This is a genomic window from Pseudoalteromonas sp. P1-26 (assembly GCF_001401795.1).
In the GTDB taxonomy this organism is placed as follows: domain Bacteria; phylum Pseudomonadota; class Gammaproteobacteria; order Enterobacterales; family Alteromonadaceae; genus Pseudoalteromonas.
On sequence record NZ_LKDX01000005.1, the window covers coordinates 1 to 57671 of the forward strand.

Here is a 57671-nt window from a genome sequence, read left to right on the forward strand (position 1 = left end):
AATCGCGATGGACGAAGGTTTACGCTTCGCTATCCGTGAAGGTGGCCGTACAGTTGGTGCTGGTGTTGTTGCAACTATCGTTGAGTAATATCAACAGATAGAGCTTCACAGCTTATAAAAAGGTCGCCCAGGCGGCCTTTTTTAATGCTTGTAGAAAAGCTATCAGCTGTCAGCTTTCAGGCGTCAGATTCGATCGGTGGGGTTGTTTAGTGTGGTGTCTCACTCAGTATTTGCCCTGTTCACTCTTCGGGTAGGTTGGTTTGAGCGCAGCGAAACCCAACTATCATAAAGCATTCCCAAGGTTATGCTTGAACTAGAACCTAGAACCTTTACCCTCGCTAACTCGCTAACTCGCTAACTCGCTAACTCGCTAACTCGCAACTTTCCTATGAACTAATTCACTCTTTTAGCACTCTTAAAAATAAAACGAGGCGCTAGGGTGTTAAAAGGGAATTACAAAGCATGGATCATCTCAATTTCGTTACATGCTGTTTTGTTGCTGTTATTTACTCGATATGGAAAGTCTTTGAAACTCCCCGCAGTCGCTGAACCGCCAAAAGTAATCAACGCGTATGTGAGTGTTGATTTAACTTCGTTACCTAGTTTGCAGAAACCTCAAGACAAACCTTTACCAGAACACTCGCAAGTAGTTCCAAGTGAGGCTAAGCCTTTGCCAAAAAACGAAGATGTTTCGCAGGGGAGCTCTCAACAGATGACTGACGCTAAGGCAATTAATCCCATTATAAATGAACCAAAAGAAGCTACCTCTGAGGTTGTAAAGCCTAATCAGACACTTGAGAATTCAAAAATACCCGAAGAGCCATTTAAAAAGCTCAACCCTTATGCACCAATCCCACAGCTTAATTTTGAAAATGGTTCTGCTAATGCGTCTTTGTTTGGGCAGGGTGAAGCGACGATTAGTAATAGCCCCGCAGGCAGGGTTACGGTGCCCGCACAATTAACCGTCTCTGATAAAGCAACTGTCGTTTGGCAAAATGGCGATGGCAGCAAGCGTATCGAGGTGCTAAATGGCATGTGTTACGGCATAGATTTTAATTCGGTGTTTGGTAAATCTGGAGTGCCAAGCGGATCCCCAAGACCCTGTGAAGATAAAGAAGCAAAACTATTTAAAGATATAATGAATAAGTGGAGTAGAAAGTAATAACAAAACACTTTACCTCAACTTAACTTGAGCTTTTAAAGTAGCGTTTTTTGTAATGGATATCGCTATGAACTCACTAGAAAACTATTTATTAAGCTTACAAATCAATTGTTATCAAACATCAGTGATACAGATTTCTCAAGTACAAACACGTATTTGGCAGTCATTACAAAATAGTTCTAGTTATGCTCATAATGTAATCGAAGAGTTTGAATTAAATGGGCAGTCTACGCATTACCAACATGCCGCCCTATTTACACTGGTTTTACAGCAACTCGGTTATAAAATACAACCAACAGCAGAAAATACTTTGTCGGTAAGGCATAACCATTTGTTACATGACATTCGTCTTGTTGAGCAGTTAAACCCTAATGAGGCTTAAGTCATGTTTTATCGTATAAAAAGGCACTTAGCCGAAACTAAGTGCCTTGGCTTAACGAAGTTACCAAATCATTTCTACAAATTCTGGGTGATCCACAAATGGGTTGCGGTTACCTTGATGTTCATAAGCTGCTTGGTTACGGTCAAGCTCTAATTGGCTAACAGGATCCTCGTTATGCCACTTTAATAACATAGCAACAACCCAGCTCTCAAAAACCTGATTAGATGAACCATTCAGTACAGCATTACTATAGGTTGTGTTGTTTTGCCATGAGCCAATCACGTTTTCATAGCGTGTTGCCATATAGAAATACGCTCTTGCAAAGTCACCTTTAAATTCATCAATAGGTTCAAAAACCGTTCCTGAGTAATTTAATGAGCTAGCAGCGCTGCCTAATTTGCTGCCGTTACTAGAGGTATAGCTTGCACTAGCTACTTCACCAAACGGGTAGTTACTGCGTTTTGAATTCACATAACCATCAGTGGCAAAAATGTGATGTACGTCTGAATTCATGGGCTCAACCTTACCGCCAAACCAACTTTTCGGGAAAGAATGCTCACGGTTGTAGCAATCTGCTTCGCTGTTGTATGTACCACATTGGTCGCTTACAGCAACATAGTTGTAGCTGTCTTGGCCTGCGGGGTTTTCTGAATAACGATCTAAAATAGAGTTGTCGTTTTCAAAATACTTATCGCGTGAAGCAACATCATAAAAACTCCAAATCGCAGAATAGCCCTGCGAGTTATGACCTTTGATGATGTTGTATAACTCTGTTTTCAGTGCATAACCACTAAGGCCTTGCGTTGTAACATAGTATCCCGTTGGCTCTGTTGGGGTTGTACCACCCCCGTCACCGCCGCCTGAGCTATCACCTAAACTAAACGGCGTAGCTTCTGAGCTTTGGAAGCTTGCCCCACTGGCAAGTACTGTTTGACCGAATGAAAGGTTATAGCTACCGTTACCGTAAGAGCAACATATGCCATCACCATAGCTATCAAAAATAGTAAAGGTATAGTCACCATCAGTTAAACATGCTTGCTCACTGTACTGAGTATTTGCTGCGTAGCTGCCGCCCGATGCCACTGCACTACCTTGGCTATTGGTTATTTGCCAGCTGGTTTCTTCCCCATAGTTATCGGTAGTGAGGGTAAAAGATACTTGGTTATCGGCGCAGCTGCCCGTAGGTGGTGGGGTTGAGCCTGTGTTTGGTGCAAAGTTATCTACATAAACGACTTCGCTGCCATCAAAACCAGTTACGTCGTAAAAGCGTAGGCCAACATTAATTGATGTAGTAGCAGGGGCTGTGTACTGATAATTGATTTGTTGCCATTGATTAGTTAATGCTGAGTTAGAATAGCCCTGATAGCCATCAACCACTAAACGTGCTTTTACGCCACCTTCTGTATGGTAAACCCAAGCAGAAAACTCATAACTTTCACCCGCCACTACCTCTACTAATTGTTGTAAATCGGTATTACTTTGGGTGCCAGTATTAACCACGACTTGTGCTGAGTAATTACCTGAGTAAACCACATTAGTATTAGCGCTAAGACTAATACCGCTATCAATAGTGCCCCAGCTTGCAGGGGTATTTGCTGACCAGCTTTCGAAGTCGGCGTTACTAACATTTGCCAATGCTGAACTTGCTAAACAAAGTAAGCTACTGGCTAGCATATATTTTTTACATGTCCCGTGTGACATTGTATTTTCCTTTTTATATTTTAATAGTTTTTGCTGTTCTCAAAATGAACACAGCGAGTATAGGCTAATTGGCTTATGTTGCAATAATGTTAATTAATAAAAGTTTCTTATTTGGGAATTTTTGCTTTTAACATGTTTTTTTTGGATAAATACTAAATTAATAACTAAATGGAATATCAAAGCAGATTCTATTCTTTTTTAATCGCCTCAGACCTCGTTATTCTTCACGCTCAGATAAACCTTTAAAGCATTTCTATTGAGTCTTTAAAGTCGAAAAAATTGTTCGCGAAATGACAGTAGCAAGTTCGTTTCGCAGTTAACTTTTCAGGGTTACGAGGAATAAATTCATGTTGTTAAGTCAACTAAATGCAGCGGCGAGCCCGCTATCGCAAGAGCAAGTACAGAAGCTGCAAGGCTTAGTGGCTGAACTTAATCCAATTCAGCAAGCGTGGGTAAGTGGTTACTTAGCTGCGAATGCCAACGCAGGTGCATTAACCGGTGGTGTTGCTGCCACTCCAGCTGCAGGTGATGCACCGCCGCTAACTATTTTATACGGCTCGCAAACGGGTAACGCAAAAGGCGTGGCGAGCAAGTTAAAAGAGCAGGCAGAGTCGCGCGGTCTAACTGTTAAGCTAGTAAACATGGCTGACTACAAACCAACAGCCCTGAAAAAAGAAAAGTTTATCACGGTTGTTGTTTCAACCTACGGTGAGGGTGAGCCACCAGAAGACGCTGAAAGCCTTCATGAATTCTTAACAACTAAAAAAGCACCTAAACTAGATGGTGTTAAAGTGGCTGTGATTGGCTTAGGTGATTCAAGTTATGAGTTCTTCTGCCAAACAGCAAAAGATTTTGAAGAGCGTTTTAACAAGCTTGGCGCAGAAACTATTTTCCAGCGTGCTGACCTAGATGTAGATTACGATGATGAAGCAGCTAAGTGGATTGATGGTGCACTTGATGCGTTTGAGCCTGATCTTAAAGCGCAGCAACAAGCAAGTGGTGGTCAAGTTGTGGCTATGCCATTTGCTGCAGCGGCACCAGCAGCAAGTCAATACACCAAGCAAAACCCTTTTGCTGCAGAGCTAAGTGTTGTGCAAAAAATTACCGGTCGTGATTCAACCAAAGACGTGCGTCATGTTGAAATTTCATTAGAAGGTTCAGACATTACCTATACACCGGGTGATTCGCTAGGCGTTTACTTCTTAAATGACGAAGCGCTTGTTGATGAAGTACTTACGCTTACACAAATCGATGCATCTAGCACGGTTAAACTTGGCGACGAAGAACTAAGTGTTCGTGATGCATTAATCGAAAAATTAGAATTAACTCAGTCATACCCAGGTTTTGTTGAAAAATACGCAACAGCAACTGGCAGCCCTGATTTATTAAAGTTGGTTGAAGATAAAGCGGCAATGCGTGAGTACATCGAACCTCGCCAAATCTTCGATATTATTCGTCAAAACCCAGCTCAGCTTGAAGCACAAACCTTAGTAGACTGCTTACGTAAACTACAAGCACGTTTATATTCGATCGCATCTAGCCAAGCAGAAGTTGAAGAAGAAGTTCACTTAACTGTGGGTCTGGTTGAGTTTGATGCATTTGGTAGCGAGCACTTAGGTGGTTGTTCTGGCTATTTAGCACGTCGTGCTGAAGAAGGTTGCAAAGTAAAAGTATTCAGCGAGCATAACGATAACTTCCGTTTACCGGCTAATGATGAAACGCCAATTATCATGGTAGGTCCGGGTACAGGTATTGCACCTTTCCGTGCGTTTTTACAAGAGCGTGATGCCCGTGAAGCAAGCGGTAAAAACTGGTTATTCTTTGGTAACCCACACTTTACCCAAGACTTTTTATATCAAGTAGAAATTCAAGGTTACTTGAAGTCAGGTTTACTGACAAAAGTGGATGTGGCGTTTAGCCGTGACCAAGCCGAAAAAGTATATGTTCAAGACAAACTTCGCAAAAACAGCCAAGAAGTATTTGCTTGGTTAGAAGCGGGTGCTCATTTCTATATCTGTGGTGATGCAAACCGTATGGCGAAAGATGTTCATCAGGCGCTTGTCGACATTATCAAAGAAAATAGCGGCAAAGATGATGAACAAGCTGAGCAATATTTAAAAGATTTACGTAGCGCAAACCGCTATCAGAAAGACGTGTACTAATCACGTTTAAAGCTAACAGCCGTCACTGTAACAAATTTAGGAAATACCATGAGCGAACAAGACAAAAACGTAAAGCTTTCTGATAACGAGCGTTTGAAAAGAGAAAGTAACTTTTTACGTGGCACCATTGAGCAAGATTTAAAAGACGAGATCACCGGTGGGTTCACTGCTGATAACTTCCAACTGATCCGTTTCCACGGCATGTACCAGCAAGATGACCGTGATATTCGCCCTGAGCGCGCTAAACAAAAATTAGAGCCATTACATAATGTTATGTTACGTGCTCGTATGCCTGGCGGTATCATCAAGCCTGAGCAATGGTTAGCGATTGATAAGTTTGCTGAAGAGAAAACCAGCTATGGCAGTATTCGTTTAACCACGCGTCAAACGTTCCAGTTCCATGGTGTGCTTAAGCCAAATATTAAAGGCATGCATCAAATGCTTAATAGCGTGGGTATTGACTCAATTGCAACGGCAGGCGATGTAAACCGAAACGTATTATGTACAACTAACCCAGTTGAGTCTGAGCTTCACCAAGAAGCTTACGAGTGGGCTGCGAAGATCTCTGAGCACCTATTACCAAAAACTAAAGCATACGCTGAAATTTGGTTAAATGGCGAAAAGAGTGAAACCACTGAAGAGCCAATTTTAGGTTCAACTTACTTACCGCGTAAGTTTAAAACCACAGTAACAATTCCACCGAACAATGAAGTGGATGTGCATGCGAACGACTTAAACTTCGTGGCAATTGCAGAAAACGGCAAGTTAGTTGGTTTTAACGTGTTAGTGGGTGGTGGTCTTGCGATGACTCACGGTGATACAGCAACGTATCCGCGTAAAGCAGATGACTTTGGTTTTATTCCACTTGAGCATACGTTAAAAATTGCTGAGCACGTGGTGTCTGTACAGCGTGATTGGGGTAACCGCTCTAATCGTAAAAATGCGAAAACTAAGTACACATTAGATCGTGTAGGTTCTGATGTATTTAAAGCTGAAGTTGAAAAACGTGCCGGTGTTCAATTTGAGCAAAGCCGCCCGTATGAGTTCACTCACCGTGGTGACCGTATCGGTTGGGTTGAAGGTATTGATGGTAAACACCACTTAACGCTGTTTATTCAAAGTGGCCGTATTTTAGATTACCCAAATCAACCTCTTAAAACAGGCTGCCGTAAAATTGCTGAAATTCACCAAGGTGATTTCCGCATGACTGCAAACCAAAACTTGATCATCGCAGGTGTTCCGGCTGATCAAAAAGCGGTAATCGAAGAAATTGCTCGCAACCATGGCTTAATTGATGACAGTCATACAGAGCAGCGTAAAAACTCAATGGCGTGTGTGGCATTGCCAACGTGTCCGTTAGCGATGGCTGAAGCAGAGCGCTATTTACCAAGCTTAATTGAGAAAACTGAAGCGTTATTAGCTAAGCACGGTATCAGCGATGACAACATCATTATGCGTGTTGTGGGTTGTCCGAATGGCTGTGGCCGAGCCATGTTGGCAGAAGCGGGTCTGGTTGGTAAAGGTCCGGGTAAATACAACGTGTACTTAGGCGGTAACCGCGAAGGCACGCGTATTCCAAAATTGTATTTAGAAAATGTCGGCGAAGACGTATACCTAGAAGCATTCGATAAGCTAATTGGCCAATGGGCAAATGAGCGAAATGAAGGCGAGTGTTTTGGTGATTTTGTAATTCGCAAAGGCATTGTTGCTGAAGTAAAAGTTTCAGTAACCGATTTTCACGCATAATTTTATAAGCGATACCGCTTTAAGGTTTGGAATTAACCATGAGTGAATTTAAAGACATCTTAACGATGAGCAAAGAAGACCAAACAGCCATGCTGGCTGATATTAATGGTCTTTTGGCTGGTAAAAGCGCAGAAGAGCGTGTTGCGTGGGCACTTGAAAACTTACCAAGCACACACTTTTTGTCGTCGAGCTTTGGTATTCAAGCGGCGGTGATGTTGCACTTAGTGACATCGCAGCAGCCAGATATTCCTGTGGTACTGACTGACACTGGTTATTTGTTCCCTGAAACCTATCAGTTCATCGAGCAAATGACGGAGCGACTTTCGCTTAATCTTAAAGTTTATAAAGCTAAGCTTAGCCCCGCGTGGCAAGAAGCGAAGTTTGGTAAACTTTGGGAGCAAGGTGAAGCCGGTATTAAGCAGTATAATCAACTTAATAAAGTTGAGCCTATGAGCCGCGCTTTAAACGAGCTGCAAGCAGGCACTTGGTTTAGTGGTTTGCGCCGTGATCAATCATCAAGCCGTGCTGACAAGCAAATTGTTGAAATCAGCCGTGGTACTGTGAAAGTCTACCCACTTATTGAGTGGAACAACCGAGATATTTATCAGTATCTAACTAAGCATGATTTACCGTATCACCCACTTTGGGAACAAGGTTATGTGTCTATGGGTGATGTACACACCACGCGTAAACTTGAACCAGGTATGACAGAAGAAGAGACGCGTTTCTTTGGTTTAAACCGTGAATGTGGCTTACATATTGACGGTGATGGTATCTAATCCTAAATTCCTATCAGAATTTTCGTAAAGCGCAACCTAGGTTGCGCTTTTTTTGTGCTATTTATATACAATCCCTGGCTCAATTTTATGAGAGAAAATTATGAGTCGTGCTGTTGTTTTTTTATTGTTGTTTTTAATTGTGCCTTTAGTGCGAGCAGAAACTTTGAGGGTTGCGCTTTATGACACAGATTACCCTCCATACCATTTAGTTAGTGGCAAACAAAAGGGGTTAGTTGATGAGCTACTTGAGCGATTTGCTGAACAGTACAAGCTGAAAACTGACTATATTTTAGTTCCTGAGGTACGTTCACAGCATTTACTTGATGAAGGCAAGGTTGATGTGCGCTTAGAGTCTGAGCAGTGGTATCGCGGAGGTAATCAATACTATTGGAGTGATAGCATCGCAGTTGTTGAAGATATTTTAGTTATGCCGAGAGGTTGTCATATTCCAGCTATTGATGAGCTAGGTGGTTATGTGTTGATGGCCCGCTTTGGCTACACCTATCCGCAATTTGAAGCGTTGTTTGCATCTGGAAAATTGCACCGTGAGGACTTTTACTCTGAACTAGATATGCTGAAGGCTTTAGTCGACATACAGCAAAATCAACGTGTTGCTGTGATCGCAAAAAACACACTGCAGTGGTATGCCTCAAAAAATAATGCCTTTAAAAAATTCACGGTAAGTGATTACAGTGTGGGCAAAGCGCCAATGCAATTACAGTTTGCTTATAATGAAAAAGGGAAGCGTATCAGCGAGCAATTTAATGAATTTATGAAAAATCTTAAATCATCCGGTGAATTTGCTAAGATTGAGAGTAACTACCAATAATCGGTAAATGGAATGATTAAGCGTTTTTGTTACCTTGCGGTTATGCTGTTACTAACCAGTGTTGCGCTGCTGTTTTACATTAAAAAGCCAGACGGTAAACCTTACTTAGAACTGAGCATGTTCGAGCGTTACTCAGAAAAAGTTAGTGGTGATGTGAGTGATTTTGCTTCGCAAAGTGCCGATACACTTACCAGCCAAGCAAAAAAGCTCACTGAGAAATTGAGTTTTAGCAAAGACGTTAATACACCTGTTGTTGTTTATAAATGGCAAGATGAACATGGTCAGTGGCACTATGCTGATACACCTCACCCTAATTACGTTAGTACCCCGGTAAGTTTAGATCCGAACGACATAACAGTGTTACCTGCAGAGACTTTTCAGGCAGATGAGAAGCAACCAGCAACCGTTAAAGCTAACGAAGCACCTTCAGCGCTTGGCGTATACGACCCTAAAAATGTACAAAAGATGATGCAAGACGCTGAGCAAGTAAAACAGCTTATGGAGCAACGTAACAAGCAACTTGAACAGCAGCTCAAAGAGCAAGGTGGAAATTAGCTCTGTTTGTTATGTGCTTTTAGATCGCTTTCCATTTTCATCAGTAAAATAGTGAGATAAATTTTGGTAGGCAAAGAGAATAGCACACCAACGGCAATACACGCTGCGCTTAACATAATGCCATGTATACCCATACTATCACTTAAGTAATTACCAGCTAATAAAGAATGCCCCAATATAATTAGGCAAATACCTAAAATAATAAAGGTTTTTAAGATTCGAATGATAGTTTGTTCGGTCATACAAGCACCTCACTTTAGCCTTAATTAAAGTGTAGGTGCTGCTGTCATTAATAGGATTGTTCTAAATCAAGCAATTGTCGGTTATTTGTCCAATTTTACTGGGCCGTTGATGTTATCGATGCTTAAATCACCTGAACCCGCTTCGATAATTGTCAGGCCGAGTGTGTCATCCACATAAATGCTGCCAGAGCCATCGGTAATGGTAACCAGCCCTTTGATTTGTCTTACATCTATATCACCAGAGCCATCTTCAATGGTAAGCGCACCAGCCAATGTTTTAATGCTGATACTACCTGATTCATCAATAATACGTGCAGGGCCTTGGCTGTTTTCGATGCGGATATCACCAGAGTCATCTTCAATATCAATACGCCCTTGCCCTTGATCTATCATAATTGAGCCAGAATCGTCTTCAATGCTGATATTGCCGCTGACATTGCTAATGCGAATATCCCCCGAGTCATCATCAATATTAATATTACGACCACCTTCGATCACAAGTGCTCCTGAATCATCATCAATGCTGATATCGTTTTGCATTGCACGTATCACGATATCACCTGAGTCATCATCGATCTCTAGTTTGAGGTTGCTAGGCACAGAGACAATTAAATCAATATGAGGTGATGAACCACTGTAAAACGATAAGCTACCATTATTGAGCTTACTGATAAGCTCTGCGGTGTCGCCGTGCTTTTCGAGGGTTAATGTATAGGTCTCATCGCCTTTAGCCGCATAGATATTAGCATTTACTGTGATAGCCGTGGCGTTGCTGTCGCCTTTGATGATCAGTGAACCTGCTTCGGCATCAATTTTTAGCTCGTTTAAATTTACAGCCGACACGCTTAAGTCTTGTTGTTTTTGTTCTGCGATTTGACCCGGAGAGACATGAATAACACAGCCCGTTAATAATAAACTTGATGAGATGGCCGTTGCGCAAATTGCGCGTTTGAATGATGCAATAGTCATAAGGATTCCAAAATTATTGTGATTTTTATCTGGTTAGCATTTGCAAACTATGGTCCAATTTTAACATGCTGATTTTTATGTGCTTTTCATTTTTTGTAAGTAAGTGTGTTGGTCTAAACTGCAATTAATTGGTGATTTAAACAAAAAAAGGGGCTGAAAAATCAGCCCCTTAGTTAACTTAAAAGCAATTACTGCTCAGCCAGCATATTACGCAGTACATACTGTAAAATACCGCCGTGTTTGTAGTAATCCCACTCTTTCGGGGTATCTATACGCACATCAACACTAAAGCTAATTTGTTTGCCTTCACTGTTAGTGGCAATCACACTGACTTCATTGGTTTTGTCATATAAGCCTTCAAAGTCGAATGATTCTTGGCCGGTTAGACCCAGTGACTCATAGCTTTCACCTTCTTTAAATTGTAGGGGTAAAACACCCATACCAATCAAGTTTGAACGGTGAATACGCTCATAGCTTTGTGCAATAACGGCTTTAACACCAAGTAAAAGTGAACCTTTAGCAGCCCAGTCGCGTGATGAGCCTGTGCCATATTCCGCGCCCGCTAAAATGATCAGTGGCGTGCCATCTTGCTGATATTGCATCGCTGCATCATAAATGCTGGCGAGCTCATCGCTTGGTTGCATACGAGTCACACCGCCTTCGGTACCCGGTGCTAATAGATTACGTAAACGCACATTAGCAAAGGTACCGCGCATCATTACTTCGTGGTTACCACGACGCGAACCGTACGAGTTAAATTGTGCTTTTTGTACACCGTGCTCTTGCAAGTAAAGACCTGCTGGTGCATCCGCTTTAATCGCACCTGCTGGCGAGATGTGGTCAGTGGTAACTGAGTCACCTAATTTTGCTAAACAGCGCGCACCACTAATGCTAGGAATGCCAGGAGGCTCAATCTCCATACCATCAAAGAATGGTGCTTTTTTGATGTAGGTTGACGCATCATCCCAATCATAAAGTTTGCCATCAGGAATTTGAATTTTCTGCCAACGATCATCACCTTGATACACATTGCCATAGCTTGATGCGAACATTTCTTTGGTTACAGTTTCGCGGACGAGCTCGTTCACTTCACTAACACTTGGCCAAATATTTTTTAGATAAATGTCATTACCATTAGGGTCTTGCGCAAGCGGCTCGTTATACACGTCTATATCTGTACGACCCGCAATTGCGTATGCAACCACAAGGGGTGGTGAGGCTAAGAAGTTCATTTTCACATCTTGGTGAATACGCCCTTCAAAGTTACGGTTACCCGATAAAATAGAGCTTACAACCAGTTTATGCTTTTGAATTGCATCGGTGATTTCATCAGCTAGTGGGCCTGAGTTACCGATACAGGTTGTACAACCATAACCGACAAGGTTAAAGCCTAAGGCATCTAAGTCATCCATTAAGTCGGCTTTTTTCAAGTAATCAGTCACCACTTGTGAGCCTGGAGCAAGTGAGGTTTTAACCCATGGCTTAACCTTTAATCCTAATTGTTTGGCTTTTTTAGCCACTAGGCCAGCAGCTAAAATAACACTTGGGTTTGACGTGTTTGTACAACTTGTAATTGCAGCAATGACACAAGCACCATCATTAAGCTCAAACTCTTCGCCTTTAAAGTTAACCTTAGCTGCGCCCATAAACTGTGCTTCGTTTACTGTCTCATCAGGGTTGGTGGTTGGGCCTTCATCTTCAATGCGCGCCTCTTGAACATCGCTTTTATCGCGATGTTGCATACGTTCTTCTTGAAAGCCTTTTAAGTGCTCACCAATAATGCTACCTGCTTTATCAAGGGCAATTCTATCTTGCGGACGCTTAGGTCCAGCAAGGCTTGGCACAACATCATCAAGTGATAACTCTAGTGTGTCGGTATAATGAGCTTCATCGCCAGGGTTACGCCATAAGCCTTGGTGCTTTGCATAGTCCTCGATGAGTTTAAGTTGTTTGTCATCGCGGTTAGTTAAACGTAGGTAGTTAATGGTTTCATCATCAATTGGGAAAATACCGCAGGTTGCACCATACTCAGGCGCCATGTTTGCGATAGTTGCACGGTCTGCAAGCGGTAAATCAGCAAGACCATCACCATAAAACTCAACAAATTTACCCACTACGCCATGGTTACGCAGCATTTCTGTTACGGTTAGCACAAGGTCTGTTGCGGTCGTACCTTCTGGCAGGCGACCATTGAGCTTAAAGCCAACGACCTGTGGAATAAGTAAGCTGATTGGTTGACCAAGCATTGCGGCTTCGGCTTCAATACCACCGACACCCCAGCCTAATACCCCAAGACCATTGATCATGGTGGTGTGCGAATCGGTTCCGACTAGGGTATCTGGGTAGGCGAGTGATTTACCATTTTTACTATCGTTAAATACCACGCGGGCTAAATATTCTAAATTAACTTGGTGTACGATGCCGGTTGCTGGTGGCACGACTTTCAAGTTATCGAAGGCAGTTTGCCCCCAGCGTAAAAATTCGTAACGCTCTTTGTTACGCTCATATTCAAGTTTCGCATTTAAGTCGAATGAGCCATCTTCACCGTAGCCGTCAACTTGCACTGAGTGGTCAATAACAAGTTCAGCAGGTGACAGCGGATTAATCTTCGCAGGGTCGCCGCCAAGTTTTTCCATGGCATCACGCATCGCGGCTAAATCGACAATGGCGGGTACGCCAGTAAAATCTTGCATTACAACGCGAGCAGGTGTAAACGCTACTTCTGCTGATGGTTTCGCTTGAGGGTCCCAGTTTAGTAAAGCATCGATATCTTGCTTTTTAATATTAACGCCATCTTCATTGCGCAACAGGTTTTCAAGTAAGATTTTTAGAGAGAATGGCAGACGTTTTGCTTTGTCGCCTAAACCTTGTAAAGAGTGAATATGGTATTGCTCACCATTAATCGTAAGCTGCTTTTGGGTATCAAAACTGTTATTCATTATTTGCCCCTGTGGTTTGAGCAAGCAATTTGGCTTGCTTTGTTGTTTCCTTTTCGAAATAGACACAGTGTTATTGCAAACTTAATACCAGCTGAGAAATTCATCTAGCTGATGAAAAAATATGCTACCTAATATAGTTGCTGCTGATGTGATTTATTTCAAGGGAAGGAGGCAGATAAAAAGGGTAGTCACTTTAAACTACCCTCAGAAATAAGTGTTTTTAGTTAAGCCAGTTTTGTTGTTTACCTTTATGGCTAATAAACAGTAATAGTAAACCAATAACGATAACACACAATGGCATTGCTAATGCGCTAGTACCAAACATAGCAAGGCTATCTATCACCACAAAATTATAATATTGCTGGACTAATACGGCGATAAACGAGATTAAAAATAACTCGCGCGCAAGGGCTTTTTTTGCCAGTAATAAGATGCTCGCGAAGCTTGCTGCAAACACGGCTATCGCAAAGGCAGCCGTTGACCAGAGCGGTATGTCGCGGTATGCGGCTTGTTGTGCTTCGGGGAGTTGGTTAATCATTTCGGGTGTGATCAACAGTTGCATTACGAACGCAATGACACCTAAAAGATTCCATACAAGGGCTGCCCAAGCAAGTGGCTTGAGCCAAGCTGGAGGATTCATAAATCACCTTTTATTGTTGTTATAATCGCATTCAATTAAAGGTGATTTATGCTAACTAAGCAAGCTCTAGTTAACCAAACGAGATAGGGCGGCGACCGGTTTTTTCGTCTACTTTTGGTTTTTTAGTACGTTTACGCTTCGATTTTTTTGGCGCTTCTTCAGCGCTTTGTGGTTGTGCTTTTTGTACCGGTTCCGGTGGGCGAGGATTTGGTGTTGCATCTTCGCTTAGTGTCAGTTGGAACAACTCACCGTCGAAAGCCAACACGTCACCACTGTATAATTTTTTCCGTTTTATTGTACAAATTTCATAGTTAACCCCAACATAACCTTCACCAATTAAGGCTTTTGCTTGGCCGCCTGTTTCGACTAGGTCGAGCACTTTTAGCAAGTTGCATAACTCTATTGGCTCTTCTTCTAGTTCAATTTCGATGAAATCTTCGTTCATGTTGGTCTCTCTTAATTCAATCGCAGCCATTATAAAGCCTAGCACTCAATTGAACCAAGATTAAATTTTTAAGCTCTTCAAGCGGTTAAAATTTGCAGCAATAAATAATCCGACATTTTTACAAACAGTAAAAAAACTGCAGTATTTGCTGGGTACACTGCGCGCGTTTGGAATTGGTGTACAAATTGCTAAATGCATGTCCGTTTCATTTTTTATTCGTTCAGGAGAAGTTGTAATGGGCGTAAGATCAGCGCTAAGAAAAGAGTTAATGGGTTTGCAAGATTCGTCATTGATTGCTGCAGATGATGTGCGAGCTTTGTTGACGCAAACAATTAAATCTCAGCCTGAAAAATCAGAACAAGGTTTTGCGTTAATTTCGCGCTTTAATGATAACCATAGCCAGTTAAGTTCAGGTGAAACAAACAAAGAAAAGCTGCTTCAGCATCAAACTCACCGTTTATTTAAAGATATTCTATATACCCGTCAAAGTGTTAATAGTTGGCTAAAAAAACATCTTAATTAATTGATTTATTGTTTTTCTCACTTTAGACTACGCTTGTAATCTAAAGTGAGAATGAACATGAAAAGGATAATTTCAGCAGCCATATTTTTAATTTTGGCAGGTTGTCAGCAACCAACAGTTTACGTATACACAGAAAACCTTGAACAGTCGCAGTTGCAATCATTAGAGCAAGCATTAAATAAACAAAGCTTACCCTATGAATATACCCAGCTTCCTGTGCCAAGAGAGTTTACTGATGCAACCTTAATGCTATCGAGCGATAAGATTCTTACTCATGAAGCCGAGCAACTAGCTGAAATTATGCAGGGACTGGGTTATCAAGCCGAAATTAAGTACACCACAGATGCCAATCACTTTTACAATCATGGCAATATTGGCTTTTACTTAAAAGCTAAAAATACCACCACCAGTTTTACTATGCCGGCTCGTGTACTCACCACTGGATGCGTTGAAGACAAGTATAATGATCTTGCAGTTACATTTAATGATAAGCAGGCGCACTTTACCCTTACAAGTGGTAGAAAAGTCTCCCTAGATTGGGATTATTTATATGGCTACCTAGTCATTTATTATAAAAATTATTCGCAAACATACAGTCATTTAACGCCAGAAGTGAGCACTCCTTTTGGTATGAAACCATCAGATACTTACCGTTACACGGCACGTGTTAATAGCCCAAGTTGGTTAAATTGCTCATTACAAATTGTGTATATGGACTAGCTTCGCGACTCAAGGTAATTACTAAGCTTGGTAATACGTTCACTCATGCCCTCGATTATGCGATCTTTAATTTTTTCGCGGATCACATTGGGTAAGCGGGTGAGTGCTTCAGGGGAAATAGCTAATAAAATGGTATCGACTCTAGCGCGTGCACTGGTACTGTGCTCTCGGTTATTGATAAATGCGCCTTCACCGATAAACTCACCGGGCTCAATGGTGCCAAGTTCGAGTAAATGACTTTGTTTGAACACCATCAGTGAGCCGCTTAGCACGATATAAAGCCGTTTATCAGCATCGTATTGTTTAAAAACAGCGCGGCCTTGTTTGACCAAATACAAATGACTGAATGACTCTAATAACACTTGTCGTTCACTGAGAGTAAACTCTCTAAAGAACGACAATCTGTTAATAATTTCCATTTGTTTAATTAGTGGAATGTGCTCGATTAACTTCATTGACTCACATAGGTATAGCGCGAAATTAGCTAATATTGCGCTCTTTTAGCTTGCGGGTCAATGTATTGCGGCCCCAACCAATCTTCACTGCGGCTTCTTGCTTGTGGCCAGCACAGTTGGCAAGGGCGGTTTTAATCAAACGAGTTTCGAGTTGTGCTTGAATGGCTGGCCAAATATTTTCTTTGCCTTGTTTAAGTTCAAGGTTAAGCCATTGTTGAAATGCATCCAGCCAATCACCTTCTTGCTCAGTCGGTGTAACAGCAACAATCTCTGGTGGTAAATCTTGCTCGCTGATCAGCTCACCCGGTGCCATAACCGTTAACCAGCGGCAGGTATTCTCTAATTGGCGCACGTTACCTGGCCAATTGAATAAGCGCAGTTGCTCAGTAGCTTTAGGGCTTAAAATTTTGCTTTCAACCTGCAACTCTTTGGCACTTTTATGTAAAAAGTGTTGTGCTAGTCGTTCAATATCTTCAGTACGCTCACGTAACGCGGGTAAGCGTAAACGCACCACGTTTAAGCGATGGAATAAGTCGTCACGAAACTTACCTTGTTTTACCAAGTCTTCGAGGTTTTGGTGCGTTGCAGCGATAATACGTACATCAACTTTAATACTTTGATGACCACCAACACGGTAAAACTCACCATCGGCTAACACGCGTAATAAACGTGTTTGTACATCGAGAGGCATATCACCTATTTCATCTAAAAATAAGGTGCCGCCATTCGCTTGTTCAAAACGGCCTTTACGAATACTGTCGGCTCCAGTGAACGCGCCTTTTTCGTGACCGAATAACTCTGACTCGACCAATTCTTTTGGAATGGCAGCCATATTCAAAGCTATAAATTGGTTTTCTTTACGAGGGCTGTGGTTATGCAGGGCACTTGCAACTAGCTCTTTACCTGTCCCTGACTCACCATTAATCAGAACGCTCATACTTGATGCTGATAATTTACCAATTGCCCTAAACACCTCTTGCATAGCAGGCGCTTCGCCTATGATATGCGCATTGGTTTGTGGGGCTTGCTTACGTTTAGTTTTTTTCGTTGAATTAGCACGGCATGCGCTTTCGACCAGCGCGACAGCTTCATCTAAATCGAACGGTTTAGCGAGATACTCAAATGCCCCTTTTTGGAAGGCATTAACCGCTGAGTCTAAGTCTGAGTGAGCGGTCATGATGATCACTGGCAGGCCAGGGTTTTGATCGGCGATAGTCTCAAGTAACGCCATGCCGTCCATACCCGGCATTCGTACATCAGATACTAATACCGTTGGCTGGCTAAACTTTAATGCATTAAGCACATCTTGTGCGTTCGCATAGCTTTCAGTTTCAAATCCTGCACGTGCCAACGCTTTCTCTAGTACAAAGCGAATTGAGGCATCATCATCAACTAACCAGACTGTTTTCATGACTACTCCAAAAAACCATTAATCCGTAAAAGGCAAATAGATATTAAATTCTGTATGGCCTGGCCAACTGTCACAATCAATGTGGCCGTCATGTTGGTCAACCAAGGTTTGCGCTATCGATAAACCAAGCCCTGATCCATTTTCTTTGTTGGTGATCATTGGGTAGAACAAGGTTTCACGTAAGCTCTTGTCTATACCTGGGCCGTTATCCGAAATTTGGATCAGCAAGGTTTTTTTCGGCGCCTTACCTGGGCGCCTGTGTTGATGATTGATGCGGGTTTTTATTCTTATCTCGCCACCATCAACCAGTGCCTGTTGTGCATTACGAATAATGTTCAGTACCACTTGTTGAATTTTACTTTGGTCAATGTATACACTCGGTATACTTGGATCATAGTCTTTCACTAAAGTGATATTGGCATTGTTATCTAACATGCTCAGTTTAATCACTGACTCTAACGCTTGGTGAATGTTGCCATAGGATTTATGTGGCAATTGATTCGGACCAAGTAAGCGGTCCACAAGCTCGCGTAAACGGTCTGCTTGTTCAATGATTAATTCGGCACATTGATCACGTTCTTGCTGATCAACCTCATATTGCAATAATTGCGCCGCTCCGCGAATTCCACCTAAAGGATTTTTAATTTCGTGTGCCAAACCGCGAATTAGATTTCGTGCTGCTTGATACTGATGCATTTGGTTCGAAGCTTGATCGTGGCGAATTTCATCATCCATTTGGCGGCATTCAAACAAAATATAATTTTCATCATTGCTGCTTATTCGTCGCGTGCTAATGGTCAGCTTGGCATGGCGAGAATCGACGAACACCACGTCAGCTCTATGCTGGTGGCAATCAACACCATCGAACAACGAATACTGAGCAATGCGTTTTAAGTCTATTGAGTGGTAATTGAATAGGTTATCGAACGGTTGGTTGATAATGCGCTTGGGTCCTAAACCTAAAAGCTCACTGGCGCTATCGTTTGCATAAACCAGTTTAAAATCTCGGTCGAGTAAAATGACAGCAGTACTTAAATTTTTCCAAATACTGTCGAGCAGTTCAGAGTTAAAATGTGTTTCACTGAGCATGGTTGCACCATTTTAGTGCGTTTCAATTTAGTGCAGCTTAGCATACTCTTTTTACTTTGCGAGAAGTCATGCCAAAAACCTTAGTTTCCGCCATAAATTGAGGTTCTGTGCATGAAAAAGGTGCTGACTGGGCTAACCGAAACGAGTTTATTATTAGCATCATAAAGTTTAGCTTGTAATGTGTGTTCTCCACGCTCGACCTCTCTTAGTGCAAAGGTCGTGCTATTACTTGGTGCACCATGAGGATTGCCATCAAATAAAAGTTGTACTTTAAATCCGTTTTCAAAGCGTGGGTTAATTCGGGCGGTGACATACACTGAACCGGTATTTTCTCGCACGGTCGCTTCATTAGCAGGAGAAGCAATACTGACTTTAAATTTGACTGGTGTCGCACTTGGTGCGCTATCAAGTATGCTGGTGTCGGTAGCTGGCATGGTCAGGTTTTGGGTATTCATCTTTACTTCGGTAGCGCCAGGGCGCGGTGTATCAGAAAATACTAAAACGCCGTTTTTATCTTTCCAAGAATACACTTTCTGCGCTGCGCTATAGCCAAAAAAGCTTATAAAAATCAGCGGTAGTACCAATAAAGTTGTGCTTTTCACCCTGCAACCCTGCATTTTTTAATCTAAATAAAACTGTAGAGTAGAACCCGCTCAATTACCATTAAAAAAGCCCGCAGAGCGGGCTTGAGAACACACATTTATTATCTTTTAGATAATTCTGCTACAGCGTGTGTTACACGCTGTAGTACATTTCGAACTCAACTGGGTGAGTTGTCATGTTAAGTTTTTCAACTTCTTGACCTTTAAGCGCGATATATGCATCGATTAGGTCATCAGTGAATACGCCACCTTGAGTTAAGAACTCACGGTCAGCGTCTAATGATGCTAGTGCTTCAGATAAAGAAGATGCAACTTGTGGGATCTCAGCTGCTTCTTCAGCAGGTAGATCGTATAAGTCTTTGTCCATTGCATCGCCAGGGTGGATCTTGTTTTTGATACCGTCTAGGCCAGCCATAAGCATTGCAGAGAATGCTAAGTATGGGTTAGCTGTTGGATCAGGGAAACGAATTTCGATACGACGTGCTTTTGCAGACGGTACCACTGGGATACGGATTGAAGCAGAACGGTTACGTGCAGAATATGCAAGCATTACTGGTGCTTCGAAGCCTGGTACTAGGCGCTTGTATGAGTTAGTTGATGCGTTAGCAAATGCGTTGATTGCTTTAGCGTGCTTGATGATACCACCGATGTAGTAAAGAGCTTCTTCAGATAGACCAGCGTATTTGTCACCAGCGAAGATGTTTACGCCATCTTTACCTAGAGATTGGTGGCAGTGCATACCAGAACCGTTATCACCTACGATTGGTTTAGGCATGAATGTCGCTGTTTTTCCGTAAAGGTGAGCCATGTTATGGATAACATATTTCATCTCTTGAATTTCGTCAGCTTTTAATACCATTGTATTGAAGCGCGTTGCGATCTCATTTTGACCTGCAGTTGCTACTTCGTGGTGGTGAGCTTCAACTACTTGACCTAGTTCTTCAAGAACTAAACAAGTTGCTGAACGCCAGTCTTGTGATGAATCAACAGGAGAACACGGGAAGTAACCGCCTTTAACACCTGGACGGTGACCCATGTTGCCACCTTCGTAATCTTTATCTGAGTTCCAAGCAGCTTCTACAGAATCGATTTTGTACATAGAACCAGACATGTCTGATTTGTATTTAACGTCATCAAAAAGGAAGAACTCTGGCTCTGGACCGAATAAAACAGTGTCAGCAATACCAGTAGAACGCATGTACTCTTCAGCGCGTTTTGCAACAGAACGTGGATCACGCTCATAACCTTGAAGTGTTGAAGGCTCAACTACGTCACAACGTACGATTAGTGTAGCTTCTTCAGAAAACGGGTCCATTTTCGCAGACTCAGGAACAGGCATAAGTACCATGTCTGATTCGTTGATACCTTTCCAGCCAGCAATTGAAGAACCGTCAAACATTTTGCCGTCTTCGAAGAAATCTTCATCAATTTGATGATGAGGAATAGAAACATGCTGTTCTTTACCTTTGGTATCAGTAAAGCGTAAATCAATGAACTTAACGTCATTTTCTTTGATAAAATCTAAAACCGATTGTGACATGTGTCCTCCAATTGTTGGGTTTTATTTTTTGCTGCATTATTGCTTTTCGCTTATATAAGCTGGTTTCGTGCCATGTTTTTAACACCTTGTTTAGACTTACAAAAAACAAACAAGGCTTTGTTTTGTTAACTTTTGTTGCACTAAATTGGTGCGTAAAAAGATCATTCTGGTGCGTAAAAAGTGCGACCTTGTTTTGCACAATTATTGAGCGTGCCAATTTTTCTGTTATGAACACGATTTAGTGCCAAAATATGGTTCAAAAACGAAAATTTCGCCAGTTTTGAGCTCAGATTCACTTTAATTTTCATAAATTTGTCATTTATAAAACAGATACTTATAAAAAGCTTGAAGAAAGTTTATAAATTTATATTGGATAAACTTTCATCCATGCCATTATTAAGGGATAATATGCGCCCTTTTAAATCCTATGCTGGGACATCTGGTGAAAACGCAGGTGAGTGCGTAGATCTTGCAGGATCAATGAGATTCAATTTCTCTGAGAAAAAATATGAGCATCGAAAAGTTAAGAAATATAGCGATTATCGCCCACGTTGACCACGGTAAAACAACTTTGGTTGATAAACTGCTTGAGCAATCAGGCACATTAGAAACGCGCGGCGGTAACGAAGAGCGCGTAATGGACTCAAACGACATTGAGAAAGAGCGTGGTATTACCATTTTAGCTAAAAACACAGCTATCTCTTGGAACGACTACCATATCAATATCGTAGACACCCCAGGACACGCCGACTTCGGTGGTGAAGTAGAACGCGTACTTTCGATGGCTGACTCAGTATTACTACTTGTTGATGCTCAAGAAGGTCCAATGCCGCAAACGCGTTTCGTAACGCAAAAAGCATTCGCACAAGGTTTAACACCGATTGTTGTTATCAACAAAATCGACAAACCAGGCGCACGTCCTGACTGGGTTATGGACCAAGTTTTCGACTTATTCGATAACTTAGGTGCAACTGATGAACAGTTAGACTTTAAAGTAATCTATGCATCAGCTATCAACGGCTGGGCAACAATGGATTTAGACGAGCCATCAGAAAACATGGAACCAATGTTCCAGATGATCGTTGACGAAGTATCTCCACCGGATGCAGATCCTGAAGGTGCTTTCCAAATGCAAATTTCTCAGCTTGACTACAACTCGTACATCGGTGTTATCGGTGTAGGTCGTATCAAGCGTGGTACTGTTCGCCCTAACCAACAAGTAACAATTGTTAGTGCAGATGGTACTAAGCGTAATGGTAAAGTTGGCCAAGTAATGAGCTACTTAGGTCTTGAGCGTCATGAAGCAGAGTCTGCAGGCGCGGGTGACATCATTGCTATCACAGGTCTTGGTGAGCTGAAAATCTCAGACACTATCTGTGATGTAAATACCGTTGAAGCATTACCACCGCTAAGTGTTGATGAGCCTACAGTAACAATGACGTTCTCTGTAAATACATCACCATTTGCTGGTAAAGAAGGTAAATTCGTAACTTCACGTAACATCCTTGAGCGTTTACAAGCTGAGCTTGTTCACAACGTTGCATTACGTGTTGAAGAAACTGACAACCCAGATAGCTTCCGTGTTTCTGGTCGTGGTGAGTTACACTTAGGTATCTTAATCGAGAACATGCGTCGTGAAGGTTACGAGCTTGCTGTATCTCGTCCACAAGTAATCCTTCGTGAAGTTGATGGTCAAAAAGAAGAGCCATACGAAACACTTACAATCGACTGTCAAGAAGAGCACCAAGGTTCTATCATGGAACAAATTGGTCTTCGTAAGGGTGAACTAACAGACATGTCTCCAGATGGTAAAGGCCGTGTACGTATGGACTTTATGATCCCAAGCCGTGGCTTAATTGGTTTCCAAACTGAGTTCATGACATTAACGTCTGGTTCTGGTCTTCTTTACCACACATTCGATCACTATGGTCCACACAAAGGCGGTACTATCGGTGCTCGTAAGAATGGTGTAATGATTGCAAACGCAACAGGTAAAGCACTTACTAACGCATTATTCAACTTACAAGACCGTGGTAAGTTATTCATCGGTCACGGTGTTGAAGTTTACGAAGGTATGGTTATCGGTATCCACAGCCGTGACAACGACCTAACAGTAAACGCGCTTAAAGGTAAGCAACTTACAAACGTTCGTGCATCTGGTACAGATGAAGCACAAACACTTGTTCCACCACTAAACTACACGCTTGAACAAGCGATTGAGTTCATCGATGATGACGAGTTAGTGGAAGTGACACCTGAAAACATCCGTATCCGTAAGCGTCACTTAACTGAAAGTGAGCGTAAGCGTGCGAGCCGTCAAGCTAAAGACTAATAAGGTCTTTTAGTTTTACAAAATTAAAACCGCCGTATTGAAAAATACGGCGGTTTTTTGTTGTATGATTAGCTCTCAGCTCTCAGCTCTCAGCTCTCAGCTCTCAGCTGTCAGATCGAATGGAAGATTAAATGTTTTTTGGGTATGAGTTTTATTACTGGCTCGGATGGTTAGCGATAACAGTTCTTGCTGCAAAGAAATATGGCTATCTAGGCTTGTTCATTGCGCATTGCATCATTTTTGTGAGTGTATTTGCTAGTGACTTACGCTATGTGTCGCAACTAATATCCCAACCTGAGTGGGATGGTAATCCTGACCTTGATATTATTTTTCTTGTTGGCGTAATATTTCGTACTATAGTGATTAATGTTTTATTGCTACCGACAGGAATTTTAGGAAAATATTTCCATAACAAAGTTAATACCACTGGAATTTAGCCTAAGCTAATTTTCTAGGAGTAAATTGTTCCAACATTGCTATCAGAATTGTAGCTTTACTTATTTTGTTTGTATTTCTAACCTAGTTAATTAGTTTATTGAGCAACTCGCAACTCGCAACTCGCAACTCGCAACTCGCAACTCGCAACTCGCAACTAGCAACTAGCAACTAGCAACTAGCAACTAGCAACTAGCAACTAGCAACTAGCAACTAGCAACTAGCAACTTTTTACTAACTCCCCCATCTGTACTATCTTTTCTAAATCCAACTTGCAGGAGAGTAAGATGTATTTAGTTAGACTGATTTACACAAGTGAAATTAGCGATGGGTTTGGGCCCAATGACATCGAAGATATTCTCGATAAAGCTAAGCAGAATAATGCAGAAAGTAATGTAACTGGGCTACTGTGTTTTAATAGCACCCACTTTATGCAATGCCTTGAGGGGTCACGAAAAGCGGTGAATGAAACTTATCATCGTATTCTTAATGACAAACGTCATTGCAATATCATCATGCTGAATTACTGTGAAATAGTAGAGCGTGAATTTGAGAATTGGTCGATGGGATACATACCTAATTCAAAAATGACAACTCCATTAAACTTAAAGTACTCAGGTACCAGCGAATTTAATCCATTAGCCATGTCGGCAGGAAGCGCCCATAAACTTATGCTGGCTTTACGGGACTCATTGCTCAAACATACTATGTAGTGCTTGTAAGTGTCACTACAGTGACACTTGCTCACCTTCATTCAATATGTAAAGAGGGACTTGGCTGTTCATCTGTTTTTGCATATGCAGTAATCTTAATAATGCAGAGTGGCTTGAATGGTCACCCATTTGCCAGCTTGAGTTGCCATAACCCCATGGGATCATCACTTTACAGTTTAGCTCCTCTGCGGCGTTTAAGCTGTCTTCTGGCGTTGTATGAACATAGCGATACCACTTACCGTTTTCTTCATGGTAATAAGAAGCGATAGGCATTAAACATACATCAATCTCGCCGTATTTTTGATTAATATCTTGGAAGTGTTTTGAGTAACCGGTATCACCAGCAAAAAACAAGGTTCTACCATTTTGCTCAAGTAACCAACCATTCCATAAATCTTTATTGTGGTCGTCGTAAATGAAAGGCACCATTATACGACTGCTAAAGTGATGAGCTGGCAGCGCATGAATCGTTAAATCATTAATTTGTGTACTTGCATACCACGCCATTTCTGAAATATTAAAGCCACCCGTCGGGAAGTTATCTGCAAAGCCTAATGGCACTAAGTAGCGGGGGGTATTGCCAATCTCTTCTATATCCGCCTTGTTAAAATGGTCATAGTGAATGTGTGAGTACATTACTGCATCTAAGTCATTAAGTTCAGCATGTGATGGCCAAAAACCAGGTTTGCGATAAATGCCGCCAGCAAGCTTAAAGGCAAAGTCTACGGGCGAATCAAACTGATCTTTAACTGGGTCAAACAACAGCTTCTCACCATTTGGTGATTGAATATAAAACCCAGCATGACCTAACCAGCGCACCGTAAAACCTGAATTGATTGCAGGCACATGTTGTTCTGCGTGAAACTCGCATTGTGAGTTACTGTCGTCGCACACAAGGAGTTCTGATGCTTCATAGCAATTGTCAGTGCAGGTTGTTGGGTATTCTTTATCACCCGGATAAAGGTTGTGGTAGCGGCCTTCGTACTCTCCCTCAGTTTTTAACGGAGTAATGGTGCCTTCACCGGCAATAATATCAACAGTGTTTGAATTACTGCATGCACTTAAAAGTGCTGCTGCAATAAGAATTGAGAGTGTTTTTAAATGCATACCATGCTTACTTTTTATTCTTTGCAGTGAGTTTAGCAAAATAAAATTTAAGATAAATCATTAAAAAGTAACAAGAGGTTACATAAAAAAAGCCTACGTTTAAGTAGGCTTTTTTATTAATAGCTTGAGCTGATTAGCCCGCTTTGTTCATTTGCTCAATGAACTTATTAGAGTCTTCAATTGATTTGTTCATGTCGTCCATTAACACTTTTATATCGCGTTTTAGGCTTGTGAACTCACCTTTGATTGCAGTTACAGCTTGTGCGTTTAGATTATGTTTTAAGTACAAAACATTATCATGAAGTGATGATAATACCGGCTCCATTTTGCTTTCTGCGCTACGCATTGAGCGAAGTAGTTGATCAAATTGGCGCTTAGTTGCATTGAGCTTTTTGCTGCTTTCACGTTTAAGAGAGGCGCTTTTGTATTGCTCTAGTTCATCGGCCCATTCATCAAATAGCGCTTCAGCTACATCTTCTACTTTATTGATATTGCTTGTTACGTCGTTTGCTGCCGCGAGGCTCGACTCGTAATCATCATTCAGTTGATTGTAGGCATCTTGTAGCTCACCACCATCAAAGTTGATCAGCGTGGTTAATCTGTCTAATGCTGATTGAAACTCTTCTTGTGACTCTTGCTGTGCTTCTTTTGTTTCTTCTACGCGGTCTACTAAAATGTCGCGCTTATGCACACCTACAGATTCCATGGCTGAGTAGTAAGCTGACTGACAGCCTGATAATGCCATTGTTACTGCAAATAGTGGTGCACTTAAAAGTGTCAGTTTTTTCATTGAGAATCCTTTTTAGGTACCTGTCATTTCAAATTATGTGGTGGATTGCTATGATTATCAAAACATTTTAGCAGAAATTAGATTCTATGGATGAGAAGCTCAGTCGATATAAGTTGCAATTAAGCACTTTTTTAAAGCAACAACCTACTTGGTGGATGCAGTATCTTAATCGTTGTATTGACGATCAAATCACTGTTAATGCTGGGTACTTGGCTTATGTGACCTTATTATCAATCGTGCCTTTAGTAGCGGTTGGTGTGGCTATTTTTTCTGCTTTTCCAGGATTCGAAAGCACGTTAGTGACCATAGAAAACTTCTTGTTTACTAACCTTGTGCCGACCTCCACAGATGTAATTAAAGAGCACATCAGCGCTTTTGCCGGTAATGCGAATAAAATGACTGCCGTTGGTGTGGGTTTTTTAGCGGCGGTATCTTTGTTACTTATTCGCAATGTCGATGCTACATTAAATCGAATTTGGCGTATTAAGAAAAAGCGTCCAATGATGATTTCGTTTGCCGTTTATTGGATGGTGCTTAGTTTAGGCCCTGTGTTATTAGGGGCTAGTATTGGTGTTACTTCATACATCGTGTCGTTAGTGTCGTTTGCCGATCAAGGTATCCCCGGCTTTAGCGGCTTTTTATTGAAATTATTACCTTACATAATTTCAATGATTGGCTTCATTATGCTCTATACTTTAGTTCCTAACACACGAGTTCCATTTAGAGCGGCAATTCCGGGCGCTTTGTTTGCAGCTATGTTGTTTGAGCTGACAAAAAAAGGCTTTGCTTTGTACATCAGCCACTTCCCATCATACGAAGTTATTTATGGGGCGTTGGCGACAATCCCTATTTTATTTGTATGGGTGTATTTGTCGTGGATTGTCGTATTACTCGGTGCAGAATTTACTGTATGTATCAGCCCTGAGAATATCGAGGACACGCCTGATATAGAGGTTTAAATTCACTGCACCTAAGGAGAGCGAGGTGCAGTTACATCCACAATATGTTGCCAACCGTGATTATCACTTAAGTGTTGGCGATGGTCATCAAATCCATGTGCAAGAATATGGTGCGTCTACAGGGATTGCTGTGGTGTTATGCCATGGCGGGCCTGGTGCGGGTCTATGCCCTGAAAATTGCCGCTTTTTCGACTTAGAACGTTTTCGAGTGATCATGTTCAGTCAGCGCGGTTGCGGTCACTCAACACCCCATGATAGTTCAACCAATACCACCTCAGAATTAGTTGCCGATCTCGAGTATTTACGCCAGCAACTGGGTATTGAAAAGTGGCTGGTGTGTGGTGAGTCATGGGGGGCCACTTTGGCACTTGTCTATGCTATTCATCACCAAGAGCATGTTGCAGGGCTTATTTTACGGGCTAGCTTTTTAGCTTGTAACAGTGACTTCGAGTGGCTTTACACAACAAAAGGAGCCGGCGCGCATTTTTACCCTGAGTGCTTTAATGAATTTGCACATGATTACACTGATTGGCATGCCTTACTCGATTTTTATCAGCAACAGCTAAACAATGATGATCAAATTAAAGCCAGTAAATTTGCCAAGTTATGGTGTCATTGGGAGCAGGTGCTATGTCATGGTGAGCCTTTGACAAACTGGAGTTTACAGGAGCCCCATGTCGGGTTAAATCAAGCAAAGTTAATGGTGCATTATTTTCGTCATCATTGTTTCATTGAAGAAGGCTTTATCGCAGAAAATGCGCATCTACTGACTCATTTACCGGTTTGGTTTATTCATGGCCGCGCCGATTTGATCTGTCGATATAGTGCCGTACAACAGCTTGCTGAACAGTTAAATGCACAATTGTTGATTTTAGATGGCATTGGGCACAGCAGCGATAATCAGGTATATTTGTCGGCAATGCGACGTGCCGCAGATTTAATGTATATCAAGTTATCGAGGGATCAATGCAAGGCTTAATTCAAAGAGTAAAACAGGCAAAAGTAGAAGTGGCAGGCGAAGTTGTTGGTGAAATTTCACAAGGTATTTTGCTGCTATTAGGTGTTGAAAAACAGGACACCGAGCAAAGCGCCCAGAAGCTTTTACACAAAGTCAGCAATTACCGCATTTTTACCGATGAACAAGGAAAGATGAATTTAAGTTTGAATGACATCAAAGGTGAGCTTTTAGTGGTTTCGCAGTTTACGTTAGCAGCTGACACCAAAAAGGGCATGCGCCCGAGCTTTTCAAGTGCTGGCACGCCAGAGCAAGCCAATACGCTCTATGAGTATTTTATTGCTGAAGCTAAAAAAACGGGCTTAACAGTGGCTACAGGGCAGTTTGGTGCTGATATGCAAGTAAGCCTATGTAACGATGGTCCCGTTACTTTTAATTTATCTGTGTAATACCAACCCGCAATAATACTTAATCATTTTGAGGGATTAAACCTGTCGCTAACTGCGTTAAAAATCTCTCATTTACGACTGCATGGATGCAGGAGGTAGAGCAATGCAGGAGCAATTGCCGAGAACAACTAAATAACGAAATTCTTGCCTTGTTATCAACGAGGTTTTATTGCCTCAAAATAGACTACTTAAGTAAGCGGATTGGTATAAGCATTTTTATTTTTTGATCATCACGATATGATTCACGTAGTCGGGGATTTTTACAATGCTTGGGCGCTTGCCAAACTCGGTGATTAGCAGGTGCTCAAGTTGTTTTAGTTGCGATGGGTGATTAGATAAAAAATTAATGAACAACAAGCCATCTTTTGCCATCGCTGCTCTTAGTTTGGTGTAAAACTGGTGCTTGTATAAAAATAATGGCGCATCTACCTCACTGAATAAATCTAGGATAATCCAATTATATTCGTTGTTTTGCTCTAATACTTGCTGCGCATCAAAACAGTGCAAGTTATTGGCATGGTCGCCACCAAAGTAGCGTTTATAGCAGTGAATTATGTCGGGGTTTTTATCAACCGATGTCAGTTGGCTGTCAGGGTAGGTGTGCTGTAAGTAATTACGAATAGCACCACCGCCTAGCCCTAGTTCTAAAATCTTTTTAGGTTCCTCTAAGTCTTGCCAAAGTTTTGCAAGGTATTGTAAATGCGGGAAAAGTAATCTGGCAGGTCGGCGTTTTTCAATGACCGATTGCAGGGTTTCGTTGATCAATAACCAGCGTAATTGGTTAAGTTGCCTAACTTGAATACTGTAATTGCCTTGTTTATGCCAATAGATGAGTTGCCCTAATCGGTGGCAGTCCTCAATAAAACTATGTTTTACTGCGCCACTGGGTTCAAGAAAATGTTCCATATTTCGGGCCTTTAGCAATTTGTTTATTAAAATAAGACAATTATTTCAGCATAGACCAGCAGGCTTAAAGTGCAATTGTGCATTAGTTTTTACAGCCAAGAATAATAATTTAGGCTGGGTCACCAAAGTATTATTCCAACTTGTTAGAAGATCGCGTATCGTAATTCGCATTCCAAAGGCCACGACAGAAAAACAACAGACAGTGGCTGAATTATCACAGGAGTTTTTATGTTTAAAGTGACCACCCCACAAAGCAGCGAAGATTGGCAAGCGTACTATTCATTACGTTGGCAGGTTTTAAGAGCACCCTGGGGCGAGCCGCGTGGTTCTGAGCAAGATGACTTAGAGCAAGACGCTGAGCACCGCTTTATCAAAAATAATGACGGCGAAGTATTAGGTGTAGCTCGCCTGCATTTTAATAATCATCAGCAAGCGCAAGTTCGTTATATGGCGGTCGCTGAAGGTAATCGTAACCAGCATATTGGTAGCCGTTTATTACATGAATTAGAAAAAATCGCATGGACTCAAGATGCCGACGAGCTGGTATTGTTTGCTCGTGAGCGAGCCCTTGATTTCTATAAGCGTCATGGCTACGAATTAAAAGAAAAAGCGCACCTCGCCTATGACGATGTACAGCATTGGAAAATGGTAAAACAAAAACCATCTGAGCCGGGTTGGTTCCGTCATCCAAACTGGACACAAGTACTGCAAAACACTTGGCGTGAGTCGATCCCAATCAGTGATGCGATGGGCATTAAAGTTGAAAGCTATACCGATTGGCAGTTTACTACCCGCGCTGATTTAGATGCGAACTTAAACCTTCATAACACTATGTTTGCGGGTTCAATTTATAGTTTAGCAACCTTAACAGGGTGGGGCGCAACTTACCTAGCGCTGAAAGAAGCAGGCCTCGAAGGAAATATCGTGTTAGCTGATGCCAACATTAAATACCTTAAACCACTAAATAACGACCCTCGTGGTAGTGTTGAGTTGGCTGGCTGTAAAGGCAAGTTAGCGGATTTAGAAGACAGTGGCAAAGCAAGCTACCATGTGCCAGTAAATGTATACGATGGTGATGTGTTAGTAGCAGAATTCGAAGGTCACTTCATCGTTAAAAAATAACGACTATTTAGAGCGAGCTAACTAAAGCTCGCTCTTCATTAATTGAAGTTAAAGCAAGTCAGTTAACAGAATACCCACACCAAAACGTTCAATATCGGCGTTGTAATCAATCAAGCTCTCACCATAACCATTAAAATATTGTGCGTAGCCACGTAATCGGCCCCAAAGAGGGAAAGACCAATCTAATTGGATTGCACCACGATTATCTGAATTTAAGTTATTACGGGTCATAAAGCTAAATTCATGCTCGTTGTAACGGTATGCACCTGAAAACTCAAAGTAACCCATGTATTTGTAGATATCAGGATTATCATCGCCACGGGCTTCTAGCTCATCGTCCTTTTTATCTTCAGGAATGCGGTACCAAGGCTTAAAGCTAAAAACAAAGCCATCTTTTTCCCATAGGAAATCGGCATAGATACGGTTCCATGAGCGTGAGTTAGGCTGGCTGCGGCCATTCGATTGGTGTGAGGCACCAATTGCAATTGCCATTTCATCGCCCCAAAGCACATGCTCAGGATCAAGGTAGTTCACCCAGAAGATCTCTGGTTCGTAGTTTGTTTCACGAAACGGTGATGAAATATCTTTGTTGTAAAACTGCCAAAACGATTGCATGGTAAACGCAAAGAATACGCCCTGATCTTTATCTGAAAAGCCTTCGAAAATAGGCACTTTAATTGAAAGTTGATATTTCACTTCAAGATTATCAAGTGGCTCGCCATCAGTTTGCTCAGCAAGATCTTTTAAACCATCAAAAGGACGTTCATTCGGGTTAGATACGTATGAAAGCGGTAATATGTAGTTACGCTTATGTGGGGTGATCACATTACGGTTTTTCTTGCTCACTTCTTCACGGGCTTTACGCTTATCTAAAGCGGTGAGCTTTTTACTCTCGTCTAAGTCTGAGCATTTTTTACGAAGTTCTTCGAGTGTTTGTTTACCGTCACCGCCAATCGCTTCGTTCAAAATACACTGCTTTACGAGTTCTAGCGCATCGTCTTGTTCGTTAGTTTGTGGTTGTTCAGTTTGAGCAAATACAGGTACAGAAAATAAACCAGCTGCTGCCAGCCAAATGCGCCATCCCATTGCAGTTCCCTTTCAGTAGACTTTTAAGTAGGTATAATTATAACGATTTTTACATAAGTAACCGTGAACTTGTACTGAATTGTTGAAATTTTAGGTAAATAGAGAGCCCCAAGCTAAGCTTGGAGCCCTGCTGTAACGGCCTAAGGGCATAAGCCGTTGACTCTCACGCAATGAGAAGGGATGAGCTTATAGCTCAAATACGTTGGTAAAAAACTTATAAAGTTCGGTGCCTTGATTCACGCTTGCTGAAGCAAAATGCAAAATAGCAATGGCGTCTTTATCAAAGCTTAATGTTTGTAGCGGCTGCTCAGAAAGGTAGCGCTCCATTCTTAAAATATGGGCAATGGGCTCGCCTGCTTTAATATGGCCGCCCAGTGGGGCAAGATATTCAACCATGCCACCCATAGGTGCGTAGTAAGCTACATAATTTTCAAGCATGCAGGCATAGCGTGTCATCGCTTTTGGTTGATACGCTGCATCGACTAATACCTTTTTGTGGTTGAGGTAACTTAAAATGCTATTTGCATCTTCAAGAGCCGCACTTAAATCGATTTTCTCTTGGCTACCTAGCTCAACGGTGAATGCTTCGACTTGAACAGCAAATTCACGGCCTTGTTTGGCAAGCTCTTCAGATAGTGACCACCATGGGCAGAAACTCGCTTCATCCATGGCGCCATCAAAATCACTTGGGATCAATAACACATGCTCGATGTTGAAGTAGCTTGCGCTGTCTTTGGCGTATTCAGGGCAATATAAGTGCTTACTCGAGATAGGCCCCGTGTGAAGGTCTAAAACGATATCAGCCTGGTGGGCAAGCTTTTGCAAGTTAAGAGCAATGCGCTTACCCGTTGTTAGGCTGTAATCAGGACCCGTTAATTGACTGTCGATGTCAGCAACGAGTGCCTGTTTAAATGCAGCTTTAAGGGTCGCATCATCACTGTCTTTATGCTGTTCAGCAATCTGTGACGGTAACGCTTTATTGAAGCGGTACATGCGGTTCCAATTGGTGCCCGTGATTGGATCGAAGCGACCTAAAGTAAACTCACCTGATTTTTGGTTGCAACCAATAGGGTTAGCATAAGGAACTAGGGTAATATCGCCACGCAGCTTGAGTGATTTTAGCTGCTCAAGCAATTGATAAATTACTGCATTACCTTGTACTTCAGCGCCGTGCATATTTGCTTGTATATACACGTTTGGTCCCGTGTCATCGCCTTTTAAGCGATACACAGGAATTGTTAGAGGTAGGCCGTTGGCAATCTCGCCAACCACAATATTCTCTTGGCTGATTAACTCTTTACTCATGGCGATTACCTTAAATAATAGCTGGCATCTTCAGCGCTACGAATGCACTCAATATTGCCTTGTTCAAGGATGTATTCAGCCGCTAATTCGTGACATAAAAAGTACGGCATACTTTCGGTAAAGCCGTATGCACCACATTGGCTGAATACCAACCAGTCTTGCTCATTTACATCGCTCGCTAATTGGTGCTCACCTAAGCAATCAAGGGCGGTGCAAAGTGGCCCGTATAAAGTCATTGCCGCAGGCTCAGCCGTCGATTCGCGTAGTAAGGCCGCTGGAAAATCTTGGCTTGTCACCGCTGGGCGAAGTAAATGGTTAATGCCGCCTGATAAAATCACTTGTTGTTGATTGTAATTCTCTTTGCGCTCAACAACCGGTGTTGCGTAATGGCCGCATTCGCCCACCGCATAGCGGCCAAGTTCCATCCAAAGCTCTTTGACACCAGCATCCGCTTTAATACCCGCCAGAGTCTCGATAAGTGCAGACCAATCAAGTCGGTTAGCATCTTGAGTATAAGGTATGCCTAAGCCACCCCCTAAATCGAGAATATTAAGGTTAATATTTAATGAGCTTGCTAGCTGTTGTAATGGCGCAATCATTGCGCGCCATAGCTCGGCGAGCTTGTCAGTACTTAGCATATTGCCCCATTGGAAAATATGCAGGCCATCAAAGTTAAGAGCTGGGTAATCACTTACAGTCAGTGCTTGCCACTCATCACAGCCCAAACCAAAAGGAGTAAGGCTATCGCCGCCAAGTGGATTCTTTTCGCTGTCTGGCCAACGAAGTTGTACGCGCAATAGAACTTGCAGCTGACAATTTGCTTTTGTTGCTTGTTCGTTTAACCAGCGAACTTGGTTAATGCTCTCGGCCACGAAGGTACGTACGCCGCGAGCAATAAAATGTGAAATTTGTTTAGGGCTCTTTGCAGGCCCAGTGTTGAGCACGCGCTCGCTATCGATGCCTTGAGCAAGTACTTGCTCAAGTTCACCTTTACTTGCAACATCAAAGTTAAACCCTGCGCTGTCTAAACATTGAATAATGCGAGACAGTGGGTTGGCCTTTACGGCATACCAAAGTTTCACATCGGTTTGCGCAGTCAGTTGATTTAAATGTGCAGTTAATTTATCTAAATCATAGATAAAAAATGGCGTATCAAGATGTGTTGAAACTTGTTCAACCGCTTGCTTGATGGGCGTGCTCAAAAAGCTCATTAACGTAAAACCTCTTCTAACAGTAATGATGCATCGCTTTGTTCATCACGGTATTTCACGATCAATGCACAAGACATGCTTAGACCATGCTCGCGAGCCCATGCATTTGAAGCAGGGCGAGAGCCTGGGATCACAATCGCGTTTTCTGGGATGGCTTCACCTTTGTCTAGCTGGCGCTCGTTAACGCAATCGTAGACAGGAATAGTTGCAGATAAGCGTACACCTGGCGCAAGTACAGCACCTTTTTTCACAACCACACCTTCAACAATAACGCAGCCTGCGCCGATGAATGCGTCATCTTCAATAACCACAGGGCTAGCGCCAATTGGCTCTAGTACACCACCTAATTGTACTGCAGCACTTAGGTGAACATTTTTACCCACTTGTGCGCATGAACCCACTAATGCGTGGCTATCGACCATAGTACCTTCGTCGATGAACGCGCCAATATTCACATATGCTGGTGGCATGATAATCGTGCCTTTGGCAACGTGTGCGCCACGGCGAACACTGCTACCACCTGGTACCATACGCACGCCTGCATCTGCTGCAAAGCCTTGTGGTGCTAAGTTGTGTTTATCAACAAAACCACCAGGGAACTCAGTATTAGTGCCGTTTTTAAAGGCTTCTAAAATGCCTTGTTTAACTTCAACATTGGCGTGCCAGTTGCCGTTCTCGTCTTGTGTTGCTGCGCGAACTGCGCCTGATTCTAAGTTGTTTAATAATTCTAACCAGCTCATGATAAAACCTGTTTTTAGTTCCAAGATAAAATTGTGTTGTTTGCGTGGGTGATGCTGTCTGTTTGCTCAAGCTCTAAATGCGTAAGCGGCGGACGTAAATGCGGGGTATTTATTTTACCTTGCAGGTGCATCAGTACTTTTACTGGGATTGGATTTGCCACAGCGAATAAACTTTGGATTGCTTGCGACCAATCGGTGAATAGATTTGGGTATTGACCACTTAAACTACGTTTAACAAACTCATGGGTTTGACTCGGCCAAGCATTCGCGGCAACCGAAACTAAGCCTTTTGCACCAGCTTGAGCAAAATATGGCATAAGTGCATCGTCGCCACTAAATATGGCCAGTGTTGGTGATGCCGTTCTAAAGCCTTCAAATTTGCTAATGTCGCCACTGGCTTCTTTTAAAGCCCAAAGATTTTTGTGCTCAGCAAGGTTTTTGATCACCTGTGGTGAAATCTCAACTGCGCTGCGTCCTGGTACGTTATACAACATACATGGGTGGTTACTTGCGTCTAGTAGGCTTTCAAACCAATGTGTTTGGCCAACAACCCCAGGTTTTGCATACAGAGGTGAACCTAACAGGTAGCCATGAATAGGTAGTTGGTTGCAGTATTCAACCCAAGCAATTTGTTGCTTAAGATTCATGCCGCCCACAGCAACCATGAGTGGGACACTTGGTGCTAATTGGCAAACATGCTCAACAATGGCTTGTTGCTCTTTGAGTGAAAGCGCCAGTCCTTCACCAGTACTGCCAAGCAATAAAATGCCGTTATTTGCATCTTGCTGCTCAGTAACCAGTTGTTCAAGGGCCGTGTAATCGACCTCGCCAGATTCAGAAAATGGCGTGACAAGCGCTGTCCATAGTGGATAGTCGTTTAAATCAAAATTGTTGATCATCTCTCACGAACTTATAAGGTATTCGAAGAGTTTATGCGGGAACATTTGAATGGAGCCGCATGTCGTCGTTCGAACAAGGTATAATTCGAAGAGCGAATGGGCTTAAAATAATAAAGACGCGACGGCCTTATTATACTAAGACCAGAAGCTCTCCACCAAACTAATCAATAGCGCTTTGCTATTGTTGGTGACAGTCGCTGGGATTCAGCCCAGTCGCCCGAAATAAGCACCTCACAAACGGTGTTACTTCTCGGCGTTAATTCCCCTCACGTATGATCAACAGAGTCTGTGCTCTTCCCATACGCTACCTGAATAACGCACCTCTTCCAGCCCTTTATGCTCGCTTTAAAGGTTAAAGCCAACATAGTTAAATAGGGTATTGGCGGCGATTAAAGCATTTTAGCCATCTAGGTGTCAAGGCGAAGGATTTGTTTTTTAGTGACCGATTTTGCAACATGGTTACGTATAAGCGTGTTTTTACGTACACTTAGCGTTAACCAAATAAATTGGAAAAATGATGGAAAAATTTAACGATATTTATCAGCGAGCCGTATCTCGAAAAGGCAGCGAAGAAATGCTGCATGCATTGTTATCAAACCCGCTCGATGATACTGATATTGCCAAAATGCATGACGATTTATGGTTAGAAGAGTTTACGCGTAAAGTCTTTCAAAGCGGTTTTTATTGGTCTGTTATCAATAATAAATGGGCTGGTTTTCGTGATGTGTTTTGGGATTTCAGCGTAGAAAAGTTGTTGATGATGCCGCCAGATATGCTTGAGCAAAAAGCCAGTGATGAGCGAATTGTTCGTAATTTTAAAAAAGTACAAACGATCCCTGAAAATGCGTACATGATTCACGAAGTTGCCGAAAAACATGGCAGTTTTAGCCAATTTATTGCAGATTGGCCAACTGACAATATTATTGGTCTGTGGGCTTATCTTAAAAAACATGGCGCTCGATTAGGAGGCAACACTGGCCCTTACGCTTTGCGAGCGCTTGGTAAAGATACTTTTTTGCTTTCTCGCGATGTAGAAGCCTACTTGCGTGCCCATGAGTTGATTGATGGCGGCTTACAAACTAAAAAGTCATTACAAGCAGCACAAGATTTTTTCAATGAATTACAACAGCAAAGCGGTTACAGCTTGCAGGCTCTAAGCCAACTAGTGGCCTATGGTGTAGGCGATAATCGTGTAGGTGTAGCAACACGTTAAGGACAGTTATGGAACTGCAAACCCGATACACAGATATTAGTGAACTGCTTGCTATTAAAGATATGCCGAGTGCCGTTGCTAAGCCACAATTACTGCTATTTAATGACAAGCTAGCTGATAATTTTGAAATTAAACACGACAGCGAATATTTAGCTAAATTACTATCTGGTTCAACAATAGATAAAGATGTTGCACCGGTTGCACTTGGTTACTCAGGTCATCAATTTGGTCATTTTTCACCGCGTCTTGGTGATGGTAGAGCGCATTTGCTTGGTGCTATTGCAGATCACAATGGCACATTGTGGGACTTACAGCTAAAAGGCGCAGGAGCAACGGTATTCTCTCGCGGTGGTGATGGTCGCTGTGCCATTGGTCCGGCTGTACGTGAGTACATCATGAGTGAGGCACTTCATGCGCTTGGTATCGCGACTACGCGTTGTTTAGCTGTAGTTACAACTGGCGAAACGGTATATCGCCAGCCACCTCGCCCGGGTGCAGTTGTCACTCGTTTAGCTAAAAGTCATATCCGTGTTGGCTCATTTCAATACTTAGCTACACAAGGTGATATAGAAGGGTTAGAAAAGCTAGTCGACTACGCAATAAATTGCCACTTTCCTGACATTAGCAGTACGGGTGAGCAGCGTTATATTGAATTTTTAACCGCCGTGCTAGATAAGCAAATTGAGCTGGTTATCAGCTGGATGCGAATTGGCTTTATACATGGCGTGATGAATACCGATAATACCTTGATTAGCGGTGAAACCATTGACTATGGTCCTTGCGCGATGATGAATCAGTTTGACTTAGACACGGTGTTTAGTTCGATTGACCATCAAGGGCGCTATGCATTTGGTAATCAGCCGAATATTGCCAATTGGAATATTGCGCGTTTAGCTGAAAGCTTAATCCCTTTATTTGCTGATCAAGATGCTGCCGTTGAGCAACTCTCACCGGTTGTGAATGGTTTTGCTGCTAAATTTAATGATGCATTTAATGTTATGTGGCAGCAGAAATTAGGCTTAGCTGGTCAGCAAGAAGGCGATCATGCTTTAGTTTCAGAGTTACTGGGGTTAATGAAGCAACACCAACTTGATTACACCAATACTTTTAATGCACTTACTGAATCTTTAGTGAAAGACTTTGTTATAGATTCTAATTTAAAAGAATGGGTTTCAAAATGGAGGCTCAGAACATCAGCTGAAAGTTACAGCACAATGCGAGCTGTTAATCCTGCAGTCATTCCCCGTAATCATAATATTGAAATGATCTTGGCTGAGTATGAAAAGGCAGGATCTAGTTCATCAATCAATGAGTTTTTAAAAGTTATTCAAAAACCATATGAGTATGAGGAAGAATTTGCGGCATGGTATCAACCTCCGAAGGAAGGTGATTGTAATTACCAAACTTTTTGTGGTACTTAAGGGTTAATCTTTATGGTTGATAACAATTGTAAATGCTCATTTTTTTAAATCTGAGTGTTCGTTGATTGAGCAAGTTAGCTGCCAGTGTTATGATTTATATCAATAAAATAGCACTAAAGTTTTGCTTTTTAACGAAAATTTACAAATAAAGTTGCTTTCAACTTGTTGATTTAAAAATAACCAATATAATAATGTAATTGGGAATGGACTTTTATCGGTTTTGAAGTCAGTAGATTAGGCTGAATCGGCTTTCACCTAATCATAACAAAGCGATCTAAAGGCATTGTTACGCAAAGTTATTTAGATAACCTATTATTTGGGTAATTGACTGAAATTACTCGGCAAGATTTTTGTTCTGTACCGAGTTCGTTAAGTTTTGATTAACTATTAGTCGACTACTCTGTTTAAACTGATTGAGCTGGTTTGACTTAGCTACAATTTTAATTGTGAAAATGGGAAGGAAACAATGAAATTAAAATCACTTACTATTGCTTTAGCACTTGCTGCAACTAGTGCTTCAAGCTTCGCTGCCGAAAAGCAAGGTTTCTACATCGGCGCATTTGGCGACTACTATGATAATTCTTGGGAAAATGTCCGCGACTACACTCCAGGTGGCCTTGATGTTGATGACTCTACAGGTTGGGGTTTAGAGCTAGGTTACCGTTTTAGTGATTACTGGAGCGCTCGTTTAGAATACGCTGACATGGACTTCGATTGGAAAGCTGATCTAAATGACGGTACTTCTGTTAGCGGTACTGAAAGTGGTAAACGTTACGGTATTGACGCTTTATATCACTTAGGTGGTGGTCCATTCTACGGTATTTTCGGCCTTAAAAATCTTGATGCGGTTGACGAAGATCTAATGTTCGCAAACGTAGGTGCTGGTTACCAACACTACTTCACAGATAACTTCGCGTTTAACGCTGAAACATCTTTATACCAAGGTCTTGACCGTGGTTACACAGATGTTGGCGCTAAATTAGGCCTAAGCTATATCTTTGGTGCGCAAAGCTCAGCTTCTGAGCCAGTTGAACCTGCTCCAACAGTTGTTCCTGTTGCGGTTGAGCCAGTTGATAGCGATGGCGATAACATCCCTGATGCTGATGACCAATGTGCAAACACGCCAATGACTGACGCTGTTGATGGTACTGGCTGTACATTATATGAAGATCGTGAAGTAACTAAGAGCTTACTAATCACGTTCCCTAACAACACGTCTAAAGTATCTCAACAATACTTAGATGATATTGACCGCGCTGCTAAGTTCTTAAAAGAGCACCCAGGTACTGACGTAGTACTTGAAGGTCACACTTCATCAGTAGGTAAAGCTGATTACAACAAGTGGTTATCTAAGAAACGTGCTGATGCTGTTGCTAAGAAACTAATCGAAGACGGTATTGATCCAATGCGTCTTACTACTGTTGGTTTAGGTGAAGAGCGCCTTAAAAACCCAGCAAATACGCCAGAAGCTCACGCTGAAAACCGTCGTGTTGAAGCGAAAGTAACTGTAATTGAGCGTGTAAAAGTAGAGCGTTAATCTAACTCTTTACGCAAATTTGAAAACCCAGCCTAGTGCTGGGTTTTTTCATTTCTAAAGTAGATAGGAATGATTCTTAATAAATATTCATTTGAATAGAGTTTTTTTCTAGTACTATTCATGCTATTTATAGTGAATATTAAACTCCTTACTTACAGCATGGATTTTCATCTATACTTAAAAGCTTTATAATTAACCGTCAGAATACTATAAGTACTGGGTCTTAATTGGTATTTAGCTTAATACTACCGAGTACTTTCACGTCACCAAGAGGGCAATATTGTGCTACAAGAATATCGTAAACACGTAGAAGAACGTGCCGCGTTAGGTATCGTACCAGCGCCATTAGATGCTCAGCAAACGGCTGATCTTATTGAATTAATCAAAAACCCACCGGCAGGCGAAGAAGAGTTTATCGTTGATCTTCTAGTTAACCGCGTACCACCGGGTGTTGATGATGCTGCTTACATCAAAGCAGGTTTCTTAGCTGCAGTTGCAAAAGGTGAAGCGAGCTCTCCACTTGTATCAAAAGAAAAAGCAGCTGAGCTACTTGGTACTATGCTAGGTGGTTACAACATCGCACCTATGATTGATCTTCTAGATGACGAAGCGTTAGCGCCGATCGTTGTTAAAGGTTTATCAAACACATTATTAATGTTCGATGCTTTCTATGATGTAGAAGAAAAAGCGAAAGCAGGTAACGAATTTGCTAAGCAAGTAATCGAATCTTGGGCAAATGCAGAATGGTTTGTAAACAAGCCTGCAGTTGCTGAAAAAATCTCAGTTACGGTATTCAAAGTAACTGGCGAAACAAATACAGATGACCTTTCTCCTGCTCCAGACGCATGGTCTCGCCCTGATATTCCACTACACGCTTTAGCAATGCTGAAGAACGAACGTGATGGTATCAATCCTGAAAAACCAGGTGAAGTTGGTCCAATCTCACAACTAGAAGAGCTTAAAACGAAAGGTTTACCTCTTGCATACGTTGGTGATGTAGTTGGTACGGGTTCTTCTCGTAAATCTGCAACTAACTCTGTACTTTGGTTCATGGGTGATGATATTCCTCACGTACCAAACAAACGCGTTGGTGGTGTATGTTTAGGTGGTAAAATCGCTCCTATTTTCTTCAACACAATGGAAGACTCTGGTGCATTACCAATCGAACTTCCTGTTGATGAGCTAAACATGGGTGACCAAATCGATATCTTCCCATACGAAGGTGTTGTCAAGCGTCACGGTACTGATGAAGTAATCTCTACTTTCTCTCTTAAATCAGACGTAATTCTTGATGAAGTGCGTGCTGGTGGTCGTATTCCACTAATCATCGGTCGTGGTTTAACTGATAAAGCGCGTGCATCACTAGGTATGGAAGCTGAAGATATCTTCCGCAAGCCTGCTCTTGTAACTGATTCTGGTAAAGGTTTCACATTAGCTCAGAAGATGGTTGGTAAAGCATGTAACATGCCTGGCGTACGTCCTGGCCAATACTGTGAGCCGAAAATGACAACTGTTGGTTCGCAAGATACAACAGGTCCTATGACGCGTGACGAACTTAAAGATCTAGCATGTTTAGGCTTCTCTGCAGATTTAACAATGCAGTCTTTCTGTCATACATCAGCTTATCCTAAGCCAATCGACGTAAACACTCACCACACACTTCCTGATTTCATCATGAACCGTGGCGGTGTATCACTTCGTCCAGGTGACGGTGTAATCCACTCATGGTTAAACCGTATGTTATTACCAGATACAGTAGGTACTGGTGGTGACTCTCATACTCGTTTCCCTCTAGGTATTTCATTCCCAGCGGGTTCAGGTGCGGTAGCATTCGCAGCAGCAACTGGTGTAATGCCTCTTGATATGCCTGAGTCAATCTTAGTACGTTTCAAAGGTGAAATGCAGCCAGGTATCACACTACGTGACCTAGTTCATGCTATCCCTTACTACGGTATTAAAGAAGGTCTTTTAACAGTTGAGAAGAAAGGTAAAATCAACGAATTCTCTGGTCGCGTACTAGAAATCGAAGGTGTTGAGCACTTAACAGTTGAGCAAGCTTTCGAACTTTCTGATGCATCAGCTGAGCGTTCAGCGGCAGGTTGTACTGTTAAGCTTTCTAAAGAGTCTATTGCTGAATACCTAGAGTCAAACATCGTAATGCTTAAGTGGATGATCTCTGAAGGTTACGGTGATGTTCGTACTATTGAGCGTCGTATCAATGCAATGCAAGAGTGGTTAGCTAACCCTGAACTTATGGAAGCTGACGCTGATGCAGAGTACAAGCATGTAATCGAAATCGATCTTGCAGACATCAAAGAGCCAATCCTTTGTGCTCCAAATGACCCAGATGATGCACGTCTTCTTTCTGACGTAACAGGCGAGAAAATCGATGAAGTATTCATCGGTTCTTGTATGACTAACATCGGTCACTTCCGTGCTGCAGGTAAACTACTAGATGGTTTCAGTGGTCGTATTCCAACTCAACTTTGGGTTGCACCACCAACGAAGATGGATAAAGACCAGCTTACTGATGAAGGTTACTACGGTATCTTTGGTCGCGTAGGTGCACGTATCGAAACTCCAGGGTGTTCACTATGTATGGGTAACCAAGCACGTGTTGCTGATAAAGCAACTGTTGTTTCTACCTCTACGCGTAACTTCCCTAACCGTCTAGGTACTGGCGCTAACGTATTCTTAGCATCAGCAGAGCTTGCAGCAGTAGCGGCAATCTTAGGTAAATTACCTACACCTGCTGAGTACCAAGAGTATGCAGATAAGATCAATGCAACTGCAGCTGATACTTATCGTTACCTGAACTTCCACCGTATGCCTCAATACACTAAAAAGGCAGACCAAGTGATCGTTCAGCAAGCTGTATAATTAGTAATAATTAAATTTATTAGTATAAAAGCCCGCACCTAGCGGGCTTTTTTATTAAGTTTTTGTTCAGTTTGGTTGTAAAATTAATACATTTGTCTACACTGATTATTGTTAAAAGTTAACAGTTGTAACTTTGTGTTTAATGTTGTAACCAAGGAAGGCGGGCATCATTTCTTGGCTGCATAGATTTTGCAAATCAAGGAATTGAACAATGAAAGCACTTCTTCTTTTACTCCCCCTTAGTGGTTCGGCTCTTGCTGTTAACCCCTCTTTTAGTGAAGTTCGACTCGGTTTTGAAACGATTAGCTATAGTGAAACTCTTAATGATGTAGCAGGGTTTGGCAAGTTGAGCCAGTCAATTGATGTGACCAATCCCGCAATACGACAGATATCATACACAGGGATCGATGATGATTGGGGATTCTATATTGAAAGTGCTGCAACAATTTCTACTGAAATTGAAACTGAAACTTGGCATTTGGCAGAGTTTGGCGATATTCAAGAAAATGCATTTAAAACAAAAGCGAATGAGATCGGTTTTAAAGGTGCTTATAATTTTTCAAAAGCCATACAGTTTACTTTAGGCACTAAGTTTTTTACTTCTAGTTTTACACGCTCAAATTTTGCTTTTGTGCAACCAGGTGCGGCGGCATTTGATGAGGCACTGATTGCTATCTCAGATGATCCAGATAACCCCGCTCGTTTTACCTTACCGGGTATGAATAACGCGAACAATGTGGGCGACCAACAAGATTATAACTCCCAGCTACGCCCCGTGGTCTCTGTGTCAGAAGATCAAATGGGTATCTTGCTTACTTTAGGTGCCCGTTACGATAGTCGTTTAAAAGACAGTTTTAATAAGTACAGCTGGTATGCAGAAGCTGAATTGAGTACACCCATGTACTCTGAAATTCAAAATACTCAATTTGAAACAACTACATTAACCGACAGTTTTAATGGCTGGGGTGTGTTAGGACGAGTCGGGCTACGTTATCAAATAATGTCACATATTGCGTTAATGGGCGGTATTGATGCGCAATACAAATCTCGCGATATAGTGACTAAGAATCTTGAAAATGGTCAACGTCTGCGCGTACCTGAAGTCGAATATAGTAATGTGTCTTTTGCAGTTGGTTTGCAGTGGAGCTATTAATGAACAAGTTCGCCATAATTAGCTCATTACTTTTATTCTCTTTATCAGGGTGTAAAACTATTGATTCTGTTCAGCAAGATTTAGGTTCTCTTGCGAGTAGTATTACAGGTGAAGAACAGGCGACCCCCGAACAAATACAGGCAGCCTATGAAAAAGCCCAAAGTGTTTTCCAAGAAGCACTGACAGCTTATAACCAAATAGATACGGAGAACTTAGCGCAATTTGATGAGGAGCGTGTAGCTAAGGCTCGTAAAGTATGGGCGGTGCTTGAGCCTGAGTTTAATGAACTGCGTTTAGCTCCTGAACATGCTTTAAAAAGTGCGTCACTGTTCTCATCTGATACAGTTGCAGATGAAGTCATGTCTCAAAGTCAGGAGGTCATTTCCTTGGTTACTGAAGCGCAGCTTGCCAAGCAAAGGATCACATCGGTTTTACAGCCAATTAGAGATGAGTTTGCCATTTTAGATCAATTGGATGCTGAAACATCTTATGAAAAGCGTTATCGAGAGCTCGATAAGCAACATCAACAATTAAAGGAAATGCTCATTGACGGGCAAGAGCAGCAAGTTGCTGAGTATGTACCTAAGCTATTAGAGCAACTCATTGATTTAGAAAAAGACGCCGTTGTACAGTTTTATTTCTCTCAGTATATCGAAAAAATTTATGGGCTAGCTAACTCAAAAAAAGTCGATATATTTCCGACAGTTTATCAGGACGTTCGAAAACAATTAGAGCAAGGTGAAACATTTAGTAAAGCTAACTATCGTGAGTACGAGCAAATTAAACAACAAGCTGCTTTATTGTCATTACAAATCGATCGTATTAATAGTCTCTATGCTGAGTACTTAGCCCAAAAATCGGCTATTGATAAAGACACTGTTGAAGCGCACATGCTGAGTCTTGAAAGTGAAATTTATGCACTGACCATGGCTGCTGGTTTGGGTGATCTGAGAGGCCTCTCTTTTCAGGAGCAGCTTCAACAAGTAAGAAAAGCAATTAATTGAGTAAACCAAGAGCCACAGTTCGCTGTGGCTTTTTATCAACGTTAAGGGATTTAGCGTTTACATGGCTAAGAATTTCCCTGCTATAAGTGAATATAATGGAGTATGTATGTTAATTCATAAGCGGCTGTTGGCTGCAGTTATTGGTACCTTATTTTTAGTTGGGTGTGGTGGAGGTGGAGGTAGTGACTCTGAAACTAAACCAGATCCTGTAGACCCCGTTAATCAAAGTCCAACAGTTACTATTAGTGCCGAATCAGAAGGTGCAGAGCAGACTTCTTTTAAATTAAGTGCCGCTGCCACAGATAGTGACGGTAGCATTGCCTCTTACAGTTGGACATCTGATGCTAGTTTTGACTTTGTACAAAGTGATGGATTAACGAGTGCTGAAGCTACTTTTCAAACACCCGATATAGACGCTGATACAACGGTTAATTTCACTGTCACTGTAACCGATAACGATGGGGCAACAGCTTCAGCAAAGCATAGTGTTATATTTAAACGAAATGTATCAACAGTGACAATTACCGGGATAGTAACGGATCAACCAATTGCTAATGCAGAGTTAGAGATTAATGTCGGTAGTGACGTCTTTTCGACCAATGCAGATCAAACCGGTCGCTATACGATAGAGCTTGTTGTGGACGAATCTGCAAGTGATAAGCTTGTACTGGTTAAAGCAAAAGGTCTTGATAGCACCAACCCTGGGGTTGTTTTTGTTTCACAGCTAAGCTCAATTCAAGCGTTATTGGAACAGGCTGGTGAGGATAATACGCTTGATAGTGAAGACAACTTTGGCGTCAACATCACGAATGTAACGACCGCAGAATATGCGCTTTTAACACGTAATAATGAAGAACCTCAATCAGTCGAAGAGCTAAACGCAGCACTGCTAAATGTTGATGCTGACGAAAAGATCTTATTGGCAACTCTCATCAAAATCATCGTGGATAATGCAGATTATGCTCTCCCTGAAGGCGTCGAAAGCACACTCGATCTTGTCAGTGACGAAGATATCGCTAAGAATTTTGAAGATGAAGTAAATGAGAAAGATCCAGATCTCATTGAAGAGACGAAAGAAGAAATTAAAAAAGATGAAAACTTAGTTTCTGATAGCGATGAGCCTATTGTCGGTGATTTTATAGTTAACTCACCTCGTTATTATAACAATGATGCATATCACCTTGTTCTGGCAAGTGACGGTACGGGTGAACTTAATGCAAATACAAGCTCAACACTGACAATGAGTAAAGAATCAGGGGTGTATACATTAGCACTAGCAAATAGTGTAGTGACTTACACTGATGAATATAACGATGGCAATGAATCTTATATTGGGCAAACAAAATTAACAGATATTAGTTTTCAAGTTTTAGCAGAAAATGAGGTTTTCAGAACGATTGAAGTGACTCAAACCACACAAAGAACATTGGACTACCAAAATGGTAGTGAACCCGTTGTGGAACCTTCAATTACTCGAACCTATACAACTAACCTGATTGATAAAGCTAAAACAATAGCACTAAATACTACCGAGTTAACCGAAAACACATGGGTTTTAGACCTAAGAGACAATGATTATGATTCTGCGTCATCTGATGATGAACCTGAAACTTTGCGCTTTTATGCCGATGGTACAGGGGATGTAACGGGTGAGAGCACTGAGGTATTTAGTTGGGAGCTCAATGATACTAAGTTATCTATTAGTTATGATGAAAACGGTGAAACTGGGTTAATTGAGTTTTGGTTTACAAAAGCTCTCTCTGCGGGCTACCAAGTGGTTGCATTAGACACTAGTTTTGATGAGCCAAGTAATACATTAACAGGCTTAATGGTTAAAAAAGCGAATGTAACAACAACCAATGAGGATATTATTGGTCGTTGGCATGGTTTTGTTGGTACGTCTCAATCTTATGATTTGAATATTTATCCTGATGGTAGTGTCGCTATTGGTTTAGGTAATTCAAGTTTCCAAGGTCATATTGAAGATGGCAACTTCTCTAGAAAACGTTTTTATTCAGAAACATATGGTCTTGTTTCAAGTTGTGATGGCTTTGCTGATGACTGTTACCTTGAAAGTGAAATGCAACATGAATTCATTAATATCGTTGGTAGCACCTACTACATAATTAGAACGCTAACTTATTACACTATGGCTGGTGAGGCATATGATGAAGTTAAATCGGTATTCATTTATGAATATAGTAAAGACTTGTCATACTCAGCTTTTACTGAGGAGCTATTAGATGGTGCGATTTCTCTTTACAAAGATGATAGCTCTACAGATGCTATTTACATTCAATACAATGATTTAGGTGAAGTAGAGTATGTTGTCCGTTTTGATGGTGTTGAGCATATAGCAACGTTCAATGATGGCGTATTAAGCTATCAAGTTGATGGCAATACGTGGTTTGTTGAGCTGGTTTTTGCGGATGAAAATGCTGTTACTATTTGCCGATATCAGCAAGGAAGCAGTTGTTCAGCTGATACGCAAATTAGTTACTTACCTAAGCGCCCTAAAGTAACCTTAACTGTGAATCCATCTCAGAACGGTAACCTCTCACCTAGCAGTCAAACTTCGTATTGGTACCAATACGCGTCTTTCGTAATTAGCCCAGATGAAGGGTATGTTGTTGACGAAATTACAGGATGCGAAGGATATATCGAAGGAGCTTATTACCTTGTCTATACCACAGGTGCTGATTGCGAAATTACAGCAACATTTAAACCTGCATTATTAGCCGCTGGCGAGTATATTTTAAATAATAGTGATTTATATAATGCACCAGCCTTGGGCTTATTACTAAATGCAGATAACACTGGCGCTGTAACTCTCAACGGTAGTTCAAATATCAACTGGTATGAAGTTGATGATCACATTGAGTTATCACCTATCGATAGTATTGTCGTGGAAGAATATATCTCTTTCCCTGATGGCATGACAGAGGTTCAATATCGCACGGAGATTAGTTACGCTGAATTAATGCCAATGGCAGAAAAAGGGCTTAATTGGCATTGGCTAACAGTTGAATATAGCTATTATGAGAATGACGTTTTAGTGAATACTAGTACTGAAAGTTCCAATGTTTATGCATTTTCTGATGGCGATGAAATTGCCGTTGTTAGTGATGATGTCGTAGGGCAATGGGCTGTAAGCGCAGAACAAGGAGGTGTGCTATTAAATATGCAGATCAATGCTGATGGAACAGGCTCTTACATAGATATTTTGAGTGATGAGCAAGATACGTTTAGTTGGCAGATCATTGATAGCAATTTAGTACTTAATCACAGCAGTGATAATTCAACAGATACACTCTATTTTACTAAAAACATCAACGTTGGTTACCAATTTTTAGATAAGGGTAATGATAACGAGGGGGACTATGTTGATGCAGGCATGTTTGTTAAACGCAATGAAGTAGCCATTAATGTAAGTAATTTTTCTGGTCGTCATCAGTTCAGAGAGGGTCATGATATTGATTCGCATTGGGCTGAAATCCAAATTTATGACGATGGTGAAATCTTCTTTACCTTTGGAACAAGTTCATATCAAGGAAGCTTTATTAATAACCGCTATATTAGAAGGCTTTATGTAGATACTAGCTCAGGAGGTTGGGAAACAACTGACTTCTGTGATACTAGCTTGGATACATGTTTCCTTTATGGTGAGTTTGTTTACAAGCTAATTGCTATTGATGAAGCCCGATATTTTGTCGAGCGTACTGTAGCGTTCGATGATAATGGCACTGGGGTGCTAGAAAAATTCTCTGCACATCTATATGTACATGATTATGCTAGTTCAACAGCAGTTGATAAATTCTACGACTACAACTTATATAGCTTCACTTTATATGAAAGCGATGGCACAACTTGGTCATTAAGTGAGCAGGATTATAATGAAGATAGTCAGTCTTACGATTACTCACTGACGATTGGAGATCAAAGCATCACGGGTGTTCAATTGGTTGATGGTAAATTGTCATTTATTGAAAATGGCCAAGACACGTTGCTTGAGCTTATCAGTAACAATCGCACCGAACTCGTTTTCTGTAAGTATTTAGCAGGTAATAGTTGTCAGTCACAAGATCAAGTTTCCCTTTCTATGAGCAATTAAACTTGTCGTAAATTGTGCAACCTAAAACAGCCACATTTGTGGCTTTTTTTATTTTTTAGATTAAATATTCTAAAAAATGTGTATAACGATCTTAAAATTATCCAATAAACCTTGCTGGTTTACATAAAAACGCAAATATTCCCTACTAATTGAATTAAAATCCTCGCCAATATTCTCAACGTATTAAGGCGAGATCGAAATGACTACATTAAACAACCAGAACCTTCTACAACTTCGTTTTGTAAGCCAAGCGCACATTGACGCAGTTAAGCCTTCTTTTGCTAACCTACCTGCTAACCCATACGCAGATGGTGAATTTCGTAAGCGTCGTTATTCAGTAATCAAAGTTGTTGATGGTGAATTAAAACTACAACCAACAAAAGCATTCGTGCAAGATGACTCAATCAATACCTTCCAAGGTAATGTTGAGCGTACCTATGAAAATCTAGAAGATAGCTTATTAGCGACTGATGGTATGAAGCAAATCGTGAATCAGTTCCGCGATATGACGGGTATCAGCGATGATCGCGATATTGAAATTCACCAATTCAGAATGCTTGCGATCGACAGTGACACACCCGCTGCGCCTGAAGGTGTTCACCAAGATGGTTTTGATCACGTATGTGTATGTGGTGTATCACACGAAAACCTAGAGGGTGGTGAGCTGCTTGTTTATGAACACCAGCAGGCTGAACCATGTTTCAAAATGGAAATTAAAGACGGCATGTTCGCACTGATTAATGACCGTGAAGTATGGCACAACGCTACACCAATGAATAAATTAGACGCAAGCAAAGAAGGTTACCTTGATTGCTTCGTACTAACTGCGTAAGGGTAAACCATGAACTTAACGCAATTACGTCGCCAGTTCCCTGCACTTATGCAACAAGTTGCTGGTCAGTCACCGATTTTCCTTGATGGTCCAGGTGGCTCGCAAGTACCACAGTCAGTTCTAAGCGCTATGAGTGCATATTTGGGTTACTTCAACTCAAACTTAGGCGGCGCATTTTTCTCAAGTGATAAAACGGTAGAGTTAATGGCAAATGCTCGCCAAGCTGCAGCCGATTTATTAAATGCGCCATCTAAAGAGCAAATCGTGTTTGGTGCAAACATGACAAGCTTAACGTTTAGCTTTAGCCGTGCCATCTCGCGTGATTGGACTGCTGATGATGAAATTATTGTCACCAATGCAGATCACTTCTCAAATGTATCATCTTGGCAGCAAGCTGCTGAAGATAAAGGCGCGACAGTAAAAACTACCCTTATCAACGAAGCTGATTGCAGCCTAGATATGGCACATTTTGAAAGCCTTTTATCTAGCAAAACAAAGCTTGTTGCAGTGACGTATGCATCAAACACCACAGGTTCAATTAATGACATTAAACGCATCGTTGAGCTTGCACATGCTGTTGGTGCGCTAGTGTATGTTGATGCCGTTCATTACGCACCTCATGAGCTTGTAGATGTACAAGCACTTGATTGTGACTTCTTAGCCTGCTCTGCATATAAGTTCTTTGGTCCTCACCTTGGTATTGTCTATGGCAAACGTGAGCATCTTGAAGGTTTCACACCATATAAAGTTGAACCTGCAAAAGATGTTGCGCCAGGTCGCTGGGAAACGGGTACACAAAGCTTTGAAGCGCTAGCTGGCTTAATTGCAGCTGTTGATTACATTGCTGCAATTAGTGAACTTGATGATAGTCATTCACGTCGAGAAAAACTCGCGGCTGCATTTGCTATGACTAAACAACACGAAATGGCATTAAGTAAGCATTTCTTAACGCGTTTAGCAGATTACCCACGTATCAAGTTATTTGGTATTGATGAACTAGAGCGTATAGCTTATCGCACACCGACTTTTGCTTTAACTTTTGAAGGCATCGAGCCACGTGTTGTGTCTGAATTTTTAGGTAAGCAACATATTTGTGTGTGGGATGGTAACTTCTACGCCCAAGGCTTATGTAAGCAGCTAGGTGTATTAGAAACCGGTGGTGTAGTACGCATTGGTTGTATGCATTACAACACAGTTGAAGAGCTTGATAAGGTTTTTGATTTATTTGATCAATTACTAGCAGATTAAAGCTGAGCTTTAATTAAGCTATAAGCAGCCCGAGTGGGCTGCTTATTACCGCTAGGATTGTGGTTGGCCATATATTTGTTCCGCGCGGTTGAATAAGACCCACGAGGTTAAAATATACTTATCATTTGAAATTGGCTTATTACCACGGTGCGTGTGGGTAAAATAGCCCGGTGCTACGACCATAGAACCCTGTTTAGGCGATATTTTTCGTTGTTGATAGTAAAACTCTGTTTCACCACCTTCTTCTACATCATTTAAATAGAACATAAATAACAGCACACGATGCAGAGCTTCGTTGTGGCCAGCTTGCGGGTATACCTCGCTATGCCAATAAGGGTAGCCACCTTTATTGATATCGTATTTCTGTGCTTGAATTGGACCCATGCGGAAAATTTGCTGCACGAGTAATGGCAATTGTGGTTTGCCGACTTCTTCAAAGTTATCTTGTGTTAGGTCAACAGGTTTGCCGGTTTGCGGATGGTAAACCTTTAAACCAAAGGCACCAATCATCATAAAAATATGCTCTTCAAGGTATTTGAAGACGTAACCCGCAGTCGTTTGTTGAATATGCTTTAGTTGCTCAGCGTATTCGGGGTGGTTATTAAGGTATAAATCGCGGCTGTCTTTTTTCGCTAAATCTACTCCGCCTGAGGTAATGCCTTGTTTTAAATGCGGGCTTTGTTCAAATACCGTGATAAAGTTGTCGCAAAATTCTTTGCTGAGGGCGTTTTCGTATACGCGAATAAAGTCCGTCATGAGCTACCTTTAGTTTATATTTTTTATAGGGTTACTATGTTTACTGAAACTATCACACCACGCTTTAGCGAAACAGATGTGCTAGGGCACATCAACAATACCGTACTCCCTGTATGGTTTGAAGCCGCCCGAGCGCCTATTTTCAGGTTTTTTACGCCCGATTTAAACCCTTATGAGTGGAAACTGATCATTGCTAAGGTTGAAGTAAGCTTTGTGGGTGAGTTGTTTTATGGTCACGATGTCACAGTGAAAACCAGTGTTGAGCACATCGGCTCTAGTTCATTTGTACTGCGTCAAGAGGCTTGGCAGCAAGATAACTGCTGTGCCGTTGGTAAAACCGTACTAGTACGTTACGACTTCGCAAATAAATGTTCGCAAAAACTTAATGAGCAAGAAAGGGCTGACCTTACAGCGCATTTAATCGCTGAGTAATACCCCATTTTTTGCCGACATTTATGAACGCTTGGGGTAAAATGCGCCTTCATTATTTTGACTGAGTAATTTTGGGTTACACGCAATGCTGTTAATGATCGACAATTATGATTCGTTTACATACAACCTAGTGCAATATTTTCAGCGCTTAGATCAAGATGTATTAGTTAAACGAAACGATGAGATCAGCATTGCTGAGATTAAACAACTTAACCCAGAGCACATCGTACTATCGCCTGGGCCATGTTCACCAAACGAAGCGGGTATTTCTTTGCAAGTGGTTGAACAACTAAAAGGTCAGTTGCCAATTCTTGGTATTTGCTTAGGTCACCAAACTATTGCTCAGGCTCTAGGTGCTGATGTTATTCGTGCAAAGCAAGTGATGCATGGTAAAACCTCGTTAGTTAAGCATACCAATCAAGGTGTGTTTAACGGTTTGGCAAATCCACTAACGGTATGCCGGTACCATTCTTTAGTGGTGGATAAACAAAGCCTGCCTAGTGACTTCACTATTACTGCATGGACAGAACAAAATTCTGATTTTGATGAAATTATGGGGATCATGCATAATGATTTAGCACTTGAAGGAGTGCAATTTCACCCCGAAGCAATTTTGACCCAACAAGGGCTTGAATTACTTGCTAACTTTTTAACTCGCTTCTAACCTTAGGCTAGTGAATTAACAAATATGACCGACAATACGCCTGTGCAAATGACCGAAGAAAACCGACAACAAAGGACTGCGATGGTGCTTAATGAGCGCGCGCATGATCTTTTGCTTGGTCACAGTTTTGCACAGCGTCAAATTGGCTATATTCACACCCTCGAAATTGATTATGGCGAATCAATGGAACAGCGAACTCTATTAGAAGTAGAAGTTGCTGCTGAGAAAAAACGTCAAAAGAGCAGTACAGCTCACCATAAATACCGTGCACAGGCGAGCAAGCAATTACACCAAGTGATTGAGGCTGCCATGCACAAGCAGCTTGAAGACATTGATTCAGTAATTCATGAAACTATAGGGATTCAAGATAGCGTACCTGCTATTTTAGATATTTTAGCTGTGCGCTCGGCCTCAGTAGGTCGACTAGAGCCGTTAGTTAAAGATTTGAGTTGGTTAGGTCGTGAGCTTGTTGCGTTTGTGAATTTACCTTTCTATCGAAAACAACGTAATAAACACACTTCAGTTCAAGTCGATAACCCACTGTTAGCGCTACGCTACATTGGTTTAGATAATTTAAAGTTTGTCGTGCCAACCTTTGCGGTACGTCATTGGATGCCACACAGTACAGAGCCATTTCCACTACTAAAGCGTCGACTTCGTGATAACTCAATGGCGTGTGCCATTGCTGCTCAAGAACTTGCTAAATTAAATGGTGTAAATGAGGTGCACGCGTTTACCTTAGGTATGCTACTCGACGTGGGTAAGATAGCGCTAGTCCGTATATACCTTCGTATTTTTGAGTTAGTTTGGCAGCGCCAAGTAACTAAAGCCCGTGATGAGCAAAAGAAAGATCTACACACAGCTTTATTAGAGCTAAAACCGGATCCTTTATTTTTAAGCACCTTGCTAAATAAGCAGTCGATGAAGGTAACAGCCACCGTAATTGAGAAAATGGCTTTTAGGTATTTGCCATTTAATGCGGTAATGCAGCAGTTAACTACACCTTTAGCTAAAAACGATGAGTATTTGCCGCTTACCAAGGTGATTTTAAAAGCACGTTGTTACGCTCAGTATTTAAGTTTAAATGAGCATCAACTAGTCGAAAATGACGAAACCGAACGTTGGTTTGCACACTTCGATTTCACTAAAGAAGAGCTTGATCAGCTAGTAAAATGCAATTTTGATCGCTTTCATATTCAAATTAATTAAAAAAATTGTTAATTTTTTTGCGACTATTCATTCATTGTTTATCAATCCGCAGTGACAAATTTTTTCTCTTTAGCCTCTGCTTGGCTCACTAGCCGTAAGCCTTTTTATAGTATTTAGAGTAAAAAATAGCCTTCAAATAGTTATTCACTATCCATGAAAAAATATCTCAAGCCCTTTATTTTCAAGGGCTACATGAAAGTTTTCTAAGAGACAGGACGAAAATTTTCTGGAATAATGGATGAATGAAAATTGAACCAAAGAGTAATTTTGGTGATTTTGCGCTAAGCTCAATCGGCTAAGTAAAATGGCTTAGTTTAGCTTTAGAGCGCCACCTTACTCTGAGTGTGCTTACAATTATGAGGATATAAAATGACAGTCAATCGCGAATTATTTGATCAAGTAATGGTTCCTAACTATGCACCATCAAGTGTTATTCCAGTTCGAGGCGAAGGCTCTCGCGTATGGGACCAAGAAGGTCGCGAATTTATCGATTTTGCTGGTGGTATTGCTGTTAACTGTCTTGGCCATTGTCACCCAGCTCTTGTAAGTGCATTAAAAGAGCAAGGCGAAAAAATTTGGCACTTATCAAATGTAATGACTAATGAGCCAGCGCTTCGCTTAGCTAAAAAGCTAACTGACGCAACGTTCGCTGAAAAAGTATATTTTGCTAACTCTGGTGCAGAAGCTAACGAAGCGGCACTTAAACTTGCACGCCGTTTTGCACTTGATAACTTTGGTGAGCAAAAGTCACAAATTATCTCATTCAACAAAGGTTTCCACGGCCGTACCTTCTTCACAGTAACAGTAGGCGGTCAAGCTGCATACTCTGATGGTTTTGGTCCTAAACCTGGTGATATCGTTCACTGTGACTACAACGATTTAGCTGCATTTGAAGCGCTTATCTCAGACAGCACATGTGCAGTAATGATGGAGCCTCTGCAAGGTGAAGGCGGTATCATTTCTCCAACTGCTGAGTTTGTTGAAGGTGTTCGTGAGTTATGTACTAAGCATAATGCACTACTAATCTTTGATGAAGTACAAACAGGTGTTGGCCGTACGGGTGAGCTTTATGCTTATCAAGGTTTAAATGTAACTCCTGATATCTTAACGACTGCAAAAGCGTTAGGTGGTGGTTTCCCTATCGGTGCAATGATCACCACAACTGATATTGCTAAGCACTTAAAAGTAGGTACTCATGGTTCTACTTACGGTGGTAACCCTCTTGCGTGTGCAGTAGCAGAAGCTGCATTCGACACAGTAAATACTCCTGACGTACTTAACGGTGTTAAAGAAAAGTCAGCGTTATTCCGCGAGTTATTAACTGCGATTAACGAAAAGTACAATGTATTCACTGAAATCCGTGGCGAAGGTCTATTAATTGGTGCTGTAGTAACAGAGCAATTCAAAGGTCGTGCAAAAGAGTTTTTAGTGGCTGGTACAGCAGAAGGCGTTATGTCTTTAGTTGCTGGCGCTGATGTTGTTCGTTTCACTCCGTCACTTGTAATTCCAGAAGCTGATATCCGCGAAGGTATGGCTCGTTTCGAAAAAGCAGTTGCAAAAGTCGTTAACGGCTAAACGAAACTGTCATTTCAGGGCAAGTTAAGCTTGCCCACATTTCTTAATTTACCGTTATTTATAAGGGAGCAAGCGGACTTATGATGATCCTTCGCCCAATCCAGCAAAGCGATTACCAAGCGTTAGTAAAGATTGCTGTTGAGTCAGGCCATGGCTTTACGTCTTTGCCTAATAATGAAGAGTTATTACAAAAGAAAATTGATCATTCTGTCAGCTCATTTGCAAAAGCAGCACAGCAGCCAGGTGATGAAGGTTACTTGTTTGTTCTTGAAGATAGCGAAACGGGTGAAGTTGTAGGGACTTCGGGTATTGAAGCCGCTGTTGGTTTAGATGATGCTTTTTATCATTATCATTTAAGCAAAGTAATTCATTCTTCTCGTACGCTAGACGTGTATAAAGCCGTTGATATTTTAACTCTGTGTAATGATTACACCGGTGCAACTGAGCTATGTACATTATTCTTAAAAGATGGCTACCGTAAAAATAATAACGGTAAATTGCTTTCAAAAGCGCGTTTTATGTTTATTAATCAACATAGAGAACGTTTTGCTGACACCGTCATTGCTGAAATGCGTGGTGTGTCTGACGAAAGCGGCGAAAGCCCATTCTGGCAATGGCTAGAAGAGCACTTTTTCTCAATGGACTTTCCAACGGCAGATTACTTAACGGGTATTGGCCAGAAAGTATTTATTGCTGAGTTAATGCCTAAATACCCAATTTACGTCAACTTACTGAGCAAAGATGCACAAGCTGTGATTGGTCAAGTACATGACAACACACGCCCTGCGATTGAACTATTAAAGAGCGAAGGTTTCACCTTTAATGGTTATGTAGACATTTTTGATGCAGGTCCAACTGTTGAAGCAAAAGTAGATAACATTGCTACAGTCAGAAATGCCCACACAGTTAAAGTTGAAATTGGTGAAAGCCAAGGCGACACCACGGTATTGTTAGCAAATGATAAAATTGCTGATTTTAGAGCAACCGTGACTCAAGTTAGCCTATCATGCGATGCCGATAGCATCGTAATCTCAAGTGAACTAGCAAAAGCACTTCACTTAGAAGCGGGTGATTCAGTATCACTTGCAGAACTATAGAATTCAGGAGACATATTAATGACTCATGCAGCGCAATTTATTAATGGTCAATGGCAAGCAGGCCTTGGTCATACTTTTCAATCTGTAAACCCAGCAAATAACGATGTAATCTGGCAAGCAAACACTGCCACTGCTGAACAAGTAGACGGCGCAGTCGCTGCTGCACGTGAAGCGTTTTACAGCTGGGCTGATAAAACATTTGCAGAGCGTTTAGCGATTGTAAAAACATTCGCAGAAACGCTTAAAGAGCACAGCGAAGAATTAGCGATTGCTATCGCACAAGAAACAGGTAAACCACTTTGGGAAACACGCACTGAAGCAGGTGCGATGGTGGGTAAAATTGCTATCTCTGAAAAAGCATTTTTAGAGCGTACAGGCGATGTTGAAAACCCAATGCCACAAGGTCGTGCGATGATCCGCCACAAGCCTCATGGTGTTGTAGCGGTGTTTGGCCCTTATAACTTCCCTGGTCACTTACCAAATGGTCACATTGTACCTGCATTATTAGCAGGTAATACCGTGGTATTTAAACCGTCTGAGCTAACGCCAGCAGTTGCTGAGTTAACGTTAAAGTTATGGCAAAAGGCGGGTCTCCCTGCAGGTGTAATCAACCTTGTGCAAGGTGAAGTAGAAACGGGT

The 57671-nt window shown here is 41.6% G+C and carries 51 protein-coding genes, 1 pseudogene and 1 riboswitch (1 of these 53 running past the window's edge); of the genes and pseudogenes, 32 read left to right on the forward strand and 20 right to left on the reverse strand.

Annotated elements, in window-relative coordinates:
* From AN394_RS21610 to AN394_RS04205, 3 genes and pseudogenes are all read left to right on the forward strand, one after another.
* Positions 1 to 88: pseudogene (locus tag AN394_RS21610) on the forward strand (elongation factor Tu); the annotation flags it as partial.
* A 351-nt stretch (positions 89 to 439) separates the two neighbouring features.
* Positions 440 to 1162, forward strand: coding sequence for a hypothetical protein (locus AN394_RS04200; RefSeq protein WP_055020873.1), 723 nt, complete (start codon positions 440 to 442; stop codon positions 1160 to 1162).
* Positions 1163 to 1229: 67 nt separating this feature from the next.
* The gene (locus tag AN394_RS04205) at positions 1230 to 1544 is read left to right on the forward strand and encodes a hypothetical protein (RefSeq protein ID WP_054563433.1); all 315 of its coding nucleotides are present in this window, start codon (positions 1230 to 1232) and stop codon (positions 1542 to 1544) included.
* A 60-nt stretch (positions 1545 to 1604) separates the two neighbouring features.
* Here the strand turns inward: AN394_RS04205 and AN394_RS04210 are convergent, their stop codons facing one another.
* Positions 1605 to 3245 (reverse strand): endonuclease, encoded by a 1641-nt coding sequence (locus tag AN394_RS04210; RefSeq protein ID WP_055020874.1) that lies wholly within the window; start codon positions 3243 to 3245, stop codon positions 1605 to 1607.
* 347 nt (positions 3246 to 3592) lie between these two features.
* Between AN394_RS04210 and AN394_RS04215 the strand changes: the two genes are divergently transcribed.
* The 5 genes from AN394_RS04215 (at position 3593) to AN394_RS04235 (ending at position 9316) form a co-directional block, all read left to right on the forward strand.
* A complete protein-coding gene (locus tag AN394_RS04215) occupies positions 3593 to 5407 on the forward strand; it encodes an assimilatory sulfite reductase (NADPH) flavoprotein subunit (protein WP_055020875.1) in 1815 nt (604 codons plus the stop codon).
* Positions 5408 to 5455: 48 nt separating this feature from the next.
* Positions 5456 to 7153, forward strand: a complete 1698-nt coding sequence (cysI, locus tag AN394_RS04220) for an assimilatory sulfite reductase (NADPH) hemoprotein subunit (protein ID WP_054563436.1) — start codon at positions 5456 to 5458, stop codon at positions 7151 to 7153.
* 38 nt (positions 7154 to 7191) lie between these two features.
* The gene (locus AN394_RS04225) at positions 7192 to 7932 is read left to right on the forward strand and encodes a phosphoadenylyl-sulfate reductase (protein WP_055020876.1); all 741 of its coding nucleotides are present in this window, start codon (positions 7192 to 7194) and stop codon (positions 7930 to 7932) included.
* Positions 7933 to 8032: 100 nt separating this feature from the next.
* Complete coding sequence (locus tag AN394_RS04230; protein ID WP_054563438.1) at positions 8033 to 8761, forward strand: ABC transporter substrate-binding protein; 729 nt, start codon at positions 8033 to 8035, stop codon at positions 8759 to 8761.
* Positions 8762 to 8773: 12 nt separating this feature from the next.
* Entirely contained in the window at positions 8774 to 9316 is a 543-nt protein-coding gene (locus AN394_RS04235; protein ID WP_054563439.1) for a DUF4124 domain-containing protein, read from the forward strand.
* On the opposite strand, the gene AN394_RS04240 is transcribed toward AN394_RS04235, so the two are convergent.
* The 5 genes from AN394_RS04240 to AN394_RS04260 form a co-directional block, all read right to left on the reverse strand.
* Complete coding sequence (locus tag AN394_RS04240) at positions 9313 to 9558, reverse strand: hypothetical protein (protein WP_054563440.1); 246 nt, start codon at positions 9556 to 9558, stop codon at positions 9313 to 9315. The genes AN394_RS04235 and AN394_RS04240 overlap by 4 nt on opposite strands.
* Positions 9559 to 9639: 81 nt before the next feature.
* The gene (locus AN394_RS04245; RefSeq protein WP_054563441.1) at positions 9640 to 10527 is read right to left on the reverse strand and encodes a DUF4097 family beta strand repeat-containing protein; all 888 of its coding nucleotides are present in this window, start codon (positions 10525 to 10527) and stop codon (positions 9640 to 9642) included.
* A 188-nt stretch (positions 10528 to 10715) separates the two neighbouring features.
* Positions 10716 to 13466, reverse strand: a complete 2751-nt coding sequence (acnA, locus tag AN394_RS04250; RefSeq protein WP_054563442.1) for an aconitate hydratase AcnA — start codon at positions 13464 to 13466, stop codon at positions 10716 to 10718.
* A 220-nt stretch (positions 13467 to 13686) separates the two neighbouring features.
* Complete coding sequence (locus tag AN394_RS04255) at positions 13687 to 14106, reverse strand: hypothetical protein (protein ID WP_054563443.1); 420 nt, start codon at positions 14104 to 14106, stop codon at positions 13687 to 13689.
* A gap of 70 nt (positions 14107 to 14176) precedes the next feature.
* On the reverse strand, positions 14177 to 14551 hold the full coding sequence (locus tag AN394_RS04260) for an RNA-binding S4 domain-containing protein (protein ID WP_054563502.1): 375 nt from the start codon (positions 14549 to 14551) through the stop codon (positions 14177 to 14179).
* A 235-nt stretch (positions 14552 to 14786) separates the two neighbouring features.
* On the opposite strand from AN394_RS04260, the gene AN394_RS04265 reads away from it, so the two are divergent.
* On the forward strand, positions 14787 to 15074 hold the full coding sequence (locus AN394_RS04265; RefSeq protein ID WP_054563444.1) for a hypothetical protein: 288 nt from the start codon (positions 14787 to 14789) through the stop codon (positions 15072 to 15074).
* A gap of 57 nt (positions 15075 to 15131) precedes the next feature.
* Positions 15132 to 15794, forward strand: a complete 663-nt coding sequence (locus AN394_RS04270) for a hypothetical protein (RefSeq protein WP_054563445.1) — start codon at positions 15132 to 15134, stop codon at positions 15792 to 15794.
* Here the strand turns inward: AN394_RS04270 and AN394_RS04275 are convergent.
* The 5 genes from AN394_RS04275 to glnA all read right to left on the reverse strand — a co-directional run bounded on the left by AN394_RS04275 (position 15791) and on the right by glnA (position 20891).
* A complete protein-coding gene (locus tag AN394_RS04275) occupies positions 15791 to 16249 on the reverse strand; it encodes a cyclic nucleotide-binding domain-containing protein (protein ID WP_054563446.1) in 459 nt (152 codons plus the stop codon). The two genes, AN394_RS04270 and AN394_RS04275, sit on opposite strands and share 4 nt — an antisense overlap.
* 25 nt (positions 16250 to 16274) lie before the next feature.
* Positions 16275 to 17660: a nitrogen regulation protein NR(I) gene (gene ntrC / locus AN394_RS04280; protein ID WP_054563447.1), complete on the reverse strand. Its 1386-nt coding sequence runs from the start codon at positions 17658 to 17660 to the stop codon at positions 16275 to 16277.
* A gap of 18 nt (positions 17661 to 17678) precedes the next feature.
* Positions 17679 to 18749 (reverse strand): nitrogen regulation protein NR(II), encoded by a 1071-nt coding sequence (gene glnL, locus AN394_RS04285; protein ID WP_054563448.1) that lies wholly within the window; start codon positions 18747 to 18749, stop codon positions 17679 to 17681.
* 80 nt (positions 18750 to 18829) lie between these two features.
* Complete coding sequence (locus tag AN394_RS04290) at positions 18830 to 19351, reverse strand: DUF4124 domain-containing protein (RefSeq protein ID WP_235575511.1); 522 nt, start codon at positions 19349 to 19351, stop codon at positions 18830 to 18832.
* A 133-nt stretch (positions 19352 to 19484) separates the two neighbouring features.
* Positions 19485 to 20891 (reverse strand): glutamate--ammonia ligase, encoded by a 1407-nt coding sequence (gene glnA / locus AN394_RS04295; RefSeq protein WP_054563450.1) that lies wholly within the window; start codon positions 20889 to 20891, stop codon positions 19485 to 19487.
* Between the two features lie 508 nt (positions 20892 to 21399).
* Here glnA and typA point away from each other — a divergent pair.
* The 3 genes from typA to AN394_RS04315 all read left to right on the forward strand — a co-directional run bounded on the left by typA (position 21400) and on the right by AN394_RS04315 (position 24371).
* A complete protein-coding gene (gene typA, locus AN394_RS04305) occupies positions 21400 to 23223 on the forward strand; it encodes a translational GTPase TypA (RefSeq protein WP_054563452.1) in 1824 nt (607 codons plus the stop codon).
* Positions 23224 to 23354: 131 nt separating this feature from the next.
* Positions 23355 to 23660, forward strand: a complete 306-nt coding sequence (locus AN394_RS04310) for a hypothetical protein (protein ID WP_054563453.1) — start codon at positions 23355 to 23357, stop codon at positions 23658 to 23660.
* 285 nt (positions 23661 to 23945) lie between these two features.
* Positions 23946 to 24371: a BLUF domain-containing protein gene (locus AN394_RS04315; protein WP_055020877.1), complete on the forward strand. Its 426-nt coding sequence runs from the start codon at positions 23946 to 23948 to the stop codon at positions 24369 to 24371.
* Positions 24372 to 24386: 15 nt separating this feature from the next.
* Here AN394_RS04315 and AN394_RS04320 read toward each other — a convergent pair whose 3' ends face one another.
* On the reverse strand, positions 24387 to 25478 hold the full coding sequence (locus tag AN394_RS04320; protein WP_055020878.1) for an MBL fold metallo-hydrolase: 1092 nt from the start codon (positions 25476 to 25478) through the stop codon (positions 24387 to 24389).
* A gap of 133 nt (positions 25479 to 25611) precedes the next feature.
* On the reverse strand, positions 25612 to 26268 hold the full coding sequence (locus AN394_RS04325) for a DUF2959 domain-containing protein (protein ID WP_054563456.1): 657 nt from the start codon (positions 26266 to 26268) through the stop codon (positions 25612 to 25614).
* An 86-nt stretch (positions 26269 to 26354) separates the two neighbouring features.
* On the opposite strand from AN394_RS04325, the gene AN394_RS04330 reads away from it, so the two are divergent.
* The 3 genes from AN394_RS04330 to dtd are packed head-to-tail and all read left to right on the forward strand — an operon-like array spanning position 26355 to position 28631.
* Positions 26355 to 27227, forward strand: coding sequence for a virulence factor BrkB family protein (locus AN394_RS04330; protein WP_054563457.1), 873 nt, complete (start codon positions 26355 to 26357; stop codon positions 27225 to 27227).
* Positions 27228 to 27252: 25 nt separating this feature from the next.
* Complete coding sequence (locus AN394_RS04335) at positions 27253 to 28206, forward strand: alpha/beta fold hydrolase (protein ID WP_055020879.1); 954 nt, start codon at positions 27253 to 27255, stop codon at positions 28204 to 28206.
* Positions 28194 to 28631, forward strand: coding sequence for a D-aminoacyl-tRNA deacylase (gene dtd, locus AN394_RS04340; RefSeq protein WP_054563459.1), 438 nt, complete (start codon positions 28194 to 28196; stop codon positions 28629 to 28631). Before AN394_RS04335 ends, dtd begins: the two co-directional genes overlap by 13 nt.
* A gap of 216 nt (positions 28632 to 28847) precedes the next feature.
* Here dtd and AN394_RS04345 read toward each other — a convergent pair whose 3' ends face one another.
* Entirely contained in the window at positions 28848 to 29537 is a 690-nt protein-coding gene (locus AN394_RS04345) for a spermidine synthase (protein WP_054563460.1), read from the reverse strand.
* A gap of 228 nt (positions 29538 to 29765) precedes the next feature.
* On the opposite strand from AN394_RS04345, the gene AN394_RS04350 reads away from it, so the two are divergent.
* Positions 29766 to 30659, forward strand: a complete 894-nt coding sequence (locus tag AN394_RS04350) for a bifunctional GNAT family N-acetyltransferase/hotdog fold thioesterase (RefSeq protein WP_054563461.1) — start codon at positions 29766 to 29768, stop codon at positions 30657 to 30659.
* A gap of 48 nt (positions 30660 to 30707) precedes the next feature.
* Here the strand turns inward: AN394_RS04350 and AN394_RS04355 are convergent, their stop codons facing one another.
* The 5 genes from AN394_RS04355 to dapA form a co-directional block, all read right to left on the reverse strand.
* Positions 30708 to 31745 carry a phospholipase A gene (locus tag AN394_RS04355; RefSeq protein ID WP_054563462.1) on the reverse strand — a complete coding sequence of 346 codons (1038 nt, stop codon included), beginning with the start codon at positions 31743 to 31745 and terminating at the stop codon, positions 30708 to 30710.
* Positions 31746 to 31931: 186 nt separating this feature from the next.
* Entirely contained in the window at positions 31932 to 33050 is a 1119-nt protein-coding gene (locus tag AN394_RS04360) for a succinylglutamate desuccinylase/aspartoacylase family protein (RefSeq protein WP_055020880.1), read from the reverse strand.
* A 5-nt stretch (positions 33051 to 33055) separates the two neighbouring features.
* Positions 33056 to 34261 carry a PLP-dependent decarboxylase gene (locus AN394_RS04365; RefSeq protein ID WP_055020881.1) on the reverse strand — a complete coding sequence of 402 codons (1206 nt, stop codon included), beginning with the start codon at positions 34259 to 34261 and terminating at the stop codon, positions 33056 to 33058.
* On the reverse strand, positions 34261 to 35001 hold the full coding sequence (locus tag AN394_RS04370) for a 2,3,4,5-tetrahydropyridine-2,6-dicarboxylate N-succinyltransferase (protein ID WP_055020882.1): 741 nt from the start codon (positions 34999 to 35001) through the stop codon (positions 34261 to 34263). The genes AN394_RS04365 and AN394_RS04370 overlap by 1 nt, the downstream gene beginning before the upstream one ends.
* 14 nt (positions 35002 to 35015) lie before the next feature.
* Positions 35016 to 35900: a 4-hydroxy-tetrahydrodipicolinate synthase gene (gene dapA, locus AN394_RS04375; protein ID WP_055020883.1), complete on the reverse strand. Its 885-nt coding sequence runs from the start codon at positions 35898 to 35900 to the stop codon at positions 35016 to 35018.
* 137 nt (positions 35901 to 36037) lie between these two features.
* Positions 36038 to 36234, reverse strand: a riboswitch (Lysine riboswitch).
* Between the two features lie 183 nt (positions 36235 to 36417).
* Between dapA and AN394_RS04380 the strand changes: the two genes are divergently transcribed.
* From AN394_RS04380 to AN394_RS04420, 9 genes are all read left to right on the forward strand, one after another.
* Positions 36418 to 37113 (forward strand): DNA-3-methyladenine glycosylase I, encoded by a 696-nt coding sequence (locus AN394_RS04380; protein ID WP_054563466.1) that lies wholly within the window; start codon positions 36418 to 36420, stop codon positions 37111 to 37113.
* A gap of 8 nt (positions 37114 to 37121) precedes the next feature.
* The gene (locus tag AN394_RS04385) at positions 37122 to 38534 is read left to right on the forward strand and encodes a YdiU family protein (protein ID WP_055020884.1); all 1413 of its coding nucleotides are present in this window, start codon (positions 37122 to 37124) and stop codon (positions 38532 to 38534) included.
* A gap of 466 nt (positions 38535 to 39000) precedes the next feature.
* Complete coding sequence (locus AN394_RS04390) at positions 39001 to 40071, forward strand: OmpA family protein (protein ID WP_054563468.1); 1071 nt, start codon at positions 39001 to 39003, stop codon at positions 40069 to 40071.
* Between the two features lie 282 nt (positions 40072 to 40353).
* Positions 40354 to 42951 carry a bifunctional aconitate hydratase 2/2-methylisocitrate dehydratase gene (acnB, locus tag AN394_RS04395; RefSeq protein ID WP_054563469.1) on the forward strand — a complete coding sequence of 866 codons (2598 nt, stop codon included), beginning with the start codon at positions 40354 to 40356 and terminating at the stop codon, positions 42949 to 42951.
* 211 nt (positions 42952 to 43162) lie between these two features.
* The gene (locus tag AN394_RS04400) at positions 43163 to 44104 is read left to right on the forward strand and encodes a hypothetical protein (protein ID WP_054563470.1); all 942 of its coding nucleotides are present in this window, start codon (positions 43163 to 43165) and stop codon (positions 44102 to 44104) included.
* The gene (locus AN394_RS04405) at positions 44104 to 45108 is read left to right on the forward strand and encodes a hypothetical protein (RefSeq protein WP_055020885.1); all 1005 of its coding nucleotides are present in this window, start codon (positions 44104 to 44106) and stop codon (positions 45106 to 45108) included. Before AN394_RS04400 ends, AN394_RS04405 begins: the two co-directional genes overlap by 1 nt.
* A 106-nt stretch (positions 45109 to 45214) precedes the next feature.
* A complete protein-coding gene (locus tag AN394_RS04410; RefSeq protein ID WP_055020886.1) occupies positions 45215 to 49219 on the forward strand; it encodes a PKD domain-containing protein in 4005 nt (1334 codons plus the stop codon).
* A 199-nt stretch (positions 49220 to 49418) separates the two neighbouring features.
* Positions 49419 to 50051, forward strand: coding sequence for a 2OG-Fe dioxygenase family protein (locus tag AN394_RS04415; protein ID WP_054563473.1), 633 nt, complete (start codon positions 49419 to 49421; stop codon positions 50049 to 50051).
* Between the two features lie 9 nt (positions 50052 to 50060).
* Positions 50061 to 51299, forward strand: a complete 1239-nt coding sequence (locus AN394_RS04420) for a cysteine desulfurase-like protein (protein ID WP_054563474.1) — start codon at positions 50061 to 50063, stop codon at positions 51297 to 51299.
* Between the two features lie 51 nt (positions 51300 to 51350).
* Here AN394_RS04420 and AN394_RS04425 read toward each other — a convergent pair whose 3' ends face one another.
* Positions 51351 to 52055, reverse strand: a complete 705-nt coding sequence (locus AN394_RS04425) for a 2OG-Fe(II) oxygenase (protein ID WP_054563475.1) — start codon at positions 52053 to 52055, stop codon at positions 51351 to 51353.
* 36 nt (positions 52056 to 52091) lie between these two features.
* On the opposite strand from AN394_RS04425, the gene AN394_RS04430 reads away from it, so the two are divergent.
* The 6 genes from AN394_RS04430 to astD form a co-directional block, all read left to right on the forward strand.
* The gene (locus AN394_RS04430; RefSeq protein WP_054563476.1) at positions 52092 to 52487 is read left to right on the forward strand and encodes a thioesterase family protein; all 396 of its coding nucleotides are present in this window, start codon (positions 52092 to 52094) and stop codon (positions 52485 to 52487) included.
* A gap of 85 nt (positions 52488 to 52572) precedes the next feature.
* The gene (locus tag AN394_RS04435) at positions 52573 to 53151 is read left to right on the forward strand and encodes an aminodeoxychorismate/anthranilate synthase component II (RefSeq protein ID WP_054552416.1); all 579 of its coding nucleotides are present in this window, start codon (positions 52573 to 52575) and stop codon (positions 53149 to 53151) included.
* Between the two features lie 48 nt (positions 53152 to 53199).
* Complete coding sequence (locus AN394_RS04440) at positions 53200 to 54360, forward strand: HDOD domain-containing protein (protein ID WP_054563503.1); 1161 nt, start codon at positions 53200 to 53202, stop codon at positions 54358 to 54360.
* Positions 54361 to 54729: 369 nt separating this feature from the next.
* The gene (locus AN394_RS04445) at positions 54730 to 55935 is read left to right on the forward strand and encodes an aspartate aminotransferase family protein (protein ID WP_054563477.1); all 1206 of its coding nucleotides are present in this window, start codon (positions 54730 to 54732) and stop codon (positions 55933 to 55935) included.
* Between the two features lie 80 nt (positions 55936 to 56015).
* Positions 56016 to 57032: an arginine N-succinyltransferase gene (gene astA, locus AN394_RS04450; RefSeq protein WP_054563478.1), complete on the forward strand. Its 1017-nt coding sequence runs from the start codon at positions 56016 to 56018 to the stop codon at positions 57030 to 57032.
* Positions 57033 to 57050: 18 nt separating this feature from the next.
* On the forward strand, positions 57051 to 57671 hold the 5' end (the start) of the coding sequence (gene astD / locus AN394_RS04455) for a succinylglutamate-semialdehyde dehydrogenase (protein ID WP_054563479.1). It continues 849 nt past the right edge of the window; 621 of the gene's 1470 nt are visible here — the first part of the coding sequence; it begins with the start codon at positions 57051 to 57053; the stop codon falls past the right edge of the window.

Bases quoted from the DNA above. Each gene is read 5' to 3' on its own strand.
- AN394_RS04355 (WP_054563462.1), bottom strand. From the start codon at position 31,745: ATGGGATGGCGCATTTGGCTGGCAGCAGCTGGTTTATTTTCTGTACCT.
- AN394_RS04445 (WP_054563477.1), top strand. From the start codon at position 54,730: ATGACAGTCAATCGCGAATTATTTGATCAAGTAATGGTTCCTAACTAT.
- AN394_RS04385 (WP_055020884.1), top strand. From the start codon at position 37,122: ATGGAACTGCAAACCCGATACACAGATATTAGTGAACTGCTTGCTATT.
- dtd (WP_054563459.1), top strand. From the start codon at position 28,194: ATGCAAGGCTTAATTCAAAGAGTAAAACAGGCAAAAGTAGAAGTGGCA.
- glnA (WP_054563450.1), bottom strand. From the start codon at position 20,891: ATGTCACAATCGGTTTTAGATTTTATCAAAGAAAATGACGTTAAGTTC.
- AN394_RS04245 (WP_054563441.1), bottom strand. From the start codon at position 10,527: ATGACTATTGCATCATTCAAACGCGCAATTTGCGCAACGGCCATCTCA.
- AN394_RS04370 (WP_055020882.1), bottom strand. From the start codon at position 35,001: ATGAGCTGGTTAGAATTATTAAACAACTTAGAATCAGGCGCAGTTCGC.
- AN394_RS04225 (WP_055020876.1), top strand. From the start codon at position 7,192: ATGAGTGAATTTAAAGACATCTTAACGATGAGCAAAGAAGACCAAACA.
- AN394_RS04330 (WP_054563457.1), top strand. From the start codon at position 26,355: ATGGATGAGAAGCTCAGTCGATATAAGTTGCAATTAAGCACTTTTTTA.
- AN394_RS04410 (WP_055020886.1), top strand. From the start codon at position 45,215: ATGTTAATTCATAAGCGGCTGTTGGCTGCAGTTATTGGTACCTTATTT.
- AN394_RS04255 (WP_054563443.1), bottom strand. From the start codon at position 14,106: ATGAATCCTCCAGCTTGGCTCAAGCCACTTGCTTGGGCAGCCCTTGTA.
- glnL (WP_054563448.1), bottom strand. From the start codon at position 18,749: ATGCTCAGTGAAACACATTTTAACTCTGAACTGCTCGACAGTATTTGG.
- typA (WP_054563452.1), top strand. From the start codon at position 21,400: ATGAGCATCGAAAAGTTAAGAAATATAGCGATTATCGCCCACGTTGAC.
- AN394_RS04380 (WP_054563466.1), top strand. From the start codon at position 36,418: ATGGAAAAATTTAACGATATTTATCAGCGAGCCGTATCTCGAAAAGGC.
- AN394_RS04360 (WP_055020880.1), bottom strand. From the start codon at position 33,050: ATGAGTAAAGAGTTAATCAGCCAAGAGAATATTGTGGTTGGCGAGATT.
- AN394_RS04420 (WP_054563474.1), top strand. From the start codon at position 50,061: ATGAACTTAACGCAATTACGTCGCCAGTTCCCTGCACTTATGCAACAA.
- AN394_RS04415 (WP_054563473.1), top strand. From the start codon at position 49,419: ATGACTACATTAAACAACCAGAACCTTCTACAACTTCGTTTTGTAAGC.
- cysI (WP_054563436.1), top strand. From the start codon at position 5,456: ATGAGCGAACAAGACAAAAACGTAAAGCTTTCTGATAACGAGCGTTTG.
- AN394_RS04235 (WP_054563439.1), top strand. From the start codon at position 8,774: ATGATTAAGCGTTTTTGTTACCTTGCGGTTATGCTGTTACTAACCAGT.
- AN394_RS04405 (WP_055020885.1), top strand. From the start codon at position 44,104: ATGAACAAGTTCGCCATAATTAGCTCATTACTTTTATTCTCTTTATCA.
- AN394_RS04205 (WP_054563433.1), top strand. From the start codon at position 1,230: ATGAACTCACTAGAAAACTATTTATTAAGCTTACAAATCAATTGTTAT.
- AN394_RS04440 (WP_054563503.1), top strand. From the start codon at position 53,200: ATGACCGAAGAAAACCGACAACAAAGGACTGCGATGGTGCTTAATGAG.
- AN394_RS04325 (WP_054563456.1), bottom strand. From the start codon at position 26,268: ATGAAAAAACTGACACTTTTAAGTGCACCACTATTTGCAGTAACAATG.
- AN394_RS04430 (WP_054563476.1), top strand. From the start codon at position 52,092: ATGTTTACTGAAACTATCACACCACGCTTTAGCGAAACAGATGTGCTA.
- AN394_RS04350 (WP_054563461.1), top strand. From the start codon at position 29,766: ATGTTTAAAGTGACCACCCCACAAAGCAGCGAAGATTGGCAAGCGTAC.
- ntrC (WP_054563447.1), bottom strand. From the start codon at position 17,660: ATGAAAACAGTCTGGTTAGTTGATGATGATGCCTCAATTCGCTTTGTA.
- AN394_RS04345 (WP_054563460.1), bottom strand. From the start codon at position 29,537: ATGGAACATTTTCTTGAACCCAGTGGCGCAGTAAAACATAGTTTTATT.
- AN394_RS04390 (WP_054563468.1), top strand. From the start codon at position 39,001: ATGAAATTAAAATCACTTACTATTGCTTTAGCACTTGCTGCAACTAGT.
- AN394_RS04265 (WP_054563444.1), top strand. From the start codon at position 14,787: ATGGGCGTAAGATCAGCGCTAAGAAAAGAGTTAATGGGTTTGCAAGAT.
- AN394_RS04400 (WP_054563470.1), top strand. From the start codon at position 43,163: ATGAAAGCACTTCTTCTTTTACTCCCCCTTAGTGGTTCGGCTCTTGCT.
- AN394_RS04425 (WP_054563475.1), bottom strand. From the start codon at position 52,055: ATGACGGACTTTATTCGCGTATACGAAAACGCCCTCAGCAAAGAATTT.
- astA (WP_054563478.1), top strand. From the start codon at position 56,016: ATGATGATCCTTCGCCCAATCCAGCAAAGCGATTACCAAGCGTTAGTA.
- AN394_RS04320 (WP_055020878.1), bottom strand. From the start codon at position 25,478: ATGCATTTAAAAACACTCTCAATTCTTATTGCAGCAGCACTTTTAAGT.
- AN394_RS04315 (WP_055020877.1), top strand. From the start codon at position 23,946: ATGTATTTAGTTAGACTGATTTACACAAGTGAAATTAGCGATGGGTTT.
- AN394_RS04365 (WP_055020881.1), bottom strand. From the start codon at position 34,261: ATGAGCTTTTTGAGCACGCCCATCAAGCAAGCGGTTGAACAAGTTTCA.
- AN394_RS04270 (WP_054563445.1), top strand. From the start codon at position 15,132: ATGAAAAGGATAATTTCAGCAGCCATATTTTTAATTTTGGCAGGTTGT.
- AN394_RS04215 (WP_055020875.1), top strand. From the start codon at position 3,593: ATGTTGTTAAGTCAACTAAATGCAGCGGCGAGCCCGCTATCGCAAGAG.
- acnA (WP_054563442.1), bottom strand. From the start codon at position 13,466: ATGAATAACAGTTTTGATACCCAAAAGCAGCTTACGATTAATGGTGAG.
- AN394_RS04230 (WP_054563438.1), top strand. From the start codon at position 8,033: ATGAGTCGTGCTGTTGTTTTTTTATTGTTGTTTTTAATTGTGCCTTTA.
- dapA (WP_055020883.1), bottom strand. From the start codon at position 35,900: ATGATCAACAATTTTGATTTAAACGACTATCCACTATGGACAGCGCTT.
- AN394_RS04435 (WP_054552416.1), top strand. From the start codon at position 52,573: ATGCTGTTAATGATCGACAATTATGATTCGTTTACATACAACCTAGTG.
- AN394_RS04240 (WP_054563440.1), bottom strand. From the start codon at position 9,558: ATGACCGAACAAACTATCATTCGAATCTTAAAAACCTTTATTATTTTA.
- AN394_RS04275 (WP_054563446.1), bottom strand. From the start codon at position 16,249: ATGAAGTTAATCGAGCACATTCCACTAATTAAACAAATGGAAATTATT.
- AN394_RS04310 (WP_054563453.1), top strand. From the start codon at position 23,355: ATGTTTTTTGGGTATGAGTTTTATTACTGGCTCGGATGGTTAGCGATA.
- AN394_RS04210 (WP_055020874.1), bottom strand. From the start codon at position 3,245: ATGTCACACGGGACATGTAAAAAATATATGCTAGCCAGTAGCTTACTT.
- AN394_RS04260 (WP_054563502.1), bottom strand. From the start codon at position 14,551: ATGAACGAAGATTTCATCGAAATTGAACTAGAAGAAGAGCCAATAGAG.